General features: G+C 72.1%; 51 protein-coding genes and 1 tRNA gene (2 of these 52 running past the window's edge). 25 read left to right on the forward strand and 27 right to left on the reverse strand.

Annotated features, from left to right (window positions below; genetic code table 11):
• Positions 1–755, forward strand: partial view of an endo-1,4-beta-xylanase gene (locus O7546_RS30200; RefSeq protein WP_281600311.1) — the 3' portion only. It extends 724 nt beyond the left edge of the window; the window shows 755 of its 1,479 coding nt (coding positions 725–1,479); its start codon lies beyond the left edge, outside the window; the stop codon is at positions 753–755.
• 72 nt (positions 756–827) lie between these two features.
• Here the strand turns inward: O7546_RS30200 and O7546_RS30205 are convergent, their stop codons facing one another.
• The 8 genes from O7546_RS30205 to O7546_RS30240 form a co-directional block, all read right to left on the reverse strand.
• Positions 828–1,346, reverse strand: a complete 519-nt coding sequence (locus O7546_RS30205) for a cupin domain-containing protein (RefSeq protein ID WP_194802141.1) — start codon at positions 1,344–1,346, stop codon at positions 828–830.
• A 283-nt stretch (positions 1,347–1,629) separates the two neighbouring features.
• On the reverse strand, positions 1,630–4,179 hold the full coding sequence (locus O7546_RS30210; RefSeq protein ID WP_281600312.1) for a hypothetical protein: 2,550 nt from the start codon (positions 4,177–4,179) through the stop codon (positions 1,630–1,632).
• 363 nt (positions 4,180–4,542) lie between these two features.
• Positions 4,543–6,945 (reverse strand): CHAT domain-containing protein, encoded by a 2,403-nt coding sequence (locus O7546_RS30215; RefSeq protein WP_194802139.1) that lies wholly within the window; start codon positions 6,943–6,945, stop codon positions 4,543–4,545.
• A gap of 23 nt (positions 6,946–6,968) precedes the next feature.
• On the reverse strand, positions 6,969–8,000 hold the full coding sequence (locus O7546_RS30220) for a hypothetical protein (protein ID WP_269697980.1): 1,032 nt from the start codon (positions 7,998–8,000) through the stop codon (positions 6,969–6,971).
• 139 nt (positions 8,001–8,139) lie between these two features.
• On the reverse strand, positions 8,140–8,367 hold the full coding sequence (locus O7546_RS30225; protein ID WP_194802137.1) for a hypothetical protein: 228 nt from the start codon (positions 8,365–8,367) through the stop codon (positions 8,140–8,142).
• A gap of 36 nt (positions 8,368–8,403) precedes the next feature.
• On the reverse strand, positions 8,404–10,932 hold the full coding sequence (locus O7546_RS30230) for a caspase family protein (protein ID WP_281600313.1): 2,529 nt from the start codon (positions 10,930–10,932) through the stop codon (positions 8,404–8,406).
• Positions 10,933–10,963: 31 nt separating this feature from the next.
• Positions 10,964–13,858, reverse strand: coding sequence for an AAA family ATPase (locus O7546_RS30235; RefSeq protein WP_269697982.1), 2,895 nt, complete (start codon positions 13,856–13,858; stop codon positions 10,964–10,966).
• Positions 13,859–13,879: 21 nt separating this feature from the next.
• The gene (locus O7546_RS30240) at positions 13,880–14,866 is read right to left on the reverse strand and encodes a hypothetical protein (protein ID WP_194802134.1); all 987 of its coding nucleotides are present in this window, start codon (positions 14,864–14,866) and stop codon (positions 13,880–13,882) included.
• 293 nt (positions 14,867–15,159) lie between these two features.
• Here O7546_RS30240 and O7546_RS30245 point away from each other — a divergent pair, with 293 nt between their 5' ends.
• Positions 15,160–15,351, forward strand: a complete 192-nt coding sequence (locus O7546_RS30245) for a hypothetical protein (RefSeq protein ID WP_194802133.1) — start codon at positions 15,160–15,162, stop codon at positions 15,349–15,351.
• A 350-nt stretch (positions 15,352–15,701) separates the two neighbouring features.
• Here O7546_RS30245 and O7546_RS30250 read toward each other — a convergent pair whose 3' ends face one another.
• Entirely contained in the window at positions 15,702–15,977 is a 276-nt protein-coding gene (locus O7546_RS30250; protein WP_281600314.1) for a hypothetical protein, read from the reverse strand.
• A gap of 249 nt (positions 15,978–16,226) precedes the next feature.
• Between O7546_RS30250 and O7546_RS30255 the strand changes: the two genes are divergently transcribed.
• Positions 16,227–17,870: a hypothetical protein gene (locus O7546_RS30255; protein ID WP_194802131.1), complete on the forward strand. Its 1,644-nt coding sequence runs from the start codon at positions 16,227–16,229 to the stop codon at positions 17,868–17,870.
• Positions 17,871–17,997: 127 nt separating this feature from the next.
• Here the strand turns inward: O7546_RS30255 and O7546_RS30260 are convergent.
• Positions 17,998–18,069, reverse strand: a tRNA-Lys gene (locus tag O7546_RS30260).
• A 131-nt stretch (positions 18,070–18,200) separates the two neighbouring features.
• Between O7546_RS30260 and O7546_RS30265 the strand changes: the two genes are divergently transcribed.
• Both O7546_RS30265 and O7546_RS30270 read left to right on the forward strand, forming a co-directional pair.
• Positions 18,201–19,367, forward strand: a complete 1,167-nt coding sequence (locus O7546_RS30265; protein WP_281600315.1) for a sensor histidine kinase — start codon at positions 18,201–18,203, stop codon at positions 19,365–19,367.
• Positions 19,364–20,026, forward strand: a complete 663-nt coding sequence (locus O7546_RS30270; protein ID WP_194802109.1) for a response regulator transcription factor — start codon at positions 19,364–19,366, stop codon at positions 20,024–20,026. Before O7546_RS30265 ends, O7546_RS30270 begins: the two co-directional genes overlap by 4 nt.
• Before the next feature lie 31 nt (positions 20,027–20,057).
• Here O7546_RS30270 and O7546_RS30275 read toward each other — a convergent pair whose 3' ends face one another.
• Complete coding sequence (locus O7546_RS30275) at positions 20,058–20,426, reverse strand: DUF6223 family protein (protein WP_281600316.1); 369 nt, start codon at positions 20,424–20,426, stop codon at positions 20,058–20,060.
• Between the two features lie 183 nt (positions 20,427–20,609).
• Between O7546_RS30275 and O7546_RS30280 the strand changes: the two genes are divergently transcribed.
• Together O7546_RS30280 and O7546_RS30285 are read left to right on the forward strand one after the other, a co-directional pair.
• Positions 20,610–20,762, forward strand: coding sequence for a hypothetical protein (locus O7546_RS30280; RefSeq protein WP_281600317.1), 153 nt, complete (start codon positions 20,610–20,612; stop codon positions 20,760–20,762).
• Between the two features lie 37 nt (positions 20,763–20,799).
• Positions 20,800–21,882, forward strand: coding sequence for an NAD-dependent epimerase/dehydratase family protein (locus O7546_RS30285; protein WP_281600318.1), 1,083 nt, complete (start codon positions 20,800–20,802; stop codon positions 21,880–21,882).
• A gap of 456 nt (positions 21,883–22,338) precedes the next feature.
• On the opposite strand, the gene O7546_RS30290 is transcribed toward O7546_RS30285, so the two are convergent.
• The 5 genes from O7546_RS30290 to O7546_RS30310 form a co-directional block, all read right to left on the reverse strand.
• A complete protein-coding gene (locus tag O7546_RS30290) occupies positions 22,339–23,481 on the reverse strand; it encodes a hypothetical protein (RefSeq protein WP_281601195.1) in 1,143 nt (380 codons plus the stop codon).
• A gap of 205 nt (positions 23,482–23,686) precedes the next feature.
• Complete coding sequence (locus O7546_RS30295) at positions 23,687–24,436, reverse strand: ZIP family zinc transporter (RefSeq protein ID WP_194802106.1); 750 nt, start codon at positions 24,434–24,436, stop codon at positions 23,687–23,689.
• Between the two features lie 39 nt (positions 24,437–24,475).
• The gene (locus O7546_RS30300; protein WP_281600319.1) at positions 24,476–25,675 is read right to left on the reverse strand and encodes a GNAT family N-acetyltransferase; all 1,200 of its coding nucleotides are present in this window, start codon (positions 25,673–25,675) and stop codon (positions 24,476–24,478) included.
• 52 nt (positions 25,676–25,727) lie between these two features.
• Positions 25,728–26,447, reverse strand: a complete 720-nt coding sequence (locus O7546_RS30305; RefSeq protein ID WP_194802104.1) for a protein phosphatase 2C domain-containing protein — start codon at positions 26,445–26,447, stop codon at positions 25,728–25,730.
• Positions 26,448–26,540: 93 nt separating this feature from the next.
• Positions 26,541–27,104, reverse strand: coding sequence for an XRE family transcriptional regulator (locus O7546_RS30310; protein WP_194802103.1), 564 nt, complete (start codon positions 27,102–27,104; stop codon positions 26,541–26,543).
• A 58-nt stretch (positions 27,105–27,162) separates the two neighbouring features.
• Here O7546_RS30310 and O7546_RS30315 point away from each other — a divergent pair, with 58 nt between their 5' ends.
• Positions 27,163–28,398 carry a benzoate/H(+) symporter BenE family transporter gene (locus O7546_RS30315; RefSeq protein ID WP_194802102.1) on the forward strand — a complete coding sequence of 412 codons (1,236 nt, stop codon included), beginning with the start codon at positions 27,163–27,165 and terminating at the stop codon, positions 28,396–28,398.
• Here the strand turns inward: O7546_RS30315 and O7546_RS30320 are convergent.
• From O7546_RS30320 to O7546_RS30335, 4 genes are all read right to left on the reverse strand, one after another.
• Positions 28,361–28,726, reverse strand: coding sequence for a hypothetical protein (locus tag O7546_RS30320; protein WP_194802101.1), 366 nt, complete (start codon positions 28,724–28,726; stop codon positions 28,361–28,363). The two genes, O7546_RS30315 and O7546_RS30320, sit on opposite strands and share 38 nt — an antisense overlap.
• 29 nt (positions 28,727–28,755) lie before the next feature.
• The gene (locus O7546_RS30325) at positions 28,756–29,004 is read right to left on the reverse strand and encodes a hypothetical protein (RefSeq protein ID WP_026268772.1); all 249 of its coding nucleotides are present in this window, start codon (positions 29,002–29,004) and stop codon (positions 28,756–28,758) included.
• Positions 29,005–29,081: 77 nt separating this feature from the next.
• The gene (gene mscL, locus O7546_RS30330) at positions 29,082–29,552 is read right to left on the reverse strand and encodes a large conductance mechanosensitive channel protein MscL (RefSeq protein WP_120572143.1); all 471 of its coding nucleotides are present in this window, start codon (positions 29,550–29,552) and stop codon (positions 29,082–29,084) included.
• A gap of 40 nt (positions 29,553–29,592) precedes the next feature.
• Positions 29,593–30,276 carry a FadR/GntR family transcriptional regulator gene (locus O7546_RS30335; RefSeq protein ID WP_281600320.1) on the reverse strand — a complete coding sequence of 228 codons (684 nt, stop codon included), beginning with the start codon at positions 30,274–30,276 and terminating at the stop codon, positions 29,593–29,595.
• A 49-nt stretch (positions 30,277–30,325) separates the two neighbouring features.
• Between O7546_RS30335 and O7546_RS30340 the strand changes: the two genes are divergently transcribed.
• On the forward strand, positions 30,326–31,594 hold the full coding sequence (locus tag O7546_RS30340) for an MFS transporter (protein ID WP_281600321.1): 1,269 nt from the start codon (positions 30,326–30,328) through the stop codon (positions 31,592–31,594).
• 10 nt (positions 31,595–31,604) lie between these two features.
• Here O7546_RS30340 and O7546_RS30345 read toward each other — a convergent pair whose 3' ends face one another.
• Positions 31,605–31,961, reverse strand: coding sequence for an STAS domain-containing protein (locus O7546_RS30345; RefSeq protein ID WP_194802099.1), 357 nt, complete (start codon positions 31,959–31,961; stop codon positions 31,605–31,607).
• 158 nt (positions 31,962–32,119) lie between these two features.
• Between O7546_RS30345 and O7546_RS30350 the strand changes: the two genes are divergently transcribed.
• The 6 genes from O7546_RS30350 to O7546_RS30375 are packed head-to-tail and all read left to right on the forward strand — an operon-like array spanning position 32,120 to position 37,700.
• Positions 32,120–32,980, forward strand: a complete 861-nt coding sequence (locus O7546_RS30350; protein WP_194802098.1) for an STAS domain-containing protein — start codon at positions 32,120–32,122, stop codon at positions 32,978–32,980.
• Positions 32,980–33,390, forward strand: a complete 411-nt coding sequence (locus tag O7546_RS30355; protein WP_194802097.1) for an STAS domain-containing protein — start codon at positions 32,980–32,982, stop codon at positions 33,388–33,390. The genes O7546_RS30350 and O7546_RS30355 overlap by 1 nt, the downstream gene beginning before the upstream one ends.
• A complete protein-coding gene (locus O7546_RS30360) occupies positions 33,387–33,806 on the forward strand; it encodes an ATP-binding protein (RefSeq protein WP_120572138.1) in 420 nt (139 codons plus the stop codon). Before O7546_RS30355 ends, O7546_RS30360 begins: the two co-directional genes overlap by 4 nt.
• A complete protein-coding gene (locus O7546_RS30365) occupies positions 33,803–34,816 on the forward strand; it encodes a SpoIIE family protein phosphatase (RefSeq protein WP_281601196.1) in 1,014 nt (337 codons plus the stop codon). Before O7546_RS30360 ends, O7546_RS30365 begins: the two co-directional genes overlap by 4 nt.
• Positions 34,813–36,159: a sensor histidine kinase gene (locus O7546_RS30370; RefSeq protein WP_281600322.1), complete on the forward strand. Its 1,347-nt coding sequence runs from the start codon at positions 34,813–34,815 to the stop codon at positions 36,157–36,159. The genes O7546_RS30365 and O7546_RS30370 overlap by 4 nt, the downstream gene beginning before the upstream one ends.
• Positions 36,160–36,161: 2 nt before the next feature.
• Positions 36,162–37,700: a SpoIIE family protein phosphatase gene (locus O7546_RS30375; protein ID WP_194802095.1), complete on the forward strand. Its 1,539-nt coding sequence runs from the start codon at positions 36,162–36,164 to the stop codon at positions 37,698–37,700.
• A 26-nt stretch (positions 37,701–37,726) separates the two neighbouring features.
• Here the strand turns inward: O7546_RS30375 and O7546_RS30380 are convergent, their stop codons facing one another.
• Positions 37,727–38,515 carry an AraC family transcriptional regulator gene (locus O7546_RS30380; protein WP_194802094.1) on the reverse strand — a complete coding sequence of 263 codons (789 nt, stop codon included), beginning with the start codon at positions 38,513–38,515 and terminating at the stop codon, positions 37,727–37,729.
• A gap of 31 nt (positions 38,516–38,546) precedes the next feature.
• Between O7546_RS30380 and O7546_RS30385 the strand changes: the two genes are divergently transcribed.
• From O7546_RS30385 to O7546_RS30400, 4 genes are all read left to right on the forward strand, one after another.
• A complete protein-coding gene (locus tag O7546_RS30385; protein ID WP_269697988.1) occupies positions 38,547–39,113 on the forward strand; it encodes a TIGR03086 family metal-binding protein in 567 nt (188 codons plus the stop codon).
• Positions 39,114–39,184: 71 nt separating this feature from the next.
• Entirely contained in the window at positions 39,185–39,721 is a 537-nt protein-coding gene (locus O7546_RS30390) for a PadR family transcriptional regulator (protein WP_194802092.1), read from the forward strand.
• The gene (locus tag O7546_RS30395; RefSeq protein WP_281600323.1) at positions 39,718–40,419 is read left to right on the forward strand and encodes an ABC transporter ATP-binding protein; all 702 of its coding nucleotides are present in this window, start codon (positions 39,718–39,720) and stop codon (positions 40,417–40,419) included. Before O7546_RS30390 ends, O7546_RS30395 begins: the two co-directional genes overlap by 4 nt.
• A complete protein-coding gene (locus tag O7546_RS30400) occupies positions 40,416–41,927 on the forward strand; it encodes an FtsX-like permease family protein (protein WP_269697989.1) in 1,512 nt (503 codons plus the stop codon). Before O7546_RS30395 ends, O7546_RS30400 begins: the two co-directional genes overlap by 4 nt.
• A gap of 5 nt (positions 41,928–41,932) precedes the next feature.
• Here the strand turns inward: O7546_RS30400 and O7546_RS30405 are convergent, their stop codons facing one another.
• Both O7546_RS30405 and O7546_RS30410 read right to left on the reverse strand, forming a co-directional pair.
• Positions 41,933–42,073, reverse strand: coding sequence for a hypothetical protein (locus O7546_RS30405; RefSeq protein ID WP_194802089.1), 141 nt, complete (start codon positions 42,071–42,073; stop codon positions 41,933–41,935).
• 15 nt (positions 42,074–42,088) lie between these two features.
• Positions 42,089–44,182, reverse strand: a complete 2,094-nt coding sequence (locus O7546_RS30410; RefSeq protein WP_194802088.1) for a S9 family peptidase — start codon at positions 44,180–44,182, stop codon at positions 42,089–42,091.
• Between the two features lie 100 nt (positions 44,183–44,282).
• Here O7546_RS30410 and O7546_RS30415 point away from each other — a divergent pair, with 100 nt between their 5' ends.
• Positions 44,283–45,713, forward strand: a complete 1,431-nt coding sequence (locus O7546_RS30415) for an FAD-binding oxidoreductase (RefSeq protein WP_228532554.1) — start codon at positions 44,283–44,285, stop codon at positions 45,711–45,713.
• Positions 45,714–45,911: 198 nt separating this feature from the next.
• Here the strand turns inward: O7546_RS30415 and O7546_RS30420 are convergent, their stop codons facing one another.
• On the reverse strand, positions 45,912–47,972 hold the full coding sequence (locus O7546_RS30420) for a SpoIIE family protein phosphatase (RefSeq protein ID WP_194802086.1): 2,061 nt from the start codon (positions 47,970–47,972) through the stop codon (positions 45,912–45,914).
• A gap of 170 nt (positions 47,973–48,142) precedes the next feature.
• Between O7546_RS30420 and O7546_RS30425 the strand changes: the two genes are divergently transcribed.
• Positions 48,143–52,507 carry a HAMP domain-containing protein gene (locus O7546_RS30425; RefSeq protein ID WP_194802085.1) on the forward strand — a complete coding sequence of 1,455 codons (4,365 nt, stop codon included), beginning with the start codon at positions 48,143–48,145 and terminating at the stop codon, positions 52,505–52,507.
• Positions 52,504–53,061, forward strand: coding sequence for a response regulator (locus tag O7546_RS30430; RefSeq protein ID WP_013283536.1), 558 nt, complete (start codon positions 52,504–52,506; stop codon positions 53,059–53,061). The genes O7546_RS30425 and O7546_RS30430 overlap by 4 nt, the downstream gene beginning before the upstream one ends.
• A gap of 4 nt (positions 53,062–53,065) precedes the next feature.
• On the opposite strand, the gene O7546_RS30435 is transcribed toward O7546_RS30430, so the two are convergent.
• On the reverse strand, positions 53,066–53,590 hold the full coding sequence (locus O7546_RS30435) for a MarR family transcriptional regulator (protein ID WP_269697991.1): 525 nt from the start codon (positions 53,588–53,590) through the stop codon (positions 53,066–53,068).
• Positions 53,591–53,643: 53 nt separating this feature from the next.
• On the opposite strand from O7546_RS30435, the gene O7546_RS30440 reads away from it, so the two are divergent.
• A complete protein-coding gene (locus O7546_RS30440) occupies positions 53,644–54,588 on the forward strand; it encodes an ABC transporter ATP-binding protein (protein WP_194802084.1) in 945 nt (314 codons plus the stop codon).
• Positions 54,585–56,177, forward strand: a complete 1,593-nt coding sequence (locus O7546_RS30445) for an ABC transporter permease (RefSeq protein ID WP_269697992.1) — start codon at positions 54,585–54,587, stop codon at positions 56,175–56,177. The genes O7546_RS30440 and O7546_RS30445 overlap by 4 nt, the downstream gene beginning before the upstream one ends.
• An 86-nt stretch (positions 56,178–56,263) precedes the next feature.
• Here O7546_RS30445 and O7546_RS30450 read toward each other — a convergent pair whose 3' ends face one another.
• A complete protein-coding gene (locus O7546_RS30450) occupies positions 56,264–56,596 on the reverse strand; it encodes an STAS domain-containing protein (RefSeq protein WP_135242846.1) in 333 nt (110 codons plus the stop codon).
• Between the two features lie 146 nt (positions 56,597–56,742).
• On the opposite strand from O7546_RS30450, the gene hemL reads away from it, so the two are divergent.
• Positions 56,743–57,671, forward strand: the 5' portion of a protein-coding gene (gene hemL, locus O7546_RS30455) for a glutamate-1-semialdehyde 2,1-aminomutase (RefSeq protein WP_194802081.1). The gene runs 409 nt beyond the window's last position; 929 of the gene's 1,338 nt are visible here — the first part of the coding sequence; it begins with the start codon at positions 56,743–56,745; the stop codon falls past the right edge of the window.

Below are 57,671 nucleotides of genomic sequence, written 5' to 3' on the forward strand. Positions count from 1 at the left end.
CCGGCGGCAGTTCGCTGCCGAGCAACTTCCAGACCACGCTGCAGAACTTCGCCGCGCTGGGTGTGGACGTGGCGCTGACCGAGGTCGACGTCACCAACTCGTCCACCAGTCAGTACGCGGGTCTGACGCAGGCGTGCATCAACGTGCCGCGCTGCATCGGCATCACCGTCTGGGGCGTGCGTGACAGCGACTCGTGGCGCTCCAACGAGAGCCCGCTGCTGTTCGACGGCGGCGGCAACAAGAAGGCCGCGTACAACTCGGTCCTCAACGTCCTCAACTCCGCGTCGCCCAACCCCACGCCGACCACGACGGCGACCGCGACCCCGACGACGACCCCGACCGCCGGACCGACCACGCCGCCGCCGACCACCGGCGCCAGCCGCATCGTCGGTAGCCAGTCCGGCCGGTGCATCGACGTACCGAACTCCTCGCAGAGCAACGGCACTCGGGTGCAGCTCTACGACTGCCACGGCCAGACCAACCAGCGGTGGACCTACACCTCCAGCCGGCAACTGACCGTGTACGGCTCGATGTGCCTGGACGCCGCCGGCTCCGGCAACGGCTCGGCAGTCCAGATCTACAGCTGCAACGGACAGGCGAACCAGCAGTGGAACGTCAACTCCAACGGCACCATCACCGGAGTCCAGTCCGGCCGCTGCCTCGACGTCTGGGGCACCGGCAACGGCCAGCAGGTGCAGCTCTACGCCTGCAACGGCCAGGCCAACCAGCGGTTCCAGCTCGTCGCGACGAGCTGACCTCCTCGTACGGAAAACGGCTCACCGTCGTGGTCTCGGCCACGGCGGTGAGCCGTTGCGTTGTGCCCGGTGTCAGCCGATCAGCAACTCCGTGCGGTAGTCGGCGGCCAGCGCGGCGGCCCGGTCCCGGCGCTCGGCCTGCTCCTCGTCGGTGAGAGCCGGCGGCGGCGAGGTGGGACCGTCCACCCGGTCGCCCACCCGCAGGAAATACTCGTCCTGCCCGGCCGGGGTGCACATGCAGAGCAGCCGCGCGGGCTGGTCGAAGGAATTGCGGAAGAAATGCGGCGCGTTCGCCGGAATGTTGATCGTGTCCCCGGCCCGCGCGACGGTCTGCTCACCCCGGAACGTGAACTCCACCGCCCCGTCGAGCACCGTGAACATCTCCTCGAAGTCGTGCCGGTGCGGAGGCGGCCCACCACCGGGTGGAACACGCATGTCGATCAGGCAGTACCGGCCGGCCGTCTGCTCGCCGGTGACCAGGATCGTGTAGGTGCCGCCCGCGATGGCGAGGTGCGCGAGGGCGGGGTCGTCGGGACGGGCGTGGACGAGGGTACGGGTCGGATCGTCGGACGGGATCGCACCGCTGGCCATCGGCTCTCTCGCTCTCCTCGATCGTCGGTCTGCGGATCGATCCCCCTCATAGCCATCCCGAAAGCCGCTAAACCTGGCACCGCCCGCGGACCGATCACCGCTCCCCGCCACCTCCGTGTCGGTACTCGCACTGCTTCTGCATCGCCTTGATCCTTCGCAGCCGGCCGATCAACTCGGCAGTGATCTGGTTCGGGTCGTCACTACCCTCGCTCCGGACGCCTACCGCGCGTCGCAGTTCAGTGAGCAACAGTTCCTTCAGCCTCTCGGACATCCCGGGCTCCCGTCAGCGACCGTGGTACATCAGGGCAGCCCACAAGGCCGGCTGGGTCAGGTCGGTCGTCATGACGGTGTACATGTGTGCACCGGTCAGAAACGGCGGCGGTACCCGATCGGTGTCGAGCATCCAGCGTTGCGTGGCGTTCACCGCTGCGGCGGGGCGCAGACGTCGGTCGACCAGGTACAGGTGGACCATGAACAGGGCGAGTGCCGCGATCGGGGCGGGCACCTCCCATCGCCAGCCGACGACCCCGGTGAAGCCGGCGTCCAGCAGCCTCGGTGCGGTGCCCTCCATGAACACGGCCAGCCCGCCTCCGCCGTGGAGGTCCGCCATGTCCAGTGTTCGGCCCCCGGCCAGCTCGAGCGTGTCGCCTCGCATTCCGCAGGCCAGGTGCACCACCGATGCCCCGGGTAGCCGCTTGAGCAGGTCGCCCGGTGTCCCGGCCGCGTCGATCGGCTCCAGCGATCTGCCCAGGCAGGCCGACCGTGGGTAGAACAGCCGCCGTACGACCATGACGTCGGCCATCGACGGGTCACGGTCGCCGCGTGGGTTGACGACGAAGAGCGGCTCGGCATCCACCGGTGGCGCCGGTCGTGCGGCCAGCCGAACCGCCTGGGCCCCGGACGTCACGTACGACAGCACGACGTCCTGCGCCAACCGGCGACCACCACCGGTGCGCACCGCGGCCAGCGCCAGCCGGTCGAGACCGCCGGTCGCGGCGATCAGCAGGTTGCCGCTGGTCCACCTTCCCAGGACCGCCGGCAGCCCGGGGTCGTCGGAGTTCAGCGGATCGGCCACGGGAACGTTGGCGAGCAGGTCGAGCCGGTCTGTCCCGGCGTGGAGGCAGAGCACTCCAGCGGTCCGTCCCACGTCGTCGGTCGGATGCAGATAGAGCAGGGCTGCGACGTCGAGTTCTCGGAGCGCAGCGGCGACCATCGCCGGTGTCGGTGGTTCTGCGGCGCCCGCCACCCGCGGTTCTACTCCGATGACGACTGCCAACACGTCACGGGTGAGGTGGTCGCCCGGTCGTTCGGGAGCGGCGCCGGCGACCTCCAACGCCACGAACGCATCCTCGGTCTGTCCGTCGGCGAGCATCCAGCCGGCGAATCGGGCCGCTCGGCACCGGTCCGGGTCCGGGCCACCGAGCGCGTTCACTCCCGCGTCGCGACTGAGCGCGGTGTCTCCGGCGGCGCCCCGACGCCGGTACGCCTCGGCGAGCCGCCACCAGGTGCGCGTACGCAGACCGCTGTCGTCGAGAGCGCGGGCGGCACGGGACAGCAGCGGGATCGCGGCCCCAAGATCGTGCAGCTCCAGCCGTACCGCGCCGAGGATCGCGGCCACCCGCGGCGGCTGTCGCCCCGGGAACGCGTCGACCGAGGCGCTGAGGGCTTCGCGATCGCCCCGGATCAGTGCGTCGAGCAGTCCCGCCAGTTCGCCGAGGGCGGGGTCGGCGGCGATGGGCTCGCCGGCCCGTACCGCAGCGGCGAGCCGCGCATGCGTGACCGCGACGGAAAGCGCCGGTGGCCGGGGGTCCGTCGGCACGGCGGCGGCGAAGGCTTCCAGGTCGACGGGTACGTCGTCGCGGAGCGCAACCACCGCCCGGCACAACTCGGCGAGCGCGGTCACCGCGGGCGGCGGGGAGGGGATCCGCTCCGCGTACGAGGAGAAGGTGCCGGCGATTGCCGTGATCGGCCCGGACAGCGGTCGGATGCCGTCCAGAAGCCCGCCTATCGCCTCGACAAGCACTATCGCGGCGGGGTGACCAGGTGGAACACGATCCGACGCGGCGGCGAGGTGGTCGGCTGCGGTGGACAGCGTGACGTCGGGGGCCTCGTCGCCGTCGTCACCCCAGCCGCTGCCGTCGCGTCGGTGTCGCAGGCACAACCCGGCGGCCAGCAGCAGCAGGTCGAGGCCGTGCTCCACCGGTGGGCCGTCCTCCTCGGCGGCGACCGCGTTGGCCGCCGCTCCCACGAGGGCGTCCAGGTCAGCGGCCGGCACCCCGGGGTCGGTGGTGAGTAGTACGCGGACCTGCTCCCAGACGGCGAGCCCGTGGTCCGGAACCAGTGCCCCGAGTTGTTCCCGCGCGACCCGGCGGGCCGAAGCCGTGATGGATGAGCCGGTCGGCGTAGTGGGGGCGGACCGGCGCGGCGGGATCGTCGGCTGCTCCGTTGCGGGGCCCGGCATGTCGAGGACCGGGTAGTCCATCGGGTCCGCGTTCAGCAACGACAGGTATGGACCCATGCCGCGTTGCAGGTGGCTCAGCTCCGCCGCCAGATGACTGAGCTTGCTGAGGTCGAAGCGGGCCAGATCACCGCTGAGCAGCGGCTGAATCATCTCCGTGATGTCGAGCATGGTGCGGGCGGCGGTGGCGATGTCGGGGTTGATCGACTCACGGGCCAAGACCTCGCGGAACAGCCGGGCGGCCTCGCTGATGTCCGCGCTCCCACTCGCCGGCGGACCGCCGAGGAACCCGCTGCGAGCGCCCGGGCCCAGCGCCTCGACCGCCCGGCTGAGGAACAGCTGGCCCAGGATCAGGGGTACCATCGTGGCCTGCACCGGCGGCAGAGTGGCGGACTTCGTCGCTTCGGCGAGCACGGACATGGCGACTTGCCGGTCCTGTGAAGCGCCCCCGTGAGCGGTGTAGCGGGTGGCTAGGAGCCAGCCGTACAGGGTCGCGATCTGGCCGCGTGCCGGATCGTCGCCCGCACATGCCAAGCGGTAGGCCTCACACCACGCATCGATCGAGGCGGACAGCCTGCCGAGTGAGGTGGGCTGGCCCGGCCCGATCCGCCAGTACTCCTGGCTCAGCTTCTGGCCGAGCCGCACCAGGGTCGGCAGCCGCGCCGGCCCCCGCAATCGGGTCAGATCATCCTGAAGCTTCGTCACGTCGTCGTCCATGGCGTCATGGCCCTCCGTTCATTACCGTCCCCAGTGGACGAATCCAGCCCAAGCGACCACACGTGCGGGGTCGGCATCCTCAAGCATTCGGCGCAGCGGGAGAGGCATCTTCCGCGGCGGCCGGCGATCGTCGTCGAGCATCCACAGCTGCGCCCGGTGCAGTGCGTCCCACGGCGCGCGTCGCTCGGTCGTCAGGAAGTGGTGAAACATGTACATGAGCAGGGACGTCTCCTGGTCGGGGACGCTCCACTGCGTCGACAGCACCGAGCGCGCGCCCGCCGCCATGAACATCGTCCCGAGGCTGTACGCCTCGTCGTACCCGTGGATCGACCGGCCGGAGTTGCAGGCCGCGAGCACCACCAGGGCGATGGGGCGGCGCCCGGCCCCGGTCATGACGCCCATCAACTCGTCCGCGGCAAGGTCGCCCTCCGCCAGCAGCAGGCGTGACGACGCGGATGTCCGGGCCGTCTCGATGACGCCGTGCGACGCGAGGTGCAGGAAGGTGCCGGCCCGGGAACTGTCGGCGCGTAACCAGGTGCGCACGTCGTCGGCGGTGCCCGCGCCGGAACGACTGACGCTCCCGTCCGGGCGCCGCCCGACATAGGTCGCGCCCGGATAGAAGACCTGGTGGATCGCGTACGCCTCGAGCCGCGCGGACCGCAGGTCCGACGCCCGGCCGGCGGTGTCCGGGTCGGCCACGATCATGCCGCCGGGACTCACCGGGATCGGCTCGGCCGCCGCGGTGTCGCACAGCATCCGCGCCGAGACGGCCTGCGTCAGCGCGACATGCTGCACCGCGTAGCTGCCGTCCGGAGCGCGCGCCGCCTGCCAGGGCACGCGGGCGAGGTCTCCCATAGGGATGAGGACGAGGCGCGGCAGGCGCTCTCCGCCGAGGTACGGCTTGAGCAACGGCCCCATCGCGGCCTTCCACGCCCATCCGCACACCTCGTCGAGGCTCTCGGCGAGTGCGGGTTCGTCGATCGGATCGAACTCGCGGAGGAGACGCCCGGCTCGACTCCCCACGGCGTTGAGATACCGCTCGACATCCGTGCCGGCGGCGATCGACAGGTGTGGCAGGGCGACGAAACGCGGAGGGCCCTCGGTCGGGGCGACCACCGCCCAGCCCGGTGCTGGTGACTCCGCCGGAACCAGGTACACGAGAGCATCCGCGCCGAGCCGGCCCAGCGCCTCCTGGATCTCGTCGAGGTCAGGCGCGTCGAGGAGACCCGTGTCCCGGGCCAGCACCGCGAGAACCTCCTCGCGCAGCCGCAGCGGCGGTTCGTCCACCGCCCGCCACCGGTCGGCCAGGTCGCGGTGCCCCGCCTCGACCAGCCGGGTGTACGGGTCGCGGAGCTCGGTGGCTGCGAACAACATCAGGCCGCGACCTGCGTCCAGCGCCCGTAGCGCGTCCGCCGGGTGGTGGTCGATCAGGAATCGGCCGGCGGCCGCCACCGCCTCCTTGGCCGCCTCAGCGGCGACGGCGCGAGCGGACATCGGGTCGGGTTGCAGCAGAATCCGCCACGTGTAGCCGCGTAGCCCTTCGAACGTGTGGATCCGGGACGGCCCGGCTTCGTCGCGTCGTCGCCGAAGCCCGGCGAGCATCTCGTTGACGAACGACCAGTTCGGGTGTTCCGGACCACCGGCCGACTCGCGGGCGCGCTCCAGCACCGTGATGGCCTCGTCGACGTCGGCGAGTGAGCCGGTCACTTCCGAGCGATGGGCCAGCCCCAGCGCGAGCGAGGCCAGGTGGAACACGTGGTGCGGGTGGGTGTCGGGGCTCAGCACCACGGCCTCACGCAGGGCGTCGAGACCGGTGTCGACGGTGTCCAGGTCGGTCTCGGCGCCCTGCCGCATCGTCATGCCGCCAAAGGCCACCAGCTGGGTCAGGCGGTCCGTCGCGGACCCGCCCGCCCGTACCCGGGGGATCACCGGCACCTCACCGTTGCTCATCGCGCCCAGTGCCTGCGCCATCGGTCCGGCCTCAGCCATCGCCTCCCGAAGCGGATGTCCCGGCGGAAGATCGGCGGACCGCTCGGCCACATCGGCGAACAGGGCAAGTGCCGTTCCGTCGTCGCCGGATTGATTGGCCTGGTAGGCGGCGACGAGGTCCGGCAGGATCGCCCGCATCGCGTCGAGCTCCGGGTTGCCCGCGACCAGCTCGCTGAGGTTCGACAGTGCCGTCTCGATCCTGCCTCCGCCGCCCTGGGGGTAGCCGGCGACCATCTCGAGCGTGGCCCCCGCGAGCTCGGCCAGTCGCCGGACCAGCGGATCGTCGGCGAACTCCGCAGCGAGGCGGTCCATCTCGGCGATCTTCGTGCGAACGTCGACGAGGCTTCCGTCATGGGCCGCGCTGAGCACCTCCTGGATCCGGGCGGCGGTCTGTGCTCGCCTGAGGTGCTCGGGCTCTCCCGCACGGCTGGTCATCGCTGCTCCTTCCGGCCTGCCTTCTAGAGATCTGACGGACGATCCGGGCGGTCGAACAGCTCGAGCACCGTCTCGATGACGTGATCGAGACGATCCGGATCGCCGATCAGGGCGCCGACCTGCTCCGCACCCATCGGGTCGTCGCCGGGAGCCCGGTCCAGACCGTGGGCCGCCGGCAGCGCGCCGAACACCGTGCCCAGGACCTCCGTGACGAGCACACGCAAGTCCTCGCCGGCGTCCCGCCGGCTCTCCATCAGTGCGATCGCCCGAGCGGCGAGCTCGAGCATCAGGGCGTCGTCCTTCTCGTGCCGCTCGACCAGGGCGAGCGGCTCAGGCTCGGCGTACTCGCCGGACGATTCACGCCGTGGGAGGTGCACCGGCGCCCGCTTGCGGCCGAGCGGCCCATCCACGTTCCGCTCGTACCAGGTCGGGCGCTGCCGCATCGCGGCCAGCACGACCTCGATCTCGTCGGCGACCTGCGACTCTCCGACGCTGTGGTCACCGGTGCGTGCGGCGCGCCGCGCAGTCCAGGCGGAGAGGGGCCACAACGAGGAGCCCGCGGTGGCCTCGGTACCGACCCAGTCGAGGATCGCCACGGCCAGGTCCGACAACCAGGGGTCCCGGTCCACCGCCTCGGCCAGCCACTTCGGCACGCGCGGTCGCTGCGGTGCGCCCCGTTCACCACGTCGACGGCGGTAGCCGTCCACTGTCGCCCTGCGCATCCGCATGGTCAGCCAGCCCTCGAGGTTGTCGATCGGCACGTCGGCATGTGCGAACAGGTCGTCGAGAACCGCCTCGACGTCGTCATGGAAGCGGTCGAGGCAGTCGGGCGAGAGCCGCTGCACACCCATGGCGCAGATGTGGTGCCCACGCCCACGCTCCACCCGCCTGGTCACGCGCAGGAAGATCAGCGGCCAGGCGAGCTCGGCGGCGGCGGCGCGGAGCCGCCGGCGCTCCGCTTCGGCCGATGCCGCGAAATGCCGTGCGAGCGCGCCCTGCCGGGCAAGCTCACGGACGACATCCGTCGTGGCGGGTTGCTTTTCGGGATTGACCACGGCGAACTCCTCCGTACCTCGACGTTTGCATCGATCGTCTTGACGGGGTCGCGGTCGGGCGAGGCGTGGCGGTGGAGATACCGGGAAATGCGTACGTGGCCCGTCGCATACGTACGGGCCACGTACCTTCCCCGATCGATCAGGACATCTCGCTCGGCGGACGCGGAGTCGGGTCGAGGGCGAGCACCACGCTGGCGGCGGTCGCCCCGTTGAGGAAGACGGTGACCGCCCGGCCGGCGCCGTCGTACAGCCCCAACTCGACGGTGGTGCGGTTGGTCATCGCCTCCCGGACCAGCCGGACCACACCGGATGCGTCAGCGTCGGCGATGAACCACTCGGCCGGGCCGATGATGAGCTTCTTGGTCATGCTCGTACTCCTTGTCGTGATGGTGAGTGGGACGGATCAGGCCACCTCGTCCACGCAGAACGTGAACGAGAAGTCTTGTGGGTGCCGCACGTGGCGGCCGATCCCGAACTGCTCCTGTGCCAGCAGGGACGTGCGGTAGAGCCCGACGCTCTGTCCCACCACACCGGTGAGCAGCTCGTATGCCGTGTTGACCAGGACCGCGCCGGCGCCCATGAGGGCGACCGCGACGGCGGCGTGTGGCGCGGTCATGGCCAGTCCGGCGACCTCGGCGACGGCCCCGTGCACCACCGGGTCGGTGAGCTTCTTCTCGAGTAGCGCGCTGAGCGCCAGGCTGCCTGTGGTGTCCCGGGAGACCCACACCGCGATGTCCAGAAAGTCCTCGGCCGGCCCGTGATAGATGAGCACGTCGTCCAGGGGTAGGCGGTCACCGTCGCGTACGTTGCTGAACCGCATGGTCTCCGCGCGATAGATCGGCTGCCCGCCGGACCCGCCGGTGAGCACCACCGCGTCCACCCGGATGTCCGCGCTGCCCAACGCCCGATTGCGGTGGACCACGAGCTCGGCGATGCGGACGGCGAGCTTTCCCGGCGCCGTGCCGCGTGGCGACAGCAGCCGGATCGGCTGCGCGGGCCGCTCGTCGACCAGGAAAACGGCTCGTTCCGCCGTGGGAGGTGGCGTCGGACTGAGCATGAAATCGATCGGTTGTACGGCGTAGCGGACCTGGCCGGCGGGCTCGGGACCGACTTCACGAGTGGCGCCGGTGGCGATCTGTGCGAGCAGGTGGGTCAGCCCGGATCCAGTCGCCCGTCGGCCGTCTCCCCGTACGCCCGGCCGCTGCAGGCTGGACACGTCGACCGGACCGTCACTGACCAGGACCAGTACGGTCTCGGGCCGAGTCGCCGACATGTCGATACCGTCCGGCCAGCTGACGGCGACGCCGGTCAGCTCGTTACGGTCCTCGTTCCAGCCGTACGTGTAGGAGGCACCGGGCTCGAGTCGGACGCCACTCGGGTCGGAGTGCGTGAGCAGCGCGATCCGGTACGACACGCCGATGTCGACGAGTGAGACGAACACATCGAGGTCGCCCTCGTTCGTCACCCGGAAGAAGATCCGCTCGTCGGCCTGCGCGAACAGGAGTTCCCCGGAGGGTGCGAGTGGCGTCTCCCGGCCGTCGCGCACGCGGCCCCACTCGGTGCGTACCGACTGCCGTAGTGGTCGGCTCGGATCGCCGCTCAGCCGCCGCAATGCCGTGGCCTGGGCGATCCGTCGGAGGTTGGCGACGACGGCACCGACGCCGGCTGGGCTCGGCCGGTACGGCAGGTGCAGCGGCCCTGCCTCGTCCCGCACCGCGAGGCGGCCCTGCTCGTCGACGGTGACCTCGACGGTGACCTCGCCGCTGGTCTCCACGTCCTGCGCGGCCAGTCGTAGCATCGGGTGCAGGACGATGCTCTCGGCGAGTTCCGCCGTCACCGGATGGTCCGACGGCAGCCGCACCGCCAGCGCGGGCGGCGCAGCGCTGATGCGGTACGCGCGAGCGTCGGACGGCACGGCCTGCCCCGGTGCCGTGAGTCGCAACCGCGCGGCGGCGGCTGCGGGCAGCAGGTGGGTGACCACCGCCGTGCCCATCGCCGGCCCGTCCTGCGAGCTGGTCGCGTCTCCACGCATGATCGCGAACTCGTCGCCCGTCCGGACACCGAGCAGCGGCGCGCCGAGCAGCCGGATCCGGTCCGGGCCGTCGACCGCGACGGGTAGCGCGTCCAGCGCGTCCGCTTCGGTCGTCTCGAACAGCTGGCGCCCGGACGGGCCCTCGACCTCGGGTCGCTGCGCGGCCACGAACGTCTGCACCTCACGACGGACCGCGTCCACCAACGCGGCCCAGCTGATCCGCAGCCCGTCCGTCTCCCGCAGCGCGCGAGACAGCGCATCGGTGAGCAGGCCCATCTCGACGCCGTCCCGGTTGACGCTCTCCCAGGACGAGCCGGACGGCGAACACGCCACCACTCGCACCGCGTGCGGATTGCCGATCAATGGTCGTCGGTCGATCGGAAGGCCTTCGGCGACCAGCCTCTGTACCTGCCGTTCCACGCTCTCGTACGTCGGTCGCCACCGCGCCCGCGCGTCCCGCAGCAGCGCCTTCACCCGCCGTTCGGGCTGCCGGGACATGTGCGCGGCGTGGCAGCAGTCGAAGATCACGGTGACGTTGTGGGTGCGGTCGGTGAGCCCGGCGAGCAGGACTGAGAGTTCGACGTCGGTGATACCGCGGAAGTCGTCCTCGTCCGAGTCCGCGTAGTCGTCCGGCACGATGAACTGCAGGTCGCGACCGTCGGGTGACCGTAGGCGACCACCGTGGCCGCTGTAGTAGACGACGACTGCGTCGTCCGTGCCGGCGTCGGCGGTCAGCTTCTCGTAGGCGTCGCGAATCCCGGCCCGGGTAGCGTACGGAGTGACCAGCCGCTGGACGTCGAAACCGCGCGGTGTCAACGCCTGCTCCATCGCGTCGACGTCGTTGAGTACGCCGGCCAGGCCGTGGGTCTGCGCACCGATCAACAGAGCTTTTCGCGTCATGCCCGTCACTGACGGACAGGCGGGCGTGTGGTCAGTCGAAGAGCCCTTCGCGACGGGCGAGGGCGATCGCCTCCACGGCGCTGTGCACGCCGAGCTTCGCGTACACCCGTTCGAGCTGCTTGTCCACGGTCCGCTTCGCCACGCCGCGGGCGTTTGCGATACCCACCGGGTCCTTACCTTCGTAGCGAAGGCGAAGGGTGTCCAGTTCCGCCGGGGTGAGGTCGAAGGGGCGCCGGGCCGGCGCCGGGCGGTCGGCGAGGTCGAGGCCGATCCTCGCGGCGAGTTGCCGCACCCGGTCGCGCAGGGGCACGGCGCCGAGAGTCTTCGCCACCTGGTAGGCGTTGCGCGCCGGTTCGCGGGCTGCCTTCGGATCGGCGGCCGCGAGCGCCAGGGCCTGCCGCCAGTGGGCATAGGCGGCCGGGTAGGGCCGGTCGAGTCTCGCCCAGCCGTGCGCGACCCGCTTCCAGCCGGTGGCGGTGTCCGCGCCTCGGATACGCAGCCGTTCGGCCTTGCAGAGCAACACGAGTTGGTCGATCTCGTCTTTCGCCGGCTGTCGGCGAGCATCCGACGCGAGAAGGGCGATCCGGTCGCCGTCGGCCGCTGCGCCGTGCGGATCGACCGTCGCACGGTCGGCCGCGCAGCGCATCCCCACCGCGCAGAGGCGCAGCAGCTCGAGCGCGTTCTCACCTCCACGCACCGCCGCCACGCCCCGGAGCACCTCGTCCGCCGCCCGCGCGAGATCGTTCTCGGCGAGTGCCAACTCCGCTCGGACTCCGTGCAACGGGCCCAGGAACCGAGGGTCCTCGCCGTGCTCCACGTTCTCGATCGAGGTGAGCAACTCGCGCGCCTGGTGGAGATCGCCACGCGCCACCTTGATCTCGGCGAGCGTGAGACGCGGATAGAGGCTTTCGGCCGGCAGCCGGTCCAGGGTCACCTCGGTGATGATCTTTTCGGCGTCGTCCCACTCACCCAGCAGCACGAGCGCGGCGCTCGAATTGTTGGCCAGCACCGTTCCCTGCCGCGTACCGGCCAGGTCGAACCGACGGGCCTCGTCCAACGCCGCCATCGTCACCTCGGCGGATTCCCGCAGGCGCCCGGCGTGCTCCAGGACCAGACCCAGGTTTCCGTAGGCCCGGAAGAGATCCTCGATATGGTTGGCCGACCTGGCGATCTCGATGGACCGGCGCAGCCGCACCTCGCCCTCCGGATCGCCGAGCATGCCGAGGGCCAGGCCGGAGATGTTGAGGGCCCGCCCTCGGACGGCCTCATCCTCGACCGTGGTCGCCATGGTCAACGCCTTGTCCGCGGTCCTGCGGCCCTCCTGGTAGTGCCCGGCCTGCAGGTGGGCGAGCGCGATCCCGGCCAGAACCCGAGCCTTCACGGCCGAGGGGCGGCTGTGGGCCAGCAACGTGGCCGCCTCGCGGAACACCTCACCGGACTCGGCCCGCCGGCCGGCTTCCCACAGGTAGGTGGCGCGTCGCTCGTGCATCTCGCCGAGCCGATCGGGGTCGCCGTCGTTGTCGGGTGCGTCGATGGCCTCCTCGACGAGTTCCAGGGCCTGGTCGACCCGTCCGGACCAGCGGGCCGCCTCGGCCGCCTCGGCGAGTAGCTGCGAGCGGGTCACACCGGCTCGGGCCTGCGGATCGGCGACGCGGTGCCACAACCGCAGGGCTCGGTCGAACTGCACCTCGGCCGAGGAGAACGCCAACGTCCGGGCTGCTGCCCGGCCGGCCTGCACGGCGTACGTGAGCGCCTGCGGCCAGGCGCCCGCCTGATACCAGTGGCTGGCCTGCTCGGCTACGGCCGAGCCGTCGATCAGTGACAACCAGGGGTCGGCTGCCAACGCCTCGGCCATCGCGGTGTGCAGATCCACCTGAGTGTCCCGGACCGTCTCCTGGTAGACCACCTCGCGCAGCAAGGCGTGCCGGAAGCTGTAGCTGTCCTCCTGGCCGGCAACGAGCATCTGCTGGTCGAAGCACTCCTGCAACGCGTCCCGCAACGTCTCGGCCGGTAAGCCGCTCACCGTCCGCAACAGCCGCCGGCTCATCGCCCGCCCGGCCACAGCCGCGACCCGTAGCACCTTGAGAGCTTCCTCGCTCAGACCACCCAGGCGGGCGAGCATCACCGAGCGGATGTCCGGTGGCAGCTGGACGTCTTCGTCCCGACCGGCGAGGGCGCCGGCGGCCACCAACTGCTCGGCGTAGAACGGGATGCCGTCGGACCAGCGCAGGCAGCGCTCCACGAGTCGTGAATCGACCCGCCCGGAGCTGCCCGCCGCGACGAGACAGCGCATCTCCTCGAGCGTGAAGGCCGGAAGTTCGAAGCGTTCGGTGCGGCGGAGGAACGTCGTGCCGGCCAGCAGTTGCCACAGTGAGTCGCCGCGCCGGGGGTTGGCGCGGTAACTGCACACGAAGAGAAGCCGGCGGCCGTCCGGGGGCGCCTGGGCCAGATGCCGCACCAGGTCGAGCGTCGAAGGGTCGGCCCAGTGCAGATCCTCCATGATCAGCACGACCGGGTGCTCTGCCCCGATGTGATCGAGCATCCGGCGGACCGCCAGGAAGACCTGCTGGGGCGTGTGCATGGCGTCGCCCTCGAGATCGAAGAAGGCGGTCAACTTCCGGTACGCCGGGCCGCCGAGTTCCGCAGCCTCCTGGTCGCCGTGCTCCCGGCCGAACGTCTCCAACGCTTCGAGCAGCGGGGCGTACGGCATCGGGTCGCCGAAGTGCTCCTCACACGCGCCGGACAACACGTGGGCGCCGGATTCCCGTGCCTCGCGTGCGAACGCGGCCACGAGCCGGCTCTTGCCGACTCCCGGCTCTCCACCGATCAGTACCGTACGGGCCGTGCCCTGCCCCGCCTCGGACAGGCGGCGCCGCAATGTGTTCAGCTCGTGGTCGCGGCCGACGAACACCGGCTCCTCGGGCACGTTCACCGTCCTTCGTCGAAGCTATCGACCGCGCCCGATCTCGATGATATCCAGCACCGTGGCGACGATCCGGTCCAGTTCGCTGCTGTCACGCAGCACCCGCTCCAGGCGGTCGTCGTACGCGCGCCCGAGGTGACCTCCACCCGCGTCCGCGCCGAAGACCGTGTCGAGCACCTCGGCCACCACTGTCGGCGCAGCCTCGCCCCGGGCGAGGCGGACCCGGATGAGTTGGACGGCCCCGTGAGCCAGCGCGGTGAGTAACCGCTCGTTCTCGGCCTCGGCGTCGACCGGGACGTCGCCCCGGTCGTCGAGGAGCGCCGACGAGGCGACCGGAGCCTGCTTGTGGCCGAGCGGCCCTTCGACGTACTGCTCGTACCACTGCGGACGACTGCTCATGGCGTGCAGGACGGTGCGGATGTCGGCCTGCAGGTCCGTCTCGCCGTACGTCGACCAGCCACCGTGCCGCTCGCAGCGTCGTACCACCCAGCTCTCGGTGGGCCACAGCTCGTAGCCGGCGGTGGCCGGCGTACCCGCCCACAGCAGGATCTGGGTAGCCAGATCGAGCAGCCACGGCTCACGGCCCAGTTCGTCGGCCAGCCAGGCCGGCACGCGGGGACGCTGCAACGCCCCGTGCTCACCACGCCGTCGCCGGTGGGCATCGACAGTGGCCGGGATCAGACGGCTGGCGATCCAGCCCTCCAGGTTCTCGATCCGTGCGCTCGCTTTGCGGGCCACGTCGTCGACCACAGCCTCGACGTCGTTCTCGAACCGGTCCAGGCATTCGGCCGCCAGGTGTCGCACCGAGGCGGCGCAGCTGACATGACCCCGGCGCATCTCGATCTTGCGGGTGAGTCGCTGATACACGACCGGCCAGGCGATGGAGTACGTCGCACCGGTGAGCCGCGAACGGCGCGGACCAGAGGCGCCCGCGATCGTGGTAGCCAGCAAACCCTGGCGCGCCAGATCCCGGACCTCGTCGACGCCGTCGGTGTGGGGCGATCCGAGCACCGCACCCTCCTCATAGTGGACCAACGAAGGTGACTCACCTTGGACCAGGGAATTGCGCACGGTGAACGGCGAGATGAATCGTTTCAGTCGACGGTCAGTCGAGGCGATGCGCGGCTCAGAGGTCGGGTTATCCCCGATTGGTCCACAACGGAGGGTCGACAGGACGATAGATCCGGATGAACGTCGTAGTCCGAAAGCATGACCCTGTCTTGATCGGAAACGGCCTGCCGGTGGCCGCTGATTGCGGGCATGCTGGCGGTGGGCTCGACTCTACGGCCGACAGGAGCGCAACCATGGACGAGGATCCGACCTCCGCCGAGCTGCGCGAATATCTCACGTCGGAGCTGCGCGAGGCGGGCGCGGCGGCCGTCCGAGCGGGTGCGGATCCGGACGCGGTGACGGCTGATCTGAAGGAGCGGCTCCGGCGGATCAACGAGATGCTGGCCGCAGCGGAAGAGGCCACCCATCCGGACCCTGCCGACTGACCGACGCACTGAGCGGCGTCGCAGTCGGCAATCGGTCAGTGGCAATCCCCGTCATGCCCTTGACGACATCGTTGATGCTCTTCACCGGTCCTCTCTGGTCCAGCCGAGGAGGCGACGGTGCAGCACGCCGGCCGGTGGCAAGGGCATGCACCCGTCGCTCAAGATGGATGAGCGCCTTGTGCGCGCGAGATCATGTACTGCTCGAAGTGGATCATCCAGGCAACTCTGGTCCGTAATGCTCATGAGCAAGGTGGTAAGAGCGTGTGGTCACGGTCCCCGCACCCGGGAACACCGGAGCGGGGAATCGCGCCATGCGGAACCCTGGCCGCGGCAGTAATTGCGGCCTGGCATCATCCGGCGGTCCACGAACCTGTCGGGAAACCCATGTAGAACGTCTGGCCACTTCGTGTGGGTGTAATCGACGCGCTCGATCCCTGAGGGGTGTTCTTGGCGCACTGGACTCCCATCACGACATCCTGCGCCTGGTTCAGGTTGACCTTGGCGTAGACGATGTCGTCTCCACTGTCTCCGCCGCTGCTGACGTTCGAGACGGCATAGTTCACGCCCGTCACATAGTTGCCGTTGCCGGGACACCACCCCCACCATCTCGGGGTGACGAGATACACGTAGCCAGTAGCGGCCTGCGCAGGCCCGGGTGCGACGATGGCCGCCCCTGCCAGGATGCTTGTGGTTGCGATGGCGCGCGTAACCCACCGTAGGAGCAGAGTGTCTCTCATGGCTGGCCTCCCTGGCTGCTAAGGCGGGCATCAATGGTCGGTTCTCTAGCCCGCCGACGACTAGGTTCAATGATCGGGCAATTCTCTGGGGTCGTTCGGCCGCTTGCACGTCGAGCTGGCTAGTGCAATAAATGGTCAGTGGGTGCTCTGAGTGGCTCGGCCGGTGGTCGCGGCCGTCCGTACCGTTCGCCGCGGCGTACGCCGCAGGGCACGTTTCAGCACCGGGTCGGTTGGTTGCTTCGGGTCAACCGCCTCTACGGCCCAGAAGCGCGCTGGCAGCGAGAGGCGGGATTTGCCGCGGACTTTCAAGGCGGCTGCTGGCGGGAGCACACGAGCGTCTATCGGATCTCCCGCTGGGAGACGGCAAAGGTCCGCGTACCCCACCTGGCGGTCCGGCGGTACGAGGAACTACTGCAGGTGCCGGCACATCAGCTGACTGTGCTGATCGATGCAATCAGCCGTTACTTCGCCGCCTCGCCCGGGGATGCGCCGATGCTGCAGCGGCCGCGCCGGGATGAGTCAGCAGCCGTCGACCGGATAGCCGAACTACTGGAGTCCGTCCAGTCCGACGACGTGGTGACTGGGGCGCAGTGGGACGAGTTGACCGCTCTGCTCGCTGGCACCGGTCCGGTGATGTTGCCGCGATCCAGGTGGGCGCATATCGCGGAGCGACTTTTGGCCGAGATGATCGTGTCTCATGGCGTGGCCTGGGCTCAGCGCTACGAGGCCCTCAATCGCCTGCTCGGCCACCCACTCGGCCAGCAATCGGCGGTCGCTGCGTGCAGCAGCCTCGCGGCTGATCGCACCAACCAGGTGTTCATCGAGACGGTCAGTGTGCTCGATGCCAGTCCGCATCCAGACGCAGCCGCACATGTTCTCAAGCAACTCGCCCAGCCCACTAACGGCCGGGCTCAGTACGGCGCTCTTCTTGCCTGCGTACGCAAGCTGCGGTTTGGGCACTTCAGCGAACCCCAGGTACGGCAGTTGGTGCCAATCGTCAACGACTTTGCCACGAACCCTACCCACTATGAAGACGCACGCCTGCTCGCTGCCGAACTCATCCGGCGGATTCCGGCGGACCTGCCATCCGATCTCCGTCGGCGGCTGCGCGAAGCGGCCTTCCACAACGACGTCGCGGCACGCGGGTCGTTGCCGGAGTCAAGCCCGAAGCGCGTCTTGGCTGAAGGTATCGCCAACTCGACCGTCGCAAGAATGGCGAGTCATGTTCCGCGCTTCCTCGACACGCTGCTGCCCGACCTCATCGAGGAGATGCTGTTCAGCCCTGTCTTCGATGTACGGCTGAACGCGGCGCTCCTGCCCTTCGGAACGCCGTACCGTGCACCGCTGGCCGCCAGCCTGGCCATTGAAGTAGTCAACCAGGTCCGCGGCGGTGAGACAGGGGTCGCTCGAACACTGATCGAAGCACTGCGCATCCTCGGAAGCGACAAGGAGCGCGCCCTCGTTGAGCAGCTCACCTTGGCGCCTGGCCTTCCGCCTCAACTCGTTCTCGCCGCAGCATCAACGCTCGGACACCTCGGCGGCAGTAGTTCAGACCACTACTGGACAACTGCCATCAACCAGCACGCTCGACACTGGCACCGTAGTGGAGGCAGAACAAGCGCATCTGTTTTGGACGCACTGATCTACGGCCTCGGCATCTCACGAAACATGACTATTCTCCGACGTATCCGCGATCGTATCGACGTCCCCCCACCCGCCCGGACCGCTGCTGGGTGGTGGCTCAATCTGCCGATATCGGTGTATGAGAGCGCGAATCGGTAGCCTGACGACAGCCAGCACTGGACGCTTGCCGCATCGTCTGCGCGCACTCGTCAAGCCGCATGCGGCTGCCGGGTTCGGCCAGTTCTGCCCGATTGACATCTTCCCGCAGCTCAGATGCGCTGTTGAGTGGGCCGCCAGGGACTCGAACCCTGAACCTATGGATTAAAAGTCCACAGCTCTGCCATTGAGCTAGCGGCCCGCACGGCACAGGTTACCCGAACCCGATCAGCCCGGCGTGCGTCGCGCACCGACCCTCCCGACCACACTCCGGCACCACACGACGCCGCTTCGGGGCCCTCCGCTGCGTCCCCGGACCGCTACGCTTCGGCAATGTCGAGCTGGCACCGGCACGGCCTCAAGACAAAAGCCGCACTGGTGCCTGCCGTCGCCCTGGTAGCCCTGCTCGGCCTGGTGGTGCAGTCGGAGGGCATCGACACCACCGCCGAGTTCGTGGCGCTGCTCGTCGTCCTGGCCTCCTCCGGCGCGCTCTACCTGCGCCGGCGACACCCCGTGGCGGTGGGTGTGGCAGCGCTGGCCGCTGTCGCCGCGTACGGCGCCCTGCTTCACCGCCCTGGGCCGATCATGCTGGTGTTCGTCGTGGCGCTGTACACGGTCGTCGACGAGGGGCACCTCGCGGTCGCGGTGGGGCTCGGCCTGGCCTCTGTCGTCTCGTTCGCCGTCGCCGACAGCTACACCCGGACCGGTGTCAGTGGGAACGGCGCGACGCTGCTGCACGCCGGCTGGCTGGTCGCGGTCATCGTCGGCGTGACCCGCAACCGGCGGGCCTATCTCGCCGAGGTGCAGGCCCGGGTGCTCGCCGCCGAGCAGCGTAAGGAGGAGGAGGCCCGCCACCGGGCCACCGAGGAGCGGCTACGGATCGCCCGCGAGCTGCACGACCTGCTCGGCCACCACTTGTCGTTGATCAGCGTGCAGGCGAGCGCCGCGTTGCACCGGCCCGATCCGGAGCGGTCGGCGGAGGCACTCACGGTGATCAAGCAGACGAGCCGGGAGACGTTGCGCGAGCTGCGGGCGGCGCTCGGCGTGCTCCGGCAGGAGGGTACGACGCCGAGCCGGCCCGTCCCCGGCCTCGACCGCCTCGACGAGCTGGTCACGACGGCCGGGCGGCGCGGGTTGACGGTGCGTACCGAGGTGACGGAGACCGGGCCGCTGCCGCCGGAGGTGGATCTGTCCGCGTACCGGATCGTCCAGGAGGCGCTCACCAACGTGAGCCGTCACGCGGGCGCGACCACGGCGGTGGTCCGGGTCGTGCCGGACGGCGACGAGGTGCTGGTGGAGGTGGCGGACGACGGCGCCGGTCCCGCCGGCCCGCCCGGGAACGGGATCCTCGGCATGGGCGAGCGGGCCCGGGCGCTGGGCGGCTCGCTCACCACCGGGCCGGGTCCGGACGGCGGGTTCCTGGTGCGGGCCCGCCTTCCGCTGCGGCCCGCCCTGCTGCCGATCCCGGCGCCACGCGCGGCACAGGGGGAGACGACATGATCCGGTTGCTGCTCGCCGACGACCAGACTCTGGTACGCGCCGGCTTCCGCTCCATCCTCGACGGCGAGGACGGCATCGAGGTGATCGGCGAGGCCGCCGACGGCGCCACGGCGGTACGGCTGGTGCGGGAACTGCGTCCGGACGTCGTCCTCATGGACATCCGGATGCCGCTGCTGGACGGGCTCGCCGCCACCCGGGAGATCGTCGCCGGCACCGCCGCCCGGGTGATCATCCTGACCACGTTCGACCTGGACGACTACGTCTACGGCGCGTTGCGGGCCGGCGCGAGCGGCTTCCTGGTCAAGGACACCGAGCCGGCGGAGCTGATCCACGGCGTGCGGGTGGTGGCGCGGGGCGACGCGTTGATCGCCCCGGCCGTCACCCGCCGGCTGATCGCCGAGTTCGCCGCCCGGACCCGACATCCGGACCCGGGCCCCCGGCTGAACGCGCTCACCGAGCGGGAGCGGGAGGTGCTCGCCCTGGTCGCCGCCGGCCTGTCGAACGACGAGATCGCGGCCCGGCTGGTGCTGAGCCCGGCCACCGCGAAGACGCACGTCAGCCGGATCATGACCAAGACGCGGGTACGGGACCGGGCTCAGCTGGTGGTGCTCGCGTACGAGTCGGGGCTCACCGTCCCCGGCTGGCTCACCGCCTCCTGACCGAGCCGCCGGGCCGACGCCAGCGACCGGTTCAGGCGGTGCGCCGGGAACGGGCCAGCGCCACCCCGCCCAGCACCGCACCGATCAGCCCCAGCGCCACCCCGGCGACCGCGCCGGCCCGGCCCTGGCCGCTGCCGAGGCCCTCGGTGGTCAGCGCCAGGTGCCACGCGCTCAGGACCAGGCCGACCACTCCCGCCGCGGCAGCCACCAGGGCCTGGACGCGCCCCTCGCCCGCCCCGCGGCGGGAGCGGCTCAGTGCCAGTCCGCCGACGACCACGCTGGCCAGGGCCACCACGGCGAAGACAGTGGCGCCGACCCGCCCGGAGCCGCCGATGCCCCCGGCGGCGAGCGAAGTGTGCGCGGCCGGGGCGACTGCGCCGGCGAGCAGGTGCATGGACATTCTGGGACTCCCTCGGGTCGCGGCAAGTGGTGACGGCGGCAGCGTATGGACGGGCATCGCCACCGGTCGTCGCCCCGGAGTCGTCGATCGGGCTACCACCACGGGAGTACGCGCTGCGCCCGCGTACCCCAGGGGTTGTCGTTGCCGGGCGTGAACGGCGGCGGCCGGGGAACCTGGGCGACCATGCGAGTCACGAGCACCGCCGCTGTGGCGGCGTCCCCCGAGGTGCCGGGCGACGACGGCGTACGCCGGCCCGGCGGTGAGGTGCACGCCTGGCTGCCGGGCCGGAACCAGACGCTGTGCGGGCTGCCGCTGAACACGAACCCCCGTCCGTGAGCGGTTGCTGCCCGGTTCAGCGGGTACCGCACCCCTCATGCGCATCGTGATCGTGGGGGCGACCGGCAACGTGGGGACGGCGGTGCTGCGCCGGCTGCGGCGGGAGGCGGGCACCGAGCTGGTCGGCGTGGCCCGCCGGCTGCCCGGGCCGGACGCCGGTGAGCCGTACGACGACGTGGAGTGGCACTCCTGCGACATCGGTGCACCCGGTGCCGCCGACCAGCTCGTGCGGATCTTCGCCGGGGCGCGGGCGGTAGTGCACCTGGCCTGGCAGATCCAGCCCAGCCACGACCGGCGCACGCTCCACCGGACAAACGTCGGCGGCAGCCGCGCGGTAATCGAGGCCGCCGTCCGGGTCGGCGTTCCGGCCCTGGTGTACGCCTCGTCTGTCGGCACCTACGCGCCCGGCCCGAAGAACCACCCGGTCAGCGAGAACTGGCCGGCGACCGGGGTGGAGACGTCGTCGTACAGCCGGGACAAGGCGGAGGTCGAGGCACTGCTCGACGGCGTGCAGCGGGAGCACCCGAAGCTGCGCGTGGTACGGCTGCGGCCCGGGCTGATCTTCCAGCGGGAGGCCGGTACGGAGATCAGCCGCTACTTCCTCGGCCCGCTGGTGCCGGTGCGCCTGCTGCGGTACGGCCGGATTCCGCTGGTGCCCTCGAACCGGCGGCTCCGGATGCAGGCGGTGCACGCCGACGACGTGGCGGACGCGTACGCCCGGGCGGTCGTGGGGGAGGCGAGCGGCGCCTTCAACGTGGCGGCCGACCCGGTGCTGAGGCCGGAGCTGGTGGCCCGGCACTTCCACGGCTGGACGCTGCCGGTGGCGGTGCCGGTGCTGCGCGCCGCGGCGGCGGTGACGTGGCGGGCGCGGCTGCAACCCGTCGACACCGGGTGGGTCGACCTGGCGCTGAACGTGCCGCTGATGTCCAGCCACCGCGCCGAGACCGAACTCGGGTGGAGCCCGAGCATCGACACGGTGACCGCCCTGAAGGAGTTGTTCGCCGGCATGGCCGCTCGGGCCGGCACCGACTCCCCGCCGCTGTCCCCCGACCCGACGCTCCCCGGCCGGCCCGCCGCCCTGACCAGAGGCCACCTCCCCGGCCACCCCAACCCCTACTGACCCCACCCTTCGCCTGCCCGCCACCTGTCCGATCCGGCTCCAGCCTCGGGCCACCCCGCCCTCGCCCTATCTCGCCGCCACCCCGCCTCGCCCTACCCCGCCCTCGCCCTGTTGATCAAGGAGTTTGTGTCGCGCGCAGAGATCAACCAGGACACAAACCCCTTGATCACCGAGCCCAAGGGGGGCAGGCGCGAGGGCGGAGCGGCCACTCTCCAGGCGGGGATTGCTCGGTGATCATGAAGTTGGCGGGGCGACACGCCGATGACGGAGCCGTCAACCTCATGATCGACAGGGTGGGGTGGGAGCGGCGTGCGCAGGCCGGGTGCTCAGGCGGCAATCATGAGGTTGACGGCACGACACGCCGACGGGGAGGCCGCCAACTTCATGATCGACGAGGCGAGCCGAGCCGCGCGAGGCAGCGCAGGGCGAGGCGCGGGTGTGGGCGGGTCAGGAGATCTAGGCGCCCAGGAAGAAGATTCCGGGGTGGCCTCTTGTCTCGAAGCCTCGGCTGGGGTTGCGCCGCAGGGTGCTGCTGTCGATCTTCAGGGTGCCGGTGCGGTTGTTGCTGACGAAGAAGATCGCACCACCGCCCTCGTTCGCGCTGTTGTCCTCGATCACCGTGCCGGCGATCCGCACCGCGAATTCGTTGCCGTCGCAGTAGATCGCGCCACCGCTGCCGCCGCCCGGTGTGCCGCCCCGGGCCGGGTTCGCCCCTGTGCCGACCGCGCGGTTGTCGCGGAAGACGCTGTTCAGCACCGTCCAGGAGACACCGATGCTGCTCAGCGCCCCGCCGTTGGCGCACACCCCGCCGGTGAAGGTGCTGCTCACCACGTACACCGGTTTGTTCTCGAACTGGCTCAGTACGCGCAGCGCGGCGCCCCCGAGGTCCGGGCCGGTGCGGTCGCAGCGGTTGCCGACGAACCGTGAGTTGATCACGGCGAACCGCCCACCGCGTACGAAGATCGCGCCGCCTCCGCCGCCCTCGCTCCGCTCGCCCGTGGCGTCCCCGTCGGCGAACGTCAGGTTCTGCACGGTGAGCCGCGGGTGGTCCTGGTTCTGGCAGTGCGAGGTGGTCCAGCCCTGCGCCTCGTCGCACGTGTTCATGTAGAGGATCCGGCGCTTGCCGCCGCCGCTGAGCGTGACAGTGCCACCGCCGTCCAGCACGACGCGCGGGCCGTGCGAGTTCACCACCTTCGCGGTGGCCTTCATGGTGATGGTGACCGGCGCGGGCCCGCAGTCGAAGGTGATCAGGCCACCGGCCGCGACGGCCTTCACCACCGCCTCCGAGGTGCAGCTCGCCGGGGTGCCGCTGCCGACGGTACGGGTCGGGCGTGAGGTGTCCACCGGTCGCGCCTCTGCCGGTACGGCGGCCCGGCCGGCCGGGTTGCCGGCGCGGAACGCCACGGTGGCGGGGGTGGGGCTCGGCCGGGCGCTACCCAGTCCCGAACGCTCGTCCGGGGTGGGCGACGGGGCGGCTGCCGGACTGGCCGACGAACCGGCGGCGCCGGCGGCGGGCGCGACGGCCTGATCCTCGCCGCCGCAGGCGGGCAGCGTCGCCGTCGCCAGGGCGAGGACGAGCAGAGTGACAGCCGACTTCACGCGCACCGCCCGATGCTAGGAGGACCGGCCGCCCCGGCACGACTCCACAGCCGATCCTTAACCCGCCGCTAAGCCGGCGCCGCAGCCGCAGCCGCAGCCGACACCGGCGCCGCAGCCACAGCTACAGCCGGCACCGGAGCCGCAGCCCGAGCCCGAGTCGGAACCGCGCGGCGGCAGGCAGCGCCAACGGCACCGCGTGCGACGGTCAGGCGTGCGAGAGCGCGAACGCGACAAGGAAACCGAGCACGGTGATCAGCCCGACCAGCAGGTGCGCGTCGGCGAACGCCTCCGGGACCATGGTGTCGGTGATCATCGCGAGGATCGCGCCCGCCGCGAGCGCGGTGATCGTCGCCAGCACCTCGGGCGGCGCGCCGCCCAGCAGTGTGTACCCGGCCAGCGCCGCCGCGCCGGAGATCAACGCGATGGCCGTCCACAGCCCGAACACGTAGCGCCGGGTACGCCCGGCCTGCCGCATGCCGGCCGCGCTGGACAGCCCCTCCGGCACGTTGCTGAGGAACACCGCGATGACGGTGACCAGGCTGACCGGGCCGCCGGCGAGCAGGCTCGCGCCGATCACCACCGATTCGGGTACGCCGTCGAGCAGCGCGCCGACCGCGATGGCCGTACCCGAGCCGGGCTGCTCCTGCTCGGAGGGCTGCTCGTCGCCGGAACGCTTGCGGTGCCGCGCGCCGTGCCGGGCCAGCAGCACGTTCGCCCCGGTGTACGCGAGCGCGCCGATCGCCGCGCCGATCACCACCGGCCGCAGGCCGCCCTGCTCGTGCGCCTCGTCGATCAGCTCGAACGAGACGGCGGAGAGCAGCACGCCCGCCCCGAACGCCATCACCGAGGCGGTCATCCGGCGCGGTACGCGCGCGAAGAACCCGACGGCCGCCCCGATCAGCAGGGCCGACCCGGCGAGCAGGCCCCAGAATCCCGCTTCCAGCCACTCCGGCACGCGCTGGACCCTACCCCCGGCCGCGTGCCGTCAACCGGGTCAGAAGTCGGCGAACAGGTGCGGAAGTTCGCGGGGGAAGAGGCGGCGCAGCTCACCGGCCGCGTCCACGGGTACCTCGCCCAGTCCGCGTACGACCACCTCGGCCGGGTCGAGCACCCCGTACGCCAGGGCGGACAGCCCGGCGGCGGTGAGCCGCGCGGTCGGCACGCTGCCCTCGGCGGCGGTCTGCGCGGGCAGCACCGCGAGCTTGCCGGTCGTGCCGTCGAGCAGGTGGCGACCGGCGAGCCACCGGTCGCCTACCACCTCGACCAGTACCCGGCCGACCCCGACCGGCTGCTCGGCGAGCGCGTCCAGGCTGAGCAGCCGGGCCATCGGCGCGGTCGGGTCGGGCCGGGCCACCCGCGCCTCCACCTGCACGTCGAGGTCGGTGAGCCACAGCTCGGGCAGTTCGTCGGGGGTCACCTGGACGCTGATCCGGGCCACCTGGTCGACGTGCCGGGCGAAGAACTGGAGCACCGACGCGCGGGCGTACGCGTCGTCGACCAGCAGGTCGTCGGCGAACAGCGTGCCGGCGTGGTCGTCGATGCGGTAGGTCACCGCGCCGACCGTCTCGCCGCCGCGCACCACGCTGACCAGCCAACGGTCGTCCCGGTCGCGCAGCCCGACCGCCCGGAAGTCCGGGAAGACCGCGAAGCCGTGGCGTTCGCGCAGGCACCGCTCGGTGTACGCGCGCCACCGCGCATACCCCGCGCCGATCCGCTCCCAGACCAGCTCGTCGGGCAGTTCGGCGCGCAGCAGCGGCGCCAGGTCCGCCGGGTTGAAGATCGCGGTACGCCGCCGGGGCAGCCCGATGTAGCCGAAGCGCTCGTAGAACGAGGCGCGGAACGGGTGCAGCGCGGTGAGCTGGTGGCCCTCGTCGCGCACGCCGTCGAGGAGCTGCTGCATGAGCGTGCGGACGTGGCCGCGCCGGCGGGCCAGCGGATGAGTGGCCACGCCGGCGACACCGGCCATCGGCAGCACCGCGCCGCGCAGGTTCTGCCGCATCGGTATCGCCGACACGGCCGCCGCGGTGACCCCGTCCTCCTCGGCCACCAGCGTCGTGTTCCCGGCGTTGTACGGCAGGTACGCGCGGAACTGGTCGGTGCGGGTGGCGCCCATCGGCGAGGCCTCGAACGCGTACGCCTGGAGCGGGAAGCTGGTGGTCAGTCGTTCATCGGCGGCCAGCCGGCGGATGCGCATCCGTTCATCCCAACCGCACCGGGCGCGGTCCGCAACCGGAAAGGGCGCCCGCTCACGCCCCGGTGACGTCCGAGATGACCACAGTCACGTTGTCCGGCGCGCCGGCCTGGTGGGCCAGTTTCACCAGCTGCTCGCCGCACTGCTGGCGGTCCCCGTAGGTGGCGAGCGCCGCCGCGATGGCGGCGTCCTCCACGTAGTCGGAGAGGCCGTCGCTGCACAGCAGCAGCCGGTCGCCGGGGAAGACGGTGAGCGCGCCGACGGCGGGCGGCGCGTCGGAGCCCTGCACCGCGCGGGTGACGAGCGAGCGCTGCGGGTGGTGCCGGGCCTGGTCGCGGGAGAGCGCGCCCTGGTCGACGAGCGCCTGCACGAACGTGTCGTCGCGGGTGAGCTGGGTCAGCTCGTGGTCGCGCAGCAGGTAGCAGCGGGAATCGCCGACCTGGGCCAGGACCAGGGTGTCGCCGGCGAGCAGGGCGGCGGTGAGCGTCGTACCCATGCCGTCGCGGGCCGGGTCCACCGTGATGGCCGCGCGGATGCGCTGGTTCGCGGTGCTGACGACGGCGCGCAGCGCGTCGGCCGCCTCGTCGGCGCCGGTGGGCGGCGTCAGCTCGTCCAGGATCCGGATGACGATCTCGCTGGCCACCTCGCCGGCGGGGAGCCCGCCCATGCCGTCGGCCACCGCCACGAGGCGGTCACCGGCGAGGGCGGAGTCCTCGTTGTTGGTCCGGACGAGGCCGACGTCGTTGAGGATGGCCGAGCGGAGGATGAGCGTCATGAGGACAAGCTTGCCAAGAAGAACGGGTCCGCGTCTGCACGCGCTGGCGGGTCTGCTGAAAGAAATGTCATCAGCTTGCATCCTGGGTATACGTCAACTGTCCGGTGTGGACGGACGAGGATAGCGCAGCAGGAGGCTCGCGTGGACCTCCTCCTCGCCCACCGCCGCGTAGGTGTGCGGCACGTCGGAGGTCCACCGCAGGTAGCCCCCGGGACCGGCGGTCAGCGGGGCGTCGGCCGGGCCGGCGCGGAGTACGCCGGAGAAGACCGTCACGTGTTCGGTCACGCCGTCGGAGTGGGCGGGGGAGAGCTGCGCCGGCCCCGGCGCGACCCGCATCCGGTACAGCTCGTATGTCGCCTCCCGGTCGTCGAACACCTCCAGCAGCGTGGCGCCGACCGCGGCCCCGCGTACGGTCGGCGCGTGGTCGGGCGTGGCGAGCACGGCGGTCAGCGGTACGCCGAGCTGCGCGGTGATCGCGTACAGGGTCTCCAGCCGGGGGTTGCGCACGCCGTTCTCCAGGCCGGAGAGCGTGGCCTTGCCGACGCCCGCGAGGCGGGCCAGCTCGGACAGGGAGATGCCCCGCTCGCTGCGGAGCGAGCGGATGCGCCGGCCCACCTCCAGGGCGCCCCGGTCGTCGGCTGGTGCGGCGGCTGTCATGGGGGCTATCGTGCTACACCGTGCCGTTCCGTAAACGGAACGGCCGGAGGAGGAGAGCATGGGGGGCCGGCTCCAACCCGTCCTGGCCGGCGTGGTGACCGCCCTGGTCGGATTCGCCAGCTCGTTCACAGTCGTCCTGGCCGGGCTGCGCGCGGTCGGCGCCGAACCGGACCAGGCCGCCTCCGGCCTGCTCGCGCTCTGCGTCGCCAGCGGCGCCTGCGCGGTCTGGCTCGGCCTGCGGCACCGGCTGCCGCTCGCCATCGCCTGGTCCACGCCGGGCGCGGCACTGCTCGTGGCCACCGGGCCGGTCCCCGGCGGCTGGCCCGCAGCGGTCGGCGCCTTCCTGCTCGCCGGCCTGCTGATCGTCGCGGCCGGGCTGATCCCCGCGCTCGGCCGCGCGGTCGCCGCGATCCCGGCCCCGATCGCCTCCGCCATGCTCGCCGGGGTGCTGCTGCCGCTGTGTACGGCACCGGTACGCGCCCTGGTCGAGGTGCCCCGGCTGGCCGGGCCGGTGGTGCTGGTCTGGCTGCTGCTGCACCGGTTCGCCCGCCGCTGGGCGGTACCGGGCGCGCTCGCCGTGGCAGTGGTCGCGATCGCGCTCACCACCACCGGCCCGGCCCGGCTGGACGCCGCACCCGTCGTCGCGTTCACCGCGCCGGCCTGGACGCTGCCCGCCGTCGTCGGGCTCGCGTTGCCGCTGTTCCTGGTCACCATGGCCGCCCAGAACGTGCCCGGCACCGCAGTGCTCGCCGGGTACGGCTACCGGGCCCCGCTGGGCTCCGCGCTGCGGGTGACCGGGCTCGCCACCGTGCTCGGCGCCCCGGCAGGCGGCCACGCGGTCAACCTGGCCGCGATCACCGCCGCGCTGGCCGCAGGCCCGGACGCCCACCCCGACCCGGAGCGGCGCTGGATCGCCTCGGTCACCGCCGGGATCGGCCTGGCCCTGCTCGGCCTGGGCGCCGGCGTGGCGACCGCCCTGGTGCTGCTCTCCCCGCCGGTGCTGGTCGAGGCCGTCGCCGGGCTCGCCCTGCTCGGCGCGCTGGCCGGAGCGGTCACGGCGGCGGTCGCCCAGCCGGACGCGCGGGAGGCGGCGGTGGTGACGTTCGTGGTCACCGCCTCCGGGGTGAGCCTGCTCGGGGTGGGCGGCGCGTTCTGGGGACTGGTCGCGGGCTGGCTGATGCTGCTGCTGTTCCGCCGCCGCGCGGCCCCGTCCGTGCCGGGTCAGGCCACACCGGTCGAGGCGGAGGAGGTCGGCGTCACTCCTCGGCGGGCAGCTCCGTGGCCGGGACGGTGAGGCGTACCGCGCCGTCGTTCACCGCGCCGATCCGGTCGGCGGGCACGTAGACCGCGCCGGTGCGGACCAGTTCGGTGGAGACCTTGAGGTAGCCGTCGCGCAGCAGCCGGGCGGCCAGGTCGGCCGGTACGTCGGGCTCCTCGGCCGCCGCCGACTCGATCAGCTCGTCCAGGCTGCTGCCCGGGTCGACCGGGGCGGGCGCCTGCACTGTCACCGCGGCCGGGTCGCCGCGCTGCACGAGATCGACTGTGCCCACCTCGACGCCTGCGGAGTCGACCACCCGCATGCCGGTGGTGACCCGGGAGACGGTGTCCTGCTGCTGGCTCATGCAGAAGCGGTTCCCGGGGCGCGCGGGCGCTAAACGGACGGGGCCCAGCCGCCCGGCGGGCGGGGGGACAGCTCGCGCCAGGTGTCGGTGCCGTCCAGCAGCGCGCGGACCGTCTCCTCGGCCTCCTCGACGCTGGCGTGCTCGTAGAACCGGGAGACCCCCTCGGCGCCGCCGGCCCGCTGCTCCACGTGCCAGCGGTCGCCGTCCACCCGGAGGAAGACGTCACGCCGGGCGAGGCGTCCCCATTTCCCGTTCCACCAGTGCCTACGCTGCTCCATGCCCGGACTCTATCGAACATGTGTTCGATACACGTCGGCCCCCGCGGGATTCCCGCGAGGGCCGATCGGCTATGGCGTCAGCGCGGCGCGGGCGGCTCCTGCCGGCGGCCGAGCACGTCGTCCAGTGCGCTGCGCTGGCCGGGGGTGCCGTGGTTGCCGGCGAGCAGCGCGTCGCGGATCTCGGTGAGCAGCTTGACCTCCTCGCTCGGGGCCGACGGCGGCGGCTCCTCGCCGCGCTTGCGCCGCTCGGCGAGCTTGTTCATCGGGTAGACGACGAGGAAGTACAGCGCCGCCGCGGTGAGCAGGAACGTGATCGCCGCGTTGACGAAGGCCACCCAGTCGAACGGGATCTCACGGAACGTCGGCGTCGAGCCGGTGAGCCCGTTCTTGCTGCCGGTGATCAGCGCGATGAACACCCGCACCAGCGGTTCCAGGAACGACTTGGTGAGCTGGGTAACCACGCCGGTGAACGCGGCGCCGATGACGACACCGACCGCCAGGTCGACGACGTTGCCGCGCATGATGAAGTCTTTGAAGCCCTTGAGCATCCGTACTCCCGTGCCCTGATGAGTCTGCGTCGGGGACAACCTATTCCCCGGCGGGCCCTTCGAGAAAAGCACCGGCCTCGATCGCCGCCCGCTGCGGGTCGCCGTCCCGGATCGCCTCGACCAGCCGCCCGTGGTCCACGTACCGCTCCGGCGTGAGCGCCTCGCCCATCGCCTGGGCCACGGTGCTGCGCAGCGCGGCTCCGACCGAGGCGTACAGCTCGGCGAGCATGGCGTTGTGCGCGGCCGCCACCACGACCGTGTGCAGCGCGGCGTCCGCCTCGACGAAATCGTCCACCCGGCCGCCGCGCCACGCGGCCTCCCGGGTCGCGAGCGCGCCGTCGAGCGCCACCAGGTCCTCGGGGGTACGCCTCAGCGCGGCGAGCCGGGCGGCCTCCACCTCGAACGCGCGCCGGACCTCGATCACCTCGGTCATCCGGTCGTCGGTGAGCCGGCGGGCCACCACCGGTGCCAGTTCGTCCGTCGACACCACGTAGGTGCCGGAGCCCTGCCGGCACTCCAGCACCCCGGCGTGCACGAGCGCCCGGACCGCCTCGCGAACGGTGTTCCGCCCGACGCCGAGCGCGGCGACCAGTTGCGGCTCGGTGGGGATGCGCCCACCGACCGGCCACTCGCCGCCGAGGATCCGTTCCCGGAGCTGCTCGATCGTCTGGCGGACCCGGTGGCCGCGCGGAGGAGCGGCGACGGAATCCCGGGCGGGTGTCACCGGTTACACCTCATGCCGAAATTCATCCCATGATTGTAGGTTCGAGGTCATGACTCCGCCACCTGCGCCCGCCGCGACAGTGCCCGCACCGGGCGTCACCCCCGCGGCGGGCCCCGCCCCTGCGGCCGGCCCGCTCCGGGGCGGTCTGCTGGTGCTCGCCGGGATGCTGCTCGTCGCGCTGAACCTGCGGGCCGCGGTGACCAGCCTCGGCGCCCTGCTCGACGAGATCCGGGTCGGGCTGGGGCTGTCCGGCGCGATGGCCGGCCTGGTCACCACGCTGCCCACCATCGCGTTCGCCGGGCTGGGCGCGCTCACCCCGTGGCTGGTCCGCCGCTGGGCCGCGCCCCGGGTGCTGGTGCTGGCCATGCTGGCGCTCACCGCCGGGCAGGTGCTGCGCGCGGTCACCGGCTCGGCGGCCGTCTTCGTGCTCACCAGCGCGCTCGCGCTGGCCGGCATCGCGGTGGCGAACATCCTGCTGCCGATGCTCGTCAAGCAGCACTTCCCGCACCGTACGGGACTGGTCACCGGGGCGTACACGATGGCCCTGACGGTGGGCACGACAGTGGCCGCGGCCGCAGCCGTGCCGATCGCCCACGCGTTCGGCTCCTGGCGGGCCGGACTCGGCATCTGGGCCGGGCTGGCCGCGCTGGCCGTACTCCCGTGGGTGCCGCTGGCGCTGCGGGCCCGCGCCGCACGACGGAACGCGCCCCCGGCGGTGGTCGTCGCCGCCCCGGCCCGGGTGCAGCCCGCCCGGACCCGGCTCGGCTGGGCCATGGCGGTGTACTTCGGGGCGCAGTCGCTCAGCGGGTACGCGATCATGGGCTGGCTGGCCCAGCTCTTCCGGGACGCCGGCTACCGGCCGGAGGCAGCCGGGCTGTTGCTGGCCGGGGTGACCGCGCTGGGCGTGCCGGTGGCGTTGATGATGCCGACGCTCGCCGGCCGGCTGGCCACGCTGCGCCCGCTGGTGCTGTCGCTGACCGTGTTCTCCGCCGCCGCGTACACCGGTCTGGCGCTGGCCCCGCGCGGCCTGGCGCCGCTGTGGGTGCTGTTGCTCGCGCTCGGCCAGGGCGCGTTCCCGCTCATCCTGACCACGATCGGGCTGCGCGCCCGGACCGCCGAGGGCACCGTGGCGCTGTCCGCGTTCGCGCAGAGCACCGGGTATGTGATCGCGGCGCTCGGACCGCTGCTGGTGGGCATCCTCTACGAGGCGACCGGCGGCTGGACCGCCCCGATCGGTTTCCTGCTGGTGGCGCTGGCCGTGCAGACGGCGGCGGGCATGGTGATCGCCCGTCCCCGCTACATCGAGGACGAGCGCTGAGCGGGATCGGTCAGGAGGAGGCCGGGGTGGGATCGCCCGCGACGGCCTGCTCGACCGTCGGGTACGTGTGCAGCACCTCGACCAGGCCGCTGACCTCGAGGATGCGCAGCACGCCGCGCTGCGGGGCGGCCAGCCGGACCACGCCGCCGACCTCGTCACAGTTGTTCTTCGCCCGGACGAACACCGACAGGCCGGTGGAGTCGCAGAACGAGACATCGGCCAGGTCGAAGACGAGGCGGCTGCGCCCCTTGTCCAGCAGATCCGTGATCTGGTCCTGGAGCTGCGGTGCCGTGGCCATGTCCAGCTCGCCCGCGACCGACACGACGACCACGTCGCCGCGCTGTTCCGTGTGCACCGTCAAGGACATTCGTCGACCTCCTGTGTTCGGGGAAACGGTATCCCACGTTGGGCGCGCCGCGCAGAACGGGAGCGGTCACAGGTGCGGTCGATCATTCTTTGCTCCGCGACAAGTACCGCGTCAGCCTCCGGTGATAGAGTCCGCCCGTCCAAATCAGGGAGGTCAGCATGGCGTTGAGCGCCGAACAGGGTGGTCGGCTCGCCCACCTGCTCAGTCAGCACGCGGACCGGTTGACCAACCGCTGGACCGAGATCGTCGCGAGTTCGCTGCGCGGCCGCCTGAGCCGGGCCGAGCTGGCGCGGCAGGTCCAGGAACTGCACCGCGCGCTTGTCGACGCCGCCAGTCAGGGCGTCTCCGACCTGGCCGACGAGCACGGCGGTGAGCTGCGGGCGGTGCTGTCCGAGCTGTCCACCAACCGGGCCCGCCAGGGATTCTCCGCCACCGAGACCGCGATCAGCGTGTTCGCGTGCAAGGACGCCCTCCTGGAGCTGATGGAGAAGGAGAAGGGCGACGAGACCCTGCGCGACTTCGTCGCCTTCTCCGCGCTCGTCGACCAGATGGGCCTGTTCACGTTCGAGACGTTCGTCCGGGCCCGGGAGAGCCTGATCGCCGACCAGGCGGAGCAGCTGCTGGAGCTGTCCACCCCGGTGGTGAAGCTCTGGGAGGGCGTGGTCGCCGTCCCGCTGGTCGGGACGCTGGACTCGGCCCGCGCCCAGGTGGTGATGGAGCGGCTGCTGCAGACGCTCGTCGACACCGGCTCGCCGTACGCGATCATCGACATCACCGGCGTACCGGCGGTGGACACGCAGGTCGCGCAGCACATCCTCAAGACCGTGGTGGCCGCCCGGCTGATGGGCGCCGACTGCATCATCTCCGGCATCCGCCCGCAGATCGCCCAGACGATCGTCGCCCTCGGCATCGAGTTCGGCGACATCGCCACCAAGGCGAGCCTCGCCGACGCGCTGCGCCATGTGCTGCGCCTGACCGGGGTCGAGACCACCGCTCGCCGCCCGCGGCGGGAGTCCTGATGGAACGCGTGCCGATCCTCAAGATCGGCGACATCCTGCTGGTCTCCATCCAGGTCGACATGTCCGACCAGACGGCGATCCAGTTGCAGGAGGACCTGGCCGAGCGGATCGTCGCCACCGGCTGCCACGGCGTGATCATCGACATCACGGCGCTGGACATCGTCGACTCCTTCGTCGGCCGGATGCTGTCCACCATCGCGTCCATCTCGAAGGTGCTGGACGCCGAGACGGTGGTGGTCGGCATGCGCCCGGCCGTCGCCATCACCCTGGTCGAGCTGGGGCTGTCGCTCAACGGCATCCGTACCGCGCTGAACGTCGAACGCGGCATGGAGCTGATCGCGGCCAGCCGCGCCGACGACTGGGACGAGGCGGCCGACGACGAGGACACCGAGACGACGGCGACGGCATGACCACGGGCGTCGACCTGGGTGTGCCGGCGACCCAGGCGATCCGCAGCGACGAGGACGTGGTGCGGGTCCGGCAGTTGGTGCGTACCACAGCCGTCGCGGCCCGGCTCTCCCTCGTCGACCAGACGAAGCTCGTCACCGCCGCCAGCGAGCTGGCCCGCAACACGCTGATCTACGGCGGCGGGGGCAGCGCCGAGGTGAGCACCGTGGAAGACGGCCGCCGGCGCGGCGTGCGGATCGTCTTCGCCGACGAGGGACCGGGCATCCCCGACCTCGACCTGGCGCTCACCGACGGCTACACCACCGGCGGCGGGCTGGGCCTGGGACTGAGCGGCGCACGCCGGCTCGTCGACGACTTCGACATCCGGACGGCTGTCGGCGAGGGGACGCGGATCACCGTCACCAAGTGGTCACGATGACCGCCGACGCGGTGCCCGACCACGGCATCTGGTTCCGGGTCGACACCGGCGCGACCGCCGGCAGCGTACGCCGGGCGGCCGAACGTCTCGGCCGGCAGCTCGAACTGAGCGCGGCGCGCGTCGCGGATCTGGCCATCGTCACCGCCGAGCTCACCAGCAACCTGGTCAAGCACGCCCGCGAGGGCACGCTGCTGATGCGTCCGGCGCGCCGGGGCGAGTACGCCGGGGTGGAGCTGGTGGCCATCGACTCCGGCCCCGGCATGGCCGACCTCACGCTCTCCTCCGTCGACGGCCACTCCACCGCCGGCACGCTCGGCATCGGGCTCGGCGCGATCACCCGGCAGTCGAGCCGGTTCGACGGCTACTCGGCGCCGGGCCGGGGCACGGTCCTCGTCGTCCAGGTCTGGGACACCGCACCGCCGGAGCCGGAATGGGCGGCCGGGCTGGCCCGGCCGATCACCGGCGAGCAGAGCAGCGGCGACGGGTACGCGGTCCGCCAGGTCGACGGCCGGCGGCAGGTGCTGGTCTCCGACGGGCTGGGCCACGGACCGCTCGCCGCCGCCGCCACAGGTGCCGCCGTGTCCGCGTTCCGCTCCGCGCCGGACGGGCCGCCGGACGTGGTGGTACGGCACCTGCACGCCGCCATGTCGCACACCCGGGGCGCCGCGCTCGCGGTGGCCGAACCGGATCCGGCCGCCGGAGTGCTCCGCTACGCCGGGCTCGGCAACATCGCCGCGATGATCGTGGCGCCGGGCGAGCGGCGGCGCGGGCTGGTCTCGCTGCCGGGCATCGCCGGGCACCAGCGTCCGGCGATCCGCGGGTACGACTACCCCTTCTCGCGCGACGCCACCCTGGTCATGCACAGTGACGGGGTGGTGGATCGCTGGGACCTGGACGACTATCCCGGGCTCGCCGGGCGCAACCCGCTGCTGGCCGCCGCGACGCTGCTGCGTGACGCCGGCGTCCGCCGCGACGACGCCTGCGTCCTGGTGGCCCGGGGGGCGGCATGACCGGACCCCTCCTGCACCTCGCGCTCCGGGTGGAGCAGGACATCTTCCTGGTCCGGCAGCGGGGCCGGGAGGTGGCCGCGGCGGTCGGGCTGGAGCACCAGGACCAGGTACGGATCGCCACCGCGCTGAGCGAGGTGGCCCGGGAACTGCTGCACGGGGCAGACGGCGCGGACGTCACGTTCGCGCTCGACCGCGACGCGGTGGGCCGCCTGGTCCTCCAGGTGGACCTGTCGCCGCTGCGTCCGCTCCCCGGCGGACGGTACGAGCCGCAGTCCGGCGCCGTCGCGCGTCTGGTGGACACGTTGCGGGTGGTGGCCGTCGATGGCGATACGGTCGTGAGGATGTCCCGACGAGTGCCCGACCACGCCGAGGAGCTGACGGCTGAGCGCGCCGCCGAGCTTCGCGCCGAGCTGGCCGAGCGCGCGCCGGGTTCCGCGCTGGACGAGTTGGCCGCCCAGAACGCGCAGCTCATCGCCGCCCTCGACGAGGTACGCAGCCAGCGCGACGAGCTGGCGGTGCTCAACTCCGAACTCCAGGAGACCAACCGGGGCGTGATGGCGCTCTACAACCAGCTCACCGAGGAGCTGGAGGAGACCAACCGCGGTGTGGTGGCGCTCTACGCCGAGCTGGACGAGAAGTCCGCCCAGTTGCGGGCCGCCAGCGAGTCGAAGAGCCGGTTCCTGGCGAACGTCAGCCACGAGCTGCGCGCCCCGGTCACCGCGATCATCGGCCTGGCCCGGCTGCTCGCCGACTCCGCCTCCGACCCCCTCACCGGCGAACAGGCCCGCCAGGTGGGGCTGATCCGCTCCTCGGCAGGCGACCTGCTGGGGCTGGTCAACGAGCTGCTCGACCTGGCCAAGGCCGAGTCGGGCCGGATCGAGCCGAACTGGTCCGAAGTCGACCTGCGCGCGGTGTTCGGGCAGTTGCGCGGCACGCTGCGGGCGCTCGCCACCCGCCCCGAGGTGGAACTGGTGGTCGAGGAACCGCCGACGCCAGCCACCGTGCGCTCGGACGAGGTGCTGCTCGCCCAGGTGCTGCGCAACCTGCTGCACAACGGGCTGAAGTTCACCGAGCGCGGCGAGGTACGCCTGCGCGCCGAGCGCCGCGGCGACCAGTGGACGCTGTCGGTCACCGACACCGGCGTGGGCATTCCGCCGGAGCTGCACGAACGGGTCTTCGAGGAGTTCTACCAGGTGCCCGGCACGACCCGGGTCGGCGGCACCGGGCTCGGTCTGCCGTACGCGCGACGGCTGGTCATGCTGCTCGGCGGGACGCTGGTGCTGACCAGCGAAGCCGGCCGGGGCAGCACGTTCACAGTGGCCCTCCCCGTGGGCGGAGCGTGACGGTGGACGGCGGGCCGGTGACCGTGCTTGTGGTCGACGACAGCGGCCCCAAGCGATATCTGCTGGTCAACTGGCTGACCCGGGCCGGCTTCGTCACCGTCGAGGCGGAGAACGGCGCGGCGGCGCTGGACCTGGTGGCCCGGGAACACATCGATCTCGTGGTGCTCGACGTCCGGCTGCCCGACATGAGCGGTTTCGAGGTGTGCGAGCGGATCAAGGCGGAGAACCAGTCGATCCCGGTCATCCACGTCTCCGCGCACGCCGTCGACGTGGTGGACCGGGCGCAGGGCCTCACCCGGGGCGCGGACGCCTACCTGGCCGAGCCGATCGAGCCGGAGGAACTGGTCGCCACCGCCCACGCGGTGCTGCGCTACTACCAGGCCCGGCGGCGGGCCGAGCAGCTCGCCGAACGGCTCGCCGCGCTGGCCGACGCCACAGTGGAGATGCACGCGACACCGAACTTCGTCCGGCTGCTGGAGGCCGCCGCGAGCGGCGCGGCACGGATCTTCAAGGCCCCGGCGGCGGTGGTCGCGGAGACGTTCGACGGGGACTGCCTGGCCGGAGTGGCGTCCGACCCGCACACGCCGGCCACCATCGTGCCGTGGGTGGTGGACGACACCGGAGTGCCGATCGGCACCCGGGTACGCGTCGACGAACCGGCCAACTGGGCGCTGGCCGGCTGGCCGGACGGCGACACCGTGACGGTTGCCGCGTCCCGGCTGCGCGAGGACCGGGCCCCGCTGTACGTGGTGGTGCCGACCGCCACCCAGACCGTTCGTACTCCGGTGCTGGTGCAACTCGCCCAGGCGGTCGCCTCGGCGGTGGAGGCGCAGCGGTCCTTCGACGAGGAGCACCGGATCGCTGTGACGTTGCAGCGCAGCCTGCTACCGCAGCGGCTGCCCGACGTGAACGGCCTGGACCTGGCCGTCCGGTACGAGCCGGCGAGCGCGCAGACCGAGGTGGGCGGCGACTTCTACGAGCTGGTGATGCTCGACGGGCACCTGCTGGTGGCGATCGGTGACGTGGCCGGGCACTCGCTGCACGCCGCCACCGTGATGGCCGAGCTGCGGCACGCGGTGCGGGCGTACGCGGTCGAGGGGCACCAGCCGGGCGTGATCCTGGACCGGGTCAACGAGCTGATGCGCAACCTGCTGCCGGCCGAGCTGGCCACCATCTGCGTCCTGCTGCTCCACCCGCCGACCGGGCTGGTCCGGCTGGCCAGCGCCGGGCACCTGCCGGCACTGCTGAGCCGGGACGGGCGGGTCGAGTTCGTGACGCAGTCCGCGCCGCTGCTCGGCGTACGCGCGCCGCGCCCGCCCGACCTCGAGTTCGTGCTGCCCGCCGGGGCCACGCTCGTGCTCTACACCGACGGGCTGATCGAGCGGCGCGACGCCACGATCGACGACGGCATGGCGGCGCTCGGCGTGGCCGCCACCCGGGTGGACGACGACCTGGACGACTTCTGCCGCCGGCTGCTCGTCGAGCTGGCCCCGCCGGAGATCCACGACGACGTGGCGGTGGTGGCGGTCCGCCGCCGCTGACCCGCATCGGCGCGGCCCGTGCCGCGTCACTGTCGCAGGGCGGCCAGCGAGCGGGCGTACGCCGCGGGTGAGACCCCGGCGACGGCGGTGAACTCGCGGACCAGGTGGGCCTGGTCGGCGTACCCCAGATCGGCGGCGACCCGCGACCAGTCGAGCGGCCCGGCGGCGGCCTGTTCGATCGCCTCCTGGAGCCGGTAGCGGCGGATCACCCACTTCGGACCGACGCCGACGTGGTCCAGGAAGAGGCGCTGGAGCCGGCGGACGGAGACGGCCCGCCGCCGGGCGAAGTCGGTCACCCGCAGCACGGTCCGGTCGGCGCGGATCTCCTCGACCAGGGCGGTGGCCTCCGCGTTGAGCGGATCAGCGACCGGCGACCACGAGGTCAGCAGGGCGTCCAGGCTCGCGCAGCGCTCGTCGTCGGTGCCCGGGCAGACCGGCCCGTCGGGAATCGGCACGCGCCGGCCGGTCAGCTCGGCGACCGGGCGCCGCCAGAACGGCCGGAAACCGCCCGGGCGGAACTGGACGCCGGAGACCCGGCCGGCTCCGTGCAGCGTGACGGCGAACAGGCCGGTGTCGACGCCGGCGATCTCGCCCTGTTCGGGCGCGCCCTCCTGCGCCTGGAACACCACGTTCACGGCGGGGTGCGGCACCACCCGTTGCTCGAACGGCTCGTCCAGGTCCCAGTCGATCAGCCAGTAGTGCTCCACCCACTGGCGCAACGCCGGCGCGGCCACCCGGCGCCGGAACCGGACCTGCTGCCGCAGCCGGACGGGATCGAGGATGCCCCGGTTGTCACGTCGCGGTTCGTGTCGCATTTCTTCAAGACCGCCCTCATACGCTGCCCCTATGAGCACGAAGACTAGTGAGCTGCTCGCCGTCGCGGCGCCGCGTACGGCGGCGGTGGTGCGGGGCATTTCGGACGACCAGCTCGCCCTGCCCACGCCCTGCCCCGACTACACAGTGCGCGACCTGCTCAATCACCTGTTCGACGTGGTGGTCAACTTCCAGGCGCTGGCGCGTCGGGAGGAGGTCGACTGGTCCGGCAAGACCGATCATCTGACCGACGGCTGGCGGGACCGGTTCGCGACCGAGACGATTCGGCTCACCGAGGCGTGGTCCGACCCGGCCACGCAGGAGGGCGTGTCGCCCGGCATGGGACTGCCACAGGAGACGGTCGGCTCGATGGCGCTGATCGACCTCACCGTTCACGGATGGGATCTGGCGCGGGCCACCGGTCAGGGGCTGAGCGTGGACCCGGCCGTGGTGGCGGCGGGGCACGAGTTCATGGACCGGATGGGCGACACGGGTCAGAAGATGGGCGCGTTCGGCCCGCCGGTGCCCACCGACGCGGCACCGGACGGCATGGACGCGCTGCTCGGCCGGGCCGGACGCGATCCGGCCTGGACCCGCTGATCCGAACGGCCCGCGTTGTCCCGCGCGGGCCGTTCTTGACAGCACTATTCATTCAGCGAATAGTAAGGGAGGTGTCCACTCAGCACGTCCTGCTCGGGCTGCTCGCCGCCGGGCCACGCCACGGCTACGAGCTGAAGCGCGCGCACGACGAGCGACTGCCCAGGGCCCGGCCGCTCGCCTTCGGTCAGGTCTACGCGACGCTGGCCCGCCTGCACCGGGACGGCCTGGTCGTGCCGGCCGGTCAGGAACGCGACGGCGGCCCGGACCGGACCGCCTACGCGCTCACCGACGACGGGCGGGCGGCGCTCGACCACTGGCTGGGCACCGTCGAACCACCGATGCCGTACGTGGCGAGCACGCTGTTCGCCAAGGTGGTCGTCGCGCTGCTGGTAGCAGACGCCGCACAGGCCCGCGGCTACCTGATCGCCCAGCGCCGGGCGCACACGCAGCGGCTGCGTGAGCTGACAGCGCTCAAGGCCGCCCCCGGTGCCCGCCTCGACGAGGTGGTCGCAGCCGATTTCGCCATCGCCCACCTCGACGCCGACCTCCGGTGGCTGCACACCACCCTGGACCGGGTCGCCGACTGGCACCGGGAGGTGCACTCGTGACGTTCCTGCAAGCGCGCGGCGTGGTCCGCGCGTACGGCCACACGCCCGCGCTGCGTGGCGTGACGCTCGACGTGGCCGAAGGCGAGATCCTCGCGGTCACCGGGCCGAGCGGATGCGGCAAGTCCACCTTGCTGCACTGCCTGGCGGGCATCCTGCGTCCCGACGCCGGTCAGGTCACCTGGCGCGGTGAACGGATCGACACGTGGCTGGAGGCGGCCCGCTCCCGGCTGCGCCGTACCGAATTCGGGGTGTTGTTCCAGTTCGGCCAGCTCGTCGCCGAGCTGACCGCGGCGGAGAACGTCGCCCTTCCGTTGTTGCTCGCCGGCACGGGGCGGCGAGCGGCACGGACGGCGGCGCTCTCCTGGCTGGACCGGCTCGGTGTGGCCGACGTCGCCGACGTCCGGCCCGGCGAGATGTCCGGCGGGCAGCAGCAACGGTGCGCGCTGTCCCGCGCCCTGGTCACCGAACCCCGGGTGATCTTCGCCGACGAGCCGACCGGCGCGCTCGACACGCTGGCCGGCGAGCAGGTGCTCACCCAGCTCGTCCGGCTGGCCCGCGAGCAGCGCTCCACAGTCGTGCTGGTGACCCACGAGCCGCGCATCGCCGCGTACGCGGACCGGGAGGTGAGCCTGCGCGACGGCATGGTCGACCACACCGGCCTCGGGCTCGACCCGGCGCTGCCGGGCGGATCACGGTGAGGCCGGGCACGCTGCTGCGGCTCGCGCTTGCAGGCACCCGCACCGACATCGCCCGGGTGGTGCTCACCGCGGTGAGCGCCGCGCTGGCGACGGTGGCCGGGCTGGCCGCGCTGACAGTGCTGGCGGTGGTGAAGCCGCCCGGCGATGCCTGGACGCAGTCCGACCAGTACACGAACGCCCTGCTGCGGGAACCCGGCCTACGTCCCGGCGTCGCGTTCGCGGTGCTGCTGCTCTGCGTACCGGTGCTGGGACTGGCCGGGCAGTGCGCCCGCCTCGGTGCGCCCGGCCGGGACCGGCGGCTGGCCGCGTTCCGGCTGGCCGGTGCCACCCCCGGGCAGGTCACCCGGGTCGCGGTCGCCGAGACGGGCGTGGCGAGCCTGCTCGGCACCCTCGTCGGCCTGGCCGTCTTCCTGGCCGGGCGCCGGCTGCTGCACCGGCCCGACGCCGACGGGCGGCTGCCGCTGCCCACCGACGTGCGTCCGGCGCCGGTGGCCGTGGCCGCCGTGGTGCTCGGCCTGCCGCTGGTGGCCGCGCTGGTCAGCGCGCTGCTGCTGCGGCGGGTCACCACCACCCCGTTCGGCGTCGTACGCCGGGTCCGCACCCGGGCGCCCTGGCCGTGGCCGGGCGTGCTCATCCTCGCCGCGCTGGCGATGTTCGCCGCGATCCGCCCGCTCCTGCTCTGGTACGAGCGGCGTGGCGCGGTGGCCCCCGACTGGCCGGTGCCGACGTTGCTCGTCGTCGGCGGGCTGACCGCGATGATCGGCGTGGTGTCGGGCACCGGCTGGATCTCGTACCAGACCGGCCGGCTGCTGCACCGGCACGGACGCGGCCCGGCCGCCCTGCTCGCCGCCCGCCGGCTGGCCGCCGACCCGTGGGCGGGCAGCCGCACCTTCGCCGCGCTGCTGGCCGCGCTGATCTTCGGCGCCGGTGCCGCGGGACTGCGTGCCGACTTCCAGGCCGAGGCCGAGGTGACCCGCCGCACCGGCTCCGGACTGGCCGACCCGGGCTTCTACCTCGGCGCGATGGACCTGGTCGACCTCGCGGTAGTGGTCGCGATGGCGATCGCCGGCGGTGGGCTGCTCGTAGCGGTGGTCGAGGGGATCACCAGCCGGCGACGGGCGTACGCGGCGCAGGTGGCGACCGGCGTGCCACGGGCCACCATCGGCCGGTCGCTGCTCTGGGCCGCGCTCGCCCCCGCCGTACCGGCGATCGGGCTCGCGCTGACGGTCGGTTACCTGCTGGTCCGGGGCGTCATGCCGGCACCGAGCAACGGCGGCTTCACGCGGACGATCTGCGACGCCGGCACGGAACTGTGCGGCGACCCGGCCACCGCGGCGCGGTACACCCGTACCGAATGGGTGCCGAAGACGACCGTTCCGCCGGACGTACCGTGGGATCAGCTGGCCTGGCTCGCGGCGGGCGGGCTGGCGGCGGTGCTGGGCACGGTCGTGGCCGGCCTGCTGTTCCTGCGCGCCGCGACCTCGGTGGAGGAACTGCGCGCGGGCTGAAGCGGTCAGCGGCCGAGCAGTCCGGCGGAGCCGGCGACGGTCAGGCCGATCACCGTCGAACAGCAGCAGACCACGAGCGCGGCGGCGACCACCACGAGGATCAGCCAGGCCGGCGCCCGCCGGCCTGGCTGATCCTCGTCGCTCATCCGGTCCGGAACGGGTCAGGCCCGGCCGACGCGGTCGAGGATCCAGGCGTTGACGAACGCCTCCTCGCGCCACGAGTCGTAGCGGCCGCTCGGGCCACCGTGGCCCGCGCCCATCTCGGTCTTGAGCAGGTAGTCGCCGGCCGGTGCGAGCGCGCGCAGCCGGGCGATCCACTTGGCCGGCTCGTGGTAGAGCACGCGGGTGTCGTTTAGGCTGGTCACCGCCAGGATGGCCGGGTATTCGACGGTGGTCACGTTCTCGTACGGCGTGTACGACCTCATGTACGCGTAGACCTCGGGGTCGTCGAGCGGGTTGCCCCACTCCTCCCACTCGGTCACGGTCAGCGGCAGCGACGGGTCGAGGATCGAGGTGAGCGCGTCCACGAACGGCACCTGCGCGACGATGCCGGTGAACGCGTCCGGGGCGAGGTTCGCCACCGCGCCCATCAGCAGGCCGCCGGCCGAGGCGCCCCGGGCGACCAGCCTGTCGCTCGCCGTCCAGCCCGCCTTGACCAGGTGCCGGGCGCAGGCCACGAAGTCGGTGAACGTGTTCTTCTTGGCCAGCAGCTTGCCCTCGTCGTACCAGCGCCGGCCCAGTTCACCTCCGCCCCGGATGTGCGCCACCGCGAAGATCACGCCGCGGTCGAGCAGGCTCAGCCGGGCGATCCTGAACCACGGGTCCATGCTCGCCTCGTACGAGCCGTAGCCGTAGATGACGGCGGGCGCCGAGCCGTCGCGCGGCGTGTCGCGGCGGCAGACGAGCGAGATCGGTACGCGGGTGCCGTCGTCGGCGAGCGCCCAGTCCCGGTGCTGCTCGTAGTCGGCCGGGTCGTACGCCCGCCCGTCCGGCCCGGTTAGCACCGGCTTCTGCCGGCGCAGCGTCAGCTCGCGGGTCACCAGGTCGTAGTCGTAGACCGAGTCCGGGGTGACGAACGAGGTGTAGCGCAGCCGCACCTCGTTCGTGCGGTACTCCGGGTTCGCGTCCAGCGCGACGCTGTAGATCGGTTCGGGGAAGTCGATGTCCCAGCTGTCGTCGCTGCCCACCGGCAGCACCCGCAGGCCGGTCAGCCCGTTGGCGCGCAGCGACACCACGAGGTGGTTCTCGAACGCGTCGACCGCCTCCAGGCGGGTGCCGGGCGTGTGCGGGATCAGCGGCTCCCACTCACCCGGCGCGTCCGCCGAGGTGTACGCGAGTGCGAAGTCCTCCGCGCCGTCGTTGTGCAGGATCAGGAAGCGGTGGCCGTGGTGCTCCACCGCGTACTCGATGCCCTGACGCCGCGGGGCCACGACGGCGGGCGCACCGGTCGGGTTGGACGCCGGGATCACCCACACCTCGCTGGTGATCTTGCTGTGGATGTCGATGACCACGAAGCGCTCGGAGCGGGTCAGCTCGACGCCGACCCAGAACCGCTCGTCGTCCTCCTGGTGGACCACCACGTCCTCGGTGGACGGCGTCCCGACGGTGTGCCGCCAGACCCGGTTCGGCCGCCACGCCTCGTCCACCGTCACGTAGAACAGCGTGGACGCGTCACTGGACCAGGCCGTGCCGTAGAACGTGTCCGGCACCTCGTCCGGCAGCGACTCGCCGGTGGTCAGATCCTTGATCCGCAGCGTGAAGCGCTCGTCGCCGGAGAAGTCGGTGGAGTAGGCCAGCCAGCGCCCGTCCGGACTGACGTCGAACGCTCCGAGGGAGAAGAAGTCGTGCCCCTCGGCGAGCTGGTTGCCGTCGAGCAGCACCTCCTCGCCGTCGAGCGGGGCGCCGTCCACGCTGACCGGGGGCGCCGTCTCGCCCGCCCGCACCGCGCGGCGGCAGTGCACGCCGTACTGCTGCCCCTCGACCGTGCGGGTGTAGTACCAGTAGCCGTCCTTGCGCGTCGGCACCGACAGGTCGGTCTCCTGGGTGCGCCGGCGCGTCTCCTCGAACAGCTCCGCGCGCAGCCCGGCCAGGTGGGCGGTGCGCGCCTCGGTGTACGCGTTCTCGGCGTCCAGGTACGCGATCGTGTCCGGGTCGTCCTTGACGGCGAGCCAGGCGTACTCGTCGATCACGGTGTCACCGTGGTGGACGCGCTCGGACGGGACGCGCTTGGCGACGGGCGGTGGGGTTTCGGTCACGGCGCCACGTTACCGGTCGCCGGGCCGCCGCCGGGCTCGCCCGCCGACCGAAACCCGCGACTCGCCGCCAGGCCTTTCGAACATGTGTACGATAATCGGCATGGCGGATGCGGCACGTTCCACCCCTCGGCTCGGAGCCCTCGACATCACCCGGAAGCTGGCCGCGATCTGCGGCGAACCGTTCGCCCGATTCGCCGGCCCGGCCGACGAGGTGGCCGGCCGTACCGCCCGGTGGGTGGCAGTGCCGGGCGGTCCGCACGCCGCGGCGGAGGTGTTGCGGCTGGCCGCCGCGTACGACCTGACAGTGGTGCCCCGCGGCGCCGGCACGAAGATCGACTGGGGTGCCGCCCCGGCGCAGGTGGACATCATGCTCGACACCGGCCGCCTCGCCGGGGTCTGGCACGCGCCGCGCGACGCGGCGGTGGCCGAGATCGGCGCCGGTACGCCGCTGCGCGCGGTCCAGGCCACGCTCGCGCGCACCAACCGGCGGCTGCCCGTCGATGCGCCCTCGCCGGGCGCGACGCTCGGCGGGGTGCTCGCCGCCGACGAGTCCGGTCCGCTGCGGCACCGGCACGGCAGCCCGTGCGCCCAGCTCGTCGGGGTGCGCTACCTCGACGCCGACGGCGAGTTGGTCAGCGTCGGCGAGTCCGGCACGGAGGCGCTCGGCCGGGCCGCCCCGGGCGGCGGCGCCGGCCGGCCGGGTGGCGGGGACGCGATCCTCGGCCGGGGCGAGGTGCCCGGGCTCGACGTGGCCCGGCTGCTCTGCGGCTCGCAGGGCGGGCTCGGCGTGCTGGTCTCGGCCACCATGCGGGTGCACGCCGTGCCGGCCGGGCGGCTCTGGGTGTCCCGTCCGGTGTGGACGCCGCTGGAGGTGCACGACCTGGTCCGGGCCGTCCTGGCCGCCGACGTCGACCCGGCAGCCGTCGAACTGGACCTGCCGGTGCCGGTGCCGCTGCCCCGGCGTCGCATCCCGGCCACGCACCCGTCGGTGGTCAACCGCCCCGACCACCCGGCCGTGACCGGGCGACCGGCGGCGGGCAGCCTGGTGGTGCTGCTGGAGGGCGGCCCGGCCGACGTGGCCGAGCGGGCCGAGCGGCTCACCGCCGTCCTCGGTGCCGAGGCGATGGTCGGTCACCATGCGCCGGAATGGTGGGGGCGCTACCCGTTCGCGCCCGGCGACACGGCGCTGCGCATCGAGGTGCCGATAGGCGACCTGCACGCCGCCGTCTACGCGTTGCGCGACGCCACCGGCGGCCCGGTGCCGGTACGCGGCTCGGCCGGCTCGGGCACCGTGCACGCGGCACTGTCCGGCGCGCTGCCGCCCGAGCGGGTCGCCTCGATCCTCACCGCCGTCCGCAGCGTGCTGATCGCCCGGCGGGGCCGGTGCGTGGTGGTGGCCGCGCCGGCGGCGGTACGCCGTGCCGTGGACCTCTGGGGCGAGTTGCCAGCGTTGCCGCGCCTGCGCAGCGCCAAGGCCCACCTGGACCCGCACCACCGCCTGGCCCCCGGCCGCCTCCCCGGCGGCCTCTGACCGCCTCGCCCTCCCCGGCGCCAGCCCGCCCCGCCCGGCCCTGCCTGGCCTCGCCCCGGTGATCGAGGCGTCCGTGGCGTGCCGAAGTGGGTTGACCATGAAGTTGACGGGGAGGAAACGGGCGAATTGAGCGGTCAACTTCATGATCGACGGTGCGGGTGCGGGTGCGGGTGCGGGTGCGGGTGCGGGGCGGGAGGGCTAGGGGGTGTCGTTTCGGAGGACGAGGATGGCTATGTCGTCGCGCGGGGGCTCGACCGAGAACGCGATCGTGGCGGCGCGCAGCCGGGCGGCCACCACGTCGGCCGAGTACCCGGCCAGCGGCGCCGCCGACTCGCGCAGCCGGTCGGTGCCGAACAGCTCGCGTCCGCGCCGCCGCTCGGTGACCCCGTCGGTGTAGAAGATCAGCGCGTCCCCGGGCTTGAGCGTCAGCTCGGCGGTCGGGGTGGTGATCGTGTCGAGCAGGCCCAGCGCCGTACCGCCGACCCCGACGAACGTCGCCCCTCCACCGCCGTGCAGCAGCACCGGGCGGTCGTGGCCGGCCAGGTGCAGCGAGACGTCGAGCTGGTCGCCGTCGCCGGGTGCGACAGCCGCCAGCGCCAGCGTGCAGTAGCGTCCGCCGCCGCGCTCCACGAGCGTCTCGTTGAGTCGGCCGAGCACCTCGGGCAGCGGTTTGCCGTCACCGACGAGCACCCGGATCACGTCCCGGACCAGGCCGGTCACGGCAGCGGCCTGCACGCCCTTGCCTGATACGTCGCCGACTACCACGAGCCAGCGGCCGTCCGGAAGCGGGAGCACGTCGTAGAAGTCGCCGCCGACCTCCGCGTCGTCGCCGGTCGGGACGTACTCGGCGGCGAAGCCGATGCCCTCGACCACCGGGAGCACCGGTGGCAGCAGCGACTGCTGGAGCGTCTGCGCGACCCGGCGGCGCTCGGCGTGGATGCGGGCGTTCTCGATGGCGAGGGCGGCGCGGCGGGCCACGTCCTCCAGCACCGACACCTCGTCCGGGTCGTGCCGCTGCCGCTGGTGCCGGCCCACGGCGAGGGTGCCGAGCCGCTGGCCACGGGCGATCAGGGGTACGGCGAAGCCCTCCATCGGTCCGCCGAGCGGTACCTGGGCGGCGTTGCGGGACGCCTCGCGCAGCCGGGACTGGATCGAGTCCGGGCCGGTCTCCTGGAGGATCCGGTGCAGCTGCGGCAGCATCGCCTCGTCGGCGTGGCTCGACGCGGCGAGGCGCAGCCGGCCCCACTCGTCGGTGGTGTGCACGGCGCACCACTGGCCGAGCCGGGGCACCACGAGCTGCGGGACGAGTGCCATGGTCAGCTCGACGTCCAGCGACTGGGCGAGCAGTTCGCTGGCCTCGGCCAGGAACGTCAGCCAGGTGGAGCGGCGTACGTCGGCGCGGCGCAGCCGGTCGTTCTCCAGGTGCAGCGACAGCCGCTCGGCGGCCAGTACGGCGAGCGGCCGGGCGTACGCCGAGGGCGCCGCGTCCAGCTCCAGCTCCCCGGCGTACGGGCGGTGCACGGCGAGCGGTACGCGCAGCAGCTCGTTGCCCTCGCGAGGCGGCCGGCCGTACCGGGCGAAGACCTGGGTGCCGAGTCCGTCGCCCCGGTCCAGCCGGACGGTGCCACCGGCGGCGCCCACCATCTCGGCGACCCGGGTCAGCAGTCCGACGGCGAACTCGGGCAGCGGCTCGTCTGCGTACGCGTCAGGGGTGAGCTGCATCAGGTCGCTCATGGCCGCGGCGCTCGGCGTACCGTCGCCGGTCCGGTCCGGTTCGACGACGCGCAGCGGGCCGGCCGACGGCCGGGCGGACCCACCCGGGCCGGGCCGGTCGAGGCGGAACCAGACGCCCTTGCCGGTGGGCAGGTAGGTCGTGCCCCACCGGCTGGAGAAGTGGTCGACGAGCAGCAGCCCGCGCCCCCGGGCGGCGACCTCGGTGATGTCGGACGTGGTGTTGCGCACGCCCACGATCAGCTCGTCGACCGGGCCGGAGGCGAAGTCGGTGACTGTCACGGTGAGGCCGTCGCGGTCGGTGTCGACCTCGATGTCCAGTTCGGTACGCGCGTGCTCGACGGCGTTCGTGGTCAGCTCGGTGGTGAGCAGCAGCGCCTCGTTCAGCAGTTCGGGCAGCCGCGCTTCGAGCAACATGGTGCGGACCAGTGCGCGGGCCGCCGCCGGCGTGCGGCGGTCGGCGGGGAGGCGGACCCGGCGGACGCGCTCGTCCGCGCCGCCGCTAGCAGGCCCTGCCTCCGCTGACACCTTCGTATCCTCCACCGCGCCCACCCCGGGTGCCAAGCGTCCCGGCGAACCCACCATCCGGGGCGATACCGCACGTGACGCGCGATCACACGCGGTGACCTCGACGGATCGCGCGGCACAATGATGGGATGGCCCGTGTGACCGCACGAGCCCGAGCGGAGCGAGGAACGATGGCCACGGTGAATCAGTCGGTGACCGCTGACCCGTCCGCGTCCGACCACGAGGTGCTCCTCGGCGAACTTGTCGAGGCGTTGCGCCGGGTGGGGCGCGGCGATCTGCGGGTGCGCCTGCCCCGGCGGGCGGGTCTGCCCGGCGAGGTCGCCGACGCCTTCAACGACGTGGTGTCGTTGCAGGAACGGCAGCACCTCGACCTGCGGCGGATCAGCCGGATCGTCGGCCGTGACGGCCGCCTCACCGAGCGCCTGGACGACGAGGGCCTGGACGGCTCGTGGGCGGAGGGGCAGCGGGCGGTCAACTCGCTCATCGACGACCTGGGCCGGCCGACCACCGAGATCGCCCGGGTCATCGTGGCGGTGGCCGACGGCGACCTGTCCCAGCACATGGCGCTGGAGATAGACGGCCGCCCGCTGCGCGGTGAGTACCTGCGCATCGGCCGGACCGTGAACACGATGGTGGACCAGCTCTCGTCGTTCGCCGACGAGGTGACGCGCGTGGCCCGCGAGGTGGGCACCGAGGGCAAGCTGGGCGGCCAGGCCGACGTACGCGGGGTGGCCGGCACCTGGAAGGACCTCACCGACTCGGTGAACACCATGGCGTCGAACCTCACCGGGCAGGTGCGGTCGATCTCCCAGGTGGCGACGGCCGTGGCGAAGGGCGACCTGTCGCAGAAGATCACGGTCGGGGCGCGCGGTGAGGTGGCCGAGCTGGCCGACACGATGAACTCGCTCACCGACACGCTGCGGCTGTTCGCCGAGCAGGTGACCCGGGTGGCCCGCGAGGTGGGCACCGAGGGCAAGCTGGGCGGCCAGGCCGAGGTGCCGGGCGTGGCCGGCACCTGGAAGGACCTGACCGACAACGTCAACTCGATGGCGTCGAACCTGACCGCGCAGGTGCGCAACATCGCCCAGGTGTCGACGGCGGTGGCGAAGGGTGACCTGTCGCAGAAGATCACGGTGGCCGCCCAGGGCGAGATCCTGGAGCTGAAGGACACCGTGAACACGATGGTGGACCAGCTGTCGTCGTTCGCCGACGAGGTGACCCGGGTGGCCCGTGAGGTGGGCATCGAGGGCAAGCTGGGCGGCCAGGCGCAGGTGCGCGGCGTCTCCGGCACCTGGCGCGACCTCACCGAGAACGTCAACCAGCTCGCCGGCAACCTGACCAGCCAGGTCCGCAACATCTCCCAGGTCTCCACCGCCGTCGCCAAGGGCGACCTGGGTCAGAAGATCACCGTGGACGCGCAGGGCGAGATCCTGGAGCTGAAGAACACCGTCAACACGATGGTGGACCAGCTGTCGTCGTTCGCCGACGAGGTGACCCGGGTGGCCCGTGAGGTGGGTACCGAGGGCAAGCTGGGAGGTCAGGCCCAGGTCAAGGGCGTCTCCGGTACGTGGCGGGATCTCACCGACAACGTGAACTCGATGGCGTCGAACCTGACCAGCCAGGTGCGGAACATCGCCTCGGTCACCACGGCGGTGGCGAAGGGTGACCTGTCGCAGAAGATCACAGTGGACGCCCGGGGCGAGATTCTGGAGCTGAAGTCCACTGTCAACACGATGGTGGACCAGCTGTCGTCGTTCGCCGACGAGGTCACGCGGGTGGCCCGTGAGGTGGGTACCGAGGGCAAGCTGGGTGGTCAGGCCCAGGTACGCGGCGTCGCCGGCACCTGGCGCGACCTGACCGACAACGTGAACTCGATGGCGTCGAACCTGACCGCGCAGGTGCGCAACATCGCCCAGGTGTCGACGGCCGTCGCCAAGGGTGACCTGTCGCAGAAGATCACCGTGGACGCGCAGGGCGAGATCCTGGAGCTGAAGTCCACTGTCAACACGATGGTGGACCAGCTCTCGTCGTTCGCCGACGAGGTCACGCGGGTGGCCCGTGAGGTGGGTACCGAGGGCAAGCTGGGTGGTCAGGCCCAGGTCAAGGGCGTCTCCGGTACGTGGCGGGACCTGACCGACAACGTGAACTCGATGGCGTCGAACCTGACCAGCCAGGTGCGGAACATCGCCTCGGTCACCACGGCGGTGGCGAACGGCGACCTGGGCCAGAAGATCACAGTGGACGCGCAGGGCGAGATTCTCGAGCTGAAGAACACCGTCAACACGATGGTCGACCAGCTCTCCTCGTTCGCCGACGAGGTCACACGGGTGGCCCGCGAGGTGGGTACCGAGGGCAAGCTGGGTGGTCAGGCCCAGGTCAAGGGCGTCTCCGGTACGTGGCGCGACCTCACCGAGAACGTCAACCAGCTCGCCTCCACCCTGACCACGCAGTTGCGCGCGATCGCGCAGGTCTCCACGTCGGTGACCCGCGGAGACCTGACCCAGCGGATCAACGTGAAGGCGCAGGGCGAGGTCGCCGAGCTGAAGGACAACATCAACCAGATGATCGTCACCCTCCGGGAGACGACGAAGAAGAACGCCGAGCAGGGCTGGCTGGACTCGAACCTGGCCCGGATCGGTGGCCTGCTCCAGGGCCAGCGCGACCTGGGCGAGGTCTGCCGCATGATCATGCAGGAGGTGACCCCGCTGGTGGACGCGCAGCTCGGCGCGTTCTTCCTGGCGGACAGCTCCGAGGGCAGCATGCGGCTGCGGCTCACCGCCTCCTACGGGTACGTGGCACGCGGCCACGACGTCACCTTCGGCCCGGGTGAGGGGCTGGTCGGGCAGGCCGCCCTGTCCCGCCGGACGATCCGGGTCAAGGCGCAGCCGGACGGGCGCCTCGTCGTACGGTCCGGGCTGGCCGACACGCCCCCGGCCGACCTGGTGGTGCTGCCGGTCCAGTTCGAGGGCGAGCTGCTCGGCGTGATCGAGTTCGCCGGCGTGGCCACGTTCTCCGAGCTGCACCTGGCGTTCCTGGAGCGGCTGGTGCTCACCATCGGCGTCGCGGTGAACACCATCCAGGCCAACCGGCGTACGGAGGAACTGCTGGCGCAGTCGCAGCGGCTGGCGCACGAGATGCAGGACCAGTCGGCCGAGTTGCAGCGCACCAATGCCGAGCTGGAGGACAAGGCGAAGCTGCTGTCCGAGCAGAAGGCCAACATCGAGACGCAGAACCGGGAGATCGAGCTGGCCCGCCTCGGCCTGGAGGAGAAGGCGCAGCAGCTCACCCGGGCGTCGGCGTACAAGTCGGAGTTCCTCGCCAACATGAGCCACGAGCTGCGGACGCCGCTGAACTCGCTGCTCCTGCTGGCCCGGCTGCTGGCCGAGAACCCGGAGCGCAACCTCAGCGCGAAGCAGATCGAGTTCGCCCGGACCATCCACGGCGCCGGGTCGGACCTGCTGTCGCTGATCGACGACATCCTCGACCTGTCCAAGATCGAGGCGGGCCGGATGGACGTGGAGCCCACCGAGATCCAGTTCGCCGAGATCCGCGGCTACGTCGAGCAGGCGTTCGCGCCGCAGGCCGAGGAGAAGGGCCTGGACTTCCAGGTCCGGGTGAGCCGCGATCTGCCGCCCGCGCTGGTCACCGACGCTCAGCGGTTGCAGCAGATCCTGCGCAACCTGCTGTCGAACGCGGTGAAGTTCACCGACAACGGTGCGGTGACGCTGCGGATCGGCCCGGCGGCCGAGAACGCCGTCTTCGACGTGCCGGCGCTGACGAACGCGCAGCGGGTGATCGCGTTCACCGTGATAGACACCGGCATCGGGATCTCCGACGACAAGCTGTCGCTGATCTTCGAGGCGTTCCAGCAGGCGGACGGCACCACCAGCCGCCGCTACGGCGGCACCGGGCTGGGCCTGTCCATCAGCCGTGACCTGGCCCGCCTGCTCGGCGGCACGATCACCGTCTCGTCCGCGCCCGGGCAGGGTTCGACGTTCACTCTCTTCGTACCCGATGTGCTGGCGCCGGACGCGGTGGTGGCGCCGGCGCCACCGTCGCCGAGCCGCGCGGGCCTGCCGTCGTCGCTGCTCATGCCGATGGAGTTGCCGCAGCCGCAGGAGACGCCCGCGACCCGGCGCCTGGACGGCGTGACCGTATTGATCATCGACGACGACGTGCGGAACGTGTTCGCGCTGACGTCCGCGTTGGAACTGCACGGGATGACCGTGTTGTACTCGGACAACGGGGCGGACGGTGTCCGCCAGCTCGCCGAGCACCCGGAGGTGGACATCGTCCTGATGGACGCCATGATGCCGGACCAGGACGGGTACGAGACGACAGCGCAGATCCGCCGCAACCACCGGTTCGCGGACCTGCCGATCGTCTTCCTGACCGCGAAGGCGATGCCCGGCGACCGGGAGTCGGCGCTCGGCGCCGGCGGCAGCGACTACATCACCAAGCCGGTGGACCTGGACGAGCTGATCGAACTGATGGCGTCCTGGATCGGCCGGAGTCGAGGCGAGGAGAACGCGTGACGCAGACGGCCAAGGCCCTGCTGGTGGACGACCGGCGGGAGAACCTGATGGCGCTGGAGGCGATCCTCCAGGGTCTCCCGGTGCAGTCGGTCGCGGTGGAGAGCGGCGAGGCGGCGCTCAAGCAGCTCCTGGTGGACGACTTCGCGGTGATCCTGCTGGACGCCCAGATGCCGGACATGGACGGGTTCGAGACCGCCACCCACATCAAGCGGCGCGAGCGCACCCGGCACGTACCGATCATCTTCCTGACCGCCGCGGACAAGGACGCGCAGCTCGCGCTGCGCGGCTACGCGGCCGGCGCGGTCGACTACCTGACCAAGCCGTTCGACCCGTGGGTGCTGCGCGCCAAGGTGACGGTCTTCGTCGACCTGTGGGTGAAGACGCGGCAGCTCGCCGCCCAGTCGGACCTGGTGCGGGAACGGGACCTGCAGTGGCGGCACCTGACCGACGCGGTCGACGAGGCGACGGCGCTGCTGCGCGCCGACGACGACCCGTCCACCCGGGAACGCGCGGTGGAGCTGCTGGAGCAGGCGCGCTGGGGCAACACCCGCTGACGGTTCAGCCGCCGGCCGGGCCGCCGTGCCCGGTCGCGGCCCGCCGGGCCCGCCAGCGGTCGCCGAGCGATTCCAGTTCCTCCTGTACGAAGAGGAAGAAGTCCCGCATCTCGGCCACCCGCTCACCGGCCGGCGTGCTGCGGCCGTGCAGTGCGTCGACCCCGCCGGCGGCGATGTCGATGAAGTTCTTGTAGAGCGTGGTCTTGGTGATGGTCGCCTCGTACCACGGGTTGTCGGGCATCCGGTAGCGGTCACTCCGCGAGCCCTTGACCGGCTCGCGGATCAGCATGGCGAACTGGGTCAGGTAGCGCACCGCGCCGCTCACCGCCGCCGCGCTGACGCCGAGCCGGCCGGCGATCTCGCCCGCGGTGAGCGGGTCGTCGGCGCTCATCACCGTGAACAGGACCCGGGCGGCCATCCGGGGGAACCCCACCTCGGCGAAGGCCATCGCCATCCGCTCGACGAAGAGGTGGACCTCTTCCTCGTCGTGCTGGGGCGGCACGTTCATGGTCGGCTCCTCGACACTCACCCCGTGACCCTACAGTCTTCACAAGTTTGTGAAACGAGCGTAGCTTCTGAAGTATGGAAACGGCAATCGATGTGTCCGGCCTGGTGAAGACCTTCGGCCGCACCCGGGCCCTCGACGGGCTCGACCTGACCGTTCGCACCGGAGAGGTGCACGGCTTCCTGGGCCCGAACGGCTCCGGCAAGTCGACCACCATCCGGGTGCTGCTCGGCCTGCTGCGGGCGGACGCGGGGGCCGTCCGGCTGCTGGGCGGCGACCCGTGGCGGGACGCGGTGGCGCTGCACCGGCGTCTCGCGTACGTGCCCGGCGACGTCACGCTCTGGCCCCACCTCAGTGGCGGCGAGGTGATCGACCTGCTCGGCCGGCTGCGCGGCGGGCTCGACCCGAGACGCCGCGCCGAACTGCTGGAGTCGTTCGAGCTGGACCCGCGCAAGAAGGGCCGCACCTACTCCAAGGGCAACCGGCAGAAGGTCGGCCTGGTCGCCGCGCTCGCCTCCGACGTCGAGCTGCTCATCCTCGACGAGCCGACCTCCGGGCTCGACCCGCTAATGGAGGAGGTCTTCCAGCACTGGGTCCGCCGGGCCCGGCAGGACGGGCGCACGGTGCTGCTCTCCAGCCACATCCTGGCCGAGGTGGAGGCGCTCTGCGACCGGGTGACGATCATCCGGGCCGGCCGGACCGTCGAGACCGGCACGCTCGGCGACCTGCGCCACCTGCACCGCACCGCTATCGACGCCGAGGTCACCGCGCCGCTGGACGGCCTGGCCGAGCTGCCGGGAGTGCACGACCTGCGGGTGGACGGGCAGCGGGTCCGCTTCGACGTGGACACCGCGTCGCTCGACGCCGCGCTGCGCCGGCTCACCGAGCTGGGGGTACGCAGCCTGGTCAGCACGCCGCCCACGCTCGAGGAACTGTTCCTGCGGCACTACGAGACGGCGTCCTCTTCCGAAGCGGCGTCCTCCTCCGACGTGGCGCGCCCCGAGACGGCGGACCGGTCATGAGTGCGCTCACCGGCACGCGTCACCTGGTCCGGCTGATCCTGCGCCGGGACCGCCTCCTGCTGCCGCTGTGGGTGCTCGTGCTCGCGGTGCTGCCGATGACGTACGCGGCCAGCTACTTCGAGCTGTTCCCGACCGCAGCCGAGCGGGCCGCGTACCTGGAGGGCACCGCCCGCAACCCGTCGATCGTCGCGCTGCTCGGCCCGGCGTACGGCGACAGCATCGGCGGGCTGACCGCCCAGCGCAGCGGCTTCCTGCTGCTCATCGTCGCGCTGGCGAGCCTGCTCACGGTCATCCGGCACACCCGCACCGAGGAGGAGGCAGGGCGGCGGGAACTGCTCGGCGGCAGCGTGCTCGGGCGGCACTCCGGGCTGACCGCCGCGCTGCTCGTCACGTACGCCGCAGACCTGGTGCTCGGGCTGCTCACCGCCGCCGGGCTCGTCTCGACCGGGCTGCCGGTCGGCGGCTCGGTCGCGTACGGGCTGGTCACCGTGCTGACCGGTGCTGTCTTCGCCACGCTCGGCGGGCTGGCCGCCCAGCTCACCGAGACCGCGGGCGGGGCGCGGGGCGTCGGCCTCGCCGGTCTCGGCGCCGCGTTCGGGCTGCGCCTGGCCGGGGACACCGCCGGCAACGACTGGCCGAGCTGGCTGTCCCCGCTGGGCTGGGCAGCCCGCGTCCGGCCGTACGAGGGGGAGCGGTGGTGGGTGCTGCTGCTGCCGCTGGCCGCAACGGTGCTGCTCGCCGCGCTCGCGTACCCGATCTCGGTCCGCCGTGACCTGGGCGCGGGCGTGCTGCCGCCCCGGCTCGGCCCGGCCGGCGCGGGCGGCGCGTTGTCCGGGCCCTTCGGGCTGGCCTGGCGGCTGCACCGGGGGCAGATCCTCTGGTGGTCGGTCGGGTTCGGCCTGCTCGGGCTGATCCTCGGTGGCGCCGCGGAGGCGGCCGGCCGGTCCGTCGAGGGGAGTCCGCGGATGGAGGAGATCGTGGCCCGGCTCGGCGGGGCGTCCGGGATGGCCGATGCGTACCTGGGGGTCACGCTGAGCCTGGCCGGGCTCGCCGCCGCCGGGTACGGCATCCAGGCCGCGCTGCGGATGCGCGCCGAGGAGGCCGCCGGGCACGCCGAACCGGTGCTCGCCACCGGTACCCGGCGCTCGACCTGGCTGCTGTCGCACGTGACGTTCGCGCTGCTCGGCCCGGTGGTGGTGCTCGCGGTGACCGGGTTGGCGACCGGCCTGACGTACGGGCTGAGCACCGGTGACGTTCCCCGCCAGCTGGGCCGGATGCTCGCCGCCGGGCTGGCTCAGGTGCCGGCGGCATGGGTGCTGGCCGGGCTCGCCGTGCTGCTCTACGGCCTGCTGCCCCGGCTCGCGTCCGCCGCGTGGGTGGTGCTGGCGGTCTGCGTGCTGCTCGGACAGCTCGGCGCGGTGCTGGAGCTGGACCAGTGGCTGCTGGACGTGTCCCCGTTCACCCACACTCCCCAGGTGCTGCGCGCCACGTGGACCGCAACCCCGCTCTACGTCCTCACGGCCCTGGCGGTGACCCTGGCCACAGCCGGCCTGCTGACGTTCCGCCGCCGCGACGTCCCCGTCCTCTAGCGCCGTTGATCTTGCACTTGTGGCCCCGGCAAAAGGTGTGAATCACCCTCGCCGAGGGCCGCAAGTGCAAGATCGCGGGGGAGGGCCTACGGGGTGGCCTCGTTGCGGATCATCAGGGCGCTGCGGAGGCCGGTGATGTCCAGTACGCGGATCAGGAAGTCGCCGACGTTGGTGAGCATCAGCAGGCACTGGGCGTGACTGGCCTTGCGGCTGAGCACCACGAGCGTGCCGAGGCCCTGCGAGTCGCAGAACGTGACCCCGGCCAGGTCGAGCACGATGCGCGGGGGCGGATCCGCCAGCACCTCGTTGACCACCGTCGAGAGCTGGGCGGCCGTGAGCATGTCGATCTCACCGGCCAGGCGAAGCACTGCTTCGTCACCCGTCCGGTGTACGGTGATGGACAGTTCGGCACGATCCACCCGGTCAGCCTATCGCGATCTCGACCAACGGGCCTGTCGAGCGGATCGCCGTCGGCCCGTCGCCCCGCTCAGGCGGGTGAGCCTGGTAACCCCCGTCGCGGGGTGCCTGCCAGGCAGCACTCCGGCGCTGACACAATGGCCCCATCGTGACCGAGACCTTTTCCGCCGGATCCGGCCGTTACCCGGCCGACGCCCCGGCCTCCGAGGCCCTGTTCGACCGCGCCAAGGCCGTCGTGCCCGGCGGGGTCAACTCTCCCGTGCGCGCGTTCCGTGCCGTCGGCGGCACCCCGCGCTTCATGGTCCGGGGGGAGGGTCCGTGGCTCTTCGACGCAGACGGTCGTCGCTACGTCGACCTGGTCTGCTCCTGGGGCCCGCTGATCCTCGGCCACGCGCACCCGGCGGTGGTGGAGGCGCTGCGCGAGGCGGCGCCGCTCGGCACCAGCTTCGGCACGCCGACGCCGGGTGAGGTCGACCTGGCCGAGGAGATCATCGCGCGGACGCCGGTGGAGCAGGTGCGCCTGGTCAACTCCGGCACCGAGGCGACCATGTCGGCGATCCGGCTGGCCCGCGGCTTCACCGGCCGCGCCAAGATCATCAAGTTCTCCGGCTGCTACCACGGCCACTCGGACGCGTTGCTCGCCGCCGCCGGCTCCGGCGTGGCCACGTTCGGCCTGCCCGACTCGCCCGGCGTGACCGGGGCGGCAGCGGGCGACACCATCGTGCTGCCGTACAACGACCTGCGCGCGGTCGAGGAGGCGTTCGCCGCCGAGGGCCAGCACATCGCCGCGATCATCACCGAGGCCGCGGCCGGCAACATGGGCGTGATCGCGCCCCGCGACGGCTTCAACTCCCAGCTGGCCCGGATCGCCCACGCGAACGGTGCGCTGCTCATCGTCGACGAGGTGATGACCGGATTCCGGGTGTCCCGCGCCGGATGGCACGGCCTCGACCCTTCGGACGCGGACCTGTGGACGTACGGGAAGGTCATGGGTGGCGGCCTGCCCGCCGCGGCGTTCGGCGGGCGCGCGGAGATCATGGCGAAGCTCGCCCCGGCCGGCCCGGTCTACCAGGCCGG

This window comes from Micromonospora sp. WMMA1976 (assembly GCF_027497335.1).
GTDB lineage: Bacteria > Actinomycetota > Actinomycetes > Mycobacteriales > Micromonosporaceae > Micromonospora > Micromonospora aurantiaca.

Coding starts and splice junctions, on each gene's coding strand:
- O7546_RS30320 (WP_194802101.1), bottom strand. CDS start 28,726: ATGAGCCAGCAGCAGGACACCGTCTCCCGGGTCACCACCGGCATGCGG.
- O7546_RS30225 (WP_194802137.1), bottom strand. CDS start 8,367: ATGACCAAGAAGCTCATCATCGGCCCGGCCGAGTGGTTCATCGCCGAC.
- O7546_RS30445 (WP_269697992.1), top strand. CDS start 54,585: ATGAGTGCGCTCACCGGCACGCGTCACCTGGTCCGGCTGATCCTGCGC.
- O7546_RS30275 (WP_281600316.1), bottom strand. CDS start 20,426: ATGTCCATGCACCTGCTCGCCGGCGCAGTCGCCCCGGCCGCGCACACT.
- O7546_RS30325 (WP_026268772.1), bottom strand. CDS start 29,004: ATGGAGCAGCGTAGGCACTGGTGGAACGGGAAATGGGGACGCCTCGCC.
- O7546_RS30310 (WP_194802103.1), bottom strand. CDS start 27,104: ATGACAGCCGCCGCACCAGCCGACGACCGGGGCGCCCTGGAGGTGGGC.
- O7546_RS30315 (WP_194802102.1), top strand. CDS start 27,163: ATGGGGGGCCGGCTCCAACCCGTCCTGGCCGGCGTGGTGACCGCCCTG.
- O7546_RS30350 (WP_194802098.1), top strand. CDS start 32,120: ATGGCGTTGAGCGCCGAACAGGGTGGTCGGCTCGCCCACCTGCTCAGT.
- O7546_RS30300 (WP_281600319.1), bottom strand. CDS start 25,675: ATGCGCATCCGCCGGCTGGCCGCCGATGAACGACTGACCACCAGCTTC.
- O7546_RS30285 (WP_281600318.1), top strand. CDS start 20,800: ATGCGCATCGTGATCGTGGGGGCGACCGGCAACGTGGGGACGGCGGTG.
- O7546_RS30405 (WP_194802089.1), bottom strand. CDS start 42,073: ATGAGCGACGAGGATCAGCCAGGCCGGCGGGCGCCGGCCTGGCTGATC.
- O7546_RS30360 (WP_120572138.1), top strand. CDS start 33,387: ATGACCACGGGCGTCGACCTGGGTGTGCCGGCGACCCAGGCGATCCGC.
- O7546_RS30230 (WP_281600313.1), bottom strand. CDS start 10,932: ATGACGCGAAAAGCTCTGTTGATCGGTGCGCAGACCCACGGCCTGGCC.
- O7546_RS30270 (WP_194802109.1), top strand. CDS start 19,364: ATGATCCGGTTGCTGCTCGCCGACGACCAGACTCTGGTACGCGCCGGC.
- O7546_RS30370 (WP_281600322.1), top strand. CDS start 34,813: ATGACCGGACCCCTCCTGCACCTCGCGCTCCGGGTGGAGCAGGACATC.
- O7546_RS30305 (WP_194802104.1), bottom strand. CDS start 26,447: ATGACGCTCATCCTCCGCTCGGCCATCCTCAACGACGTCGGCCTCGTC.
- O7546_RS30385 (WP_269697988.1), top strand. CDS start 38,547: ATGAGCACGAAGACTAGTGAGCTGCTCGCCGTCGCGGCGCCGCGTACG.
- mscL (WP_120572143.1), bottom strand. CDS start 29,552: ATGCTCAAGGGCTTCAAAGACTTCATCATGCGCGGCAACGTCGTCGAC.
- O7546_RS30215 (WP_194802139.1), bottom strand. CDS start 6,945: ATGACCAGCCGTGCGGGAGAGCCCGAGCACCTCAGGCGAGCACAGACC.
- O7546_RS30365 (WP_281601196.1), top strand. CDS start 33,803: ATGACCGCCGACGCGGTGCCCGACCACGGCATCTGGTTCCGGGTCGAC.
- O7546_RS30425 (WP_194802085.1), top strand. CDS start 48,143: ATGGCCACGGTGAATCAGTCGGTGACCGCTGACCCGTCCGCGTCCGAC.
- O7546_RS30265 (WP_281600315.1), top strand. CDS start 18,201: ATGTCGAGCTGGCACCGGCACGGCCTCAAGACAAAAGCCGCACTGGTG.
- O7546_RS30245 (WP_194802133.1), top strand. CDS start 15,160: ATGGACGAGGATCCGACCTCCGCCGAGCTGCGCGAATATCTCACGTCG.
- O7546_RS30380 (WP_194802094.1), bottom strand. CDS start 38,515: ATGCGACACGAACCGCGACGTGACAACCGGGGCATCCTCGATCCCGTC.
- O7546_RS30345 (WP_194802099.1), bottom strand. CDS start 31,961: ATGTCCTTGACGGTGCACACGGAACAGCGCGGCGACGTGGTCGTCGTG.
- O7546_RS30280 (WP_281600317.1), top strand. CDS start 20,610: ATGCGAGTCACGAGCACCGCCGCTGTGGCGGCGTCCCCCGAGGTGCCG.
- O7546_RS30440 (WP_194802084.1), top strand. CDS start 53,644: ATGGAAACGGCAATCGATGTGTCCGGCCTGGTGAAGACCTTCGGCCGC.
- O7546_RS30205 (WP_194802141.1), bottom strand. CDS start 1,346: ATGGCCAGCGGTGCGATCCCGTCCGACGATCCGACCCGTACCCTCGTC.
- O7546_RS30340 (WP_281600321.1), top strand. CDS start 30,326: ATGACTCCGCCACCTGCGCCCGCCGCGACAGTGCCCGCACCGGGCGTC.
- O7546_RS30355 (WP_194802097.1), top strand. CDS start 32,980: ATGGAACGCGTGCCGATCCTCAAGATCGGCGACATCCTGCTGGTCTCC.
- O7546_RS30415 (WP_228532554.1), top strand. CDS start 44,283: ATGGCGGATGCGGCACGTTCCACCCCTCGGCTCGGAGCCCTCGACATC.